A 56,678-nucleotide genomic window follows, 5' to 3' on the forward strand; every position below is an offset into this window, starting at 1 on the left:
GTCCAACTGCCAGCACTCGGGATTCGGAAGCGCTATGCATTCCGCCGGTTGCGCGATCCTGCCTCCGAATCCCGAATCCCCAATCCCCAATCCCGGCGCGCAGCGCCTTTACGGCAGCGCCGGCTGCAGCCCCACGCCCAGCCGGTTCCAGGCGTTGATCACGGCCACGGCCATGGTCAGCGCGCTGATCCCGGCCGGATCGAACTGCGCCTCCAGTGCGTCGTAGACGGCCTGCGGCGGCGCGCCGGCGAGCAGCGTGGTCAGCGCTTCGGCCCAGTCCAGCGCGGCGCGCTCGCGGGCGTCGAAAAAGCGGCTGTCGCGCCAGGCGGCGAGGGTGTCGAGCTTGCGCGGCTCGATGCCGGCCTTGCGCAGGGCGGTGGCGTGCATGTCGATGCAGTAGGCGCAGCCGTTGAGTTGGGAGACGCGCAGGAACACCAGTTCGGTGAGGACGCTGCCCAGCGCGCCGTCGTGCACGTGCTGGCTGGCGGTCAGCAGCGCGCGGAACGCCTCGGGTTCGTGGCGGGTGTAGTCGATACGATGGAAGTGCATGGCGGTTCGTGCATGGCGGCCACCATGGCCGCCTTCCCCTCCAGGACGCGGTGGCGCGTCGCGGTGTGACAGCGCCGGCGCAGGTCAGGCGCGGCTGGCGGCAGGGCGCGACGCCAGCGCCGGCAGCTTGTCCGGATTCATCAGGGTCAGCACCTCGGCGATGCGCTCGCCGTCGATGACCAGCACGGTCGCCGACTGCAGCCGTGGCCCCAGAAACCGCAGGATCGCCGGTTCGCCGTTGACCGTGCCGATCCGCGCCTGCAGGCCCAGCCCGCGCCGTGCCACGGCCCAGTACAGCCGGCCGATGCGCTCGGCACCGTGCAGCGGGCGCAGGCTGGCGGTGACCTTGCCGCCGCCGTCGGACAGCAGTTGCGCATCGGCGTGCAGCAAGGCGGCGATGGCAGCGAGGTCGCCGCGCTGCGAGGCGTGCAGGAAGCGCTCCAGCAGCTGGCGGTGGCGCTCGGGCGTGACCGCGAAGCGCGCCTGGCGCTGGCCGAGCCGTTCGCGCGCCCGGTGCACCAGTTGCCGGCAGCCGGCTTCGCTGCGCTCCAGGCTGCGACCGATCTGCGCGTAGTCGTAGTCGAACGCCTCCTTCAGCAGGAACGCCGCGCGCTCGTGCGGGCCAAGCCGCTCCAGCAACGCCAGGAACGCCACCGACACCTGTTCGGCGCGGTCGTGGCGCTCGGCCGGGTCGGCGTCGTCGGCGATCTCCAGCGGTTCGGGCAGCCATGGGCCGACGTAGTGGACGCGGGCGCTGCGCGCTGCGCGCAGGCGGTCCAGGCCGAGCCGGGTGGTGGCGGTCACCAGCCAGGCTTCGGGGTCGCGGATCGCGTCGCGGTCGCTGGCCTGCCAGCGCAGCCAGGCTTCCTGCACGGTGTCCTCGGCGTCGGCACGGCTGGCGAGCAGGCGGTAGGCCAGGCCGAACAGCCGGGCGCGGTGGGATTCGAAGGTCGGATCGTGGGTCATGACGACCAGGACGGAACAGGGCGTGCCGGCGTGACAGCGGGCGGGGCCGCCACTTTGCCCTAAAATGGGCGGGTTTCCCCCCGCCAGCCGCAGAGCCAGCCGTGACCTCGATCAAGCAGGAAGACCTCATCCAGTCCGTCGCCGACGCGCTGCAGTACATCAGCTACTACCACCCAGTCGACTACATCAAGAATCTCTCCGCGGCCTACGAGCGCGAGCAGTCGCCGGCGGCCAAGGACGCCATCGCGCAGATCCTGATCAATTCGCGCATGTGCGCCGAGGGCCATCGGCCGATCTGCCAGGACACCGGCATCGTCACCGTGTTCCTCGAGATCGGCATGAACGTGCGCTGGGACGACGCCACCATGGGCGTGGAGGACATGGTCAACGAGGGCGTGCGCCGCGCCTACAACCATCCGGACAACAAGCTGCGCGCCTCGGTGCTGGCCGATCCGGCCGGCAAGCGCCAGAACACCAAGGACAACACCCCGGCGGTGGTCAACGTGAAGGTCGTCCCCGGCGACACGGTGGACGTCATCGTCGCGGCCAAGGGCGGCGGCTCGGAGGCCAAGAGCAAGTTCGCCATGCTCAATCCCTCCGACTCCATCGTCGACTGGGTGCTCAAGACCGTGCCGACCATGGGCGCCGGCTGGTGCCCGCCGGGCATGCTCGGCATCGGCATCGGCGGCACCGCCGAGAAGGCGATGCTGTTGGCCAAGGAAGCGCTGATGGAGCCGATCGACATCGTCGACCTGCAGGCCCGCGGCGCGTCCAATCGTGCCGAGGAACTGCGCCTGGAGCTGTACGAGAAGGTCAACGCGCTGGGCATCCGCGCGCAGGGCCTGGGCGGCCTGACCACGGTGCTGGACATCAAGGTCAAGGACTACCCGACCCACGCCGCCAACCTGCCGGTGGCGCTGATCCCCAACTGCGCGGCCACCCGCCATGCGCACTTCACCCTGGACGGCAGCGGCGCGGTGATGCTAGATCCGCCCTCGCTGGAGGACTGGCCCAAGCTCACCTACAACCCGACCAATGCGCGCCGGGTGAACCTGGACACCATCACCCGCGAGGAAGTGGCCAGCTTCAAGCCGGGCGAGACGATCCTGCTCAACGGCAAGCTGCTGACCGGCCGCGACGCCGCGCACAAGCGCATGATCGACATGCTCAACCGCGGCGAGACGCTGCCGGTGGACTTCACCAACCGCTTCATCTACTACGTCGGCCCGGTCGATCCGGTGCGCGACGAAGTGGTCGGCCCGGCCGGTCCCACCACCGCCACGCGCATGGACAAGTTCACCCGGCAGATGCTGGAGCAGACCGGCCTGTTGGGCATGGTCGGCAAGTCCGAGCGCGGCGATGCGGCGATCGCCGCGATCCGCGACAACAAGGCGGTATACCTGATGGCGGTCGGCGGTTCGGCCTACCTGGTGTCGAAGGCGATCAAGGCCAGCAAGGTGCTGGCGTTCGAAGACCTGGGCATGGAGGCGATCTACGAGTTCGAGGTCAAGGACATGCCGGTGACCGTGGCGGTCGACGCCAGCGGCGAGTCGGTGCACAAGACCGGCCCGCGCGAGTGGCAGGCGCGCATCGGCAAGATCCCGGTGGTGGTCGAGGCCTGACCGGCCGCAGCGCGAACGCCGGCGAGGGCGCCGGCGTTCCGCGTCGCGCTGGCGGTGCGCCGGCGTCGCGGCAATAATCGATGCTGGTTCCGCCTCCGGGGAAAGCGTCGTGTCCATCGTGCTTTACGGCTCGCCCAGCACCGCCTCGTTCGTCGTGCACTGGTTGTTGATCGAACTGCAGGTCGATTTCGAACTGCGTATGCTCGATTTCGAGCGCCAGGAGCAGAAAAGCCCCGAGTACCTGGCGCTCAACCCGCAGGGGCGGGTGCCGACCCTGGTGCTGGACGGGCAGGTGCTGACCGAATCGGTCGCCATCGCCATGCACCTGGCCGATCTCTATCCGCACGCCGGCCTGGCGCCGCCGCCCGGCACCCCCGAGCGCGCGGCCTATTACCGCTGGATGCTGTTCGGCGCCTACACCCTGATGCCGGCCTACCGCGACTGGTTCTATCCCGACGAACCGGCCGGCGCCGACAACGCCGAGCGCGTGCGCGCCAGTGCCCGCGCGTTCCTGGAAAAGGCCTGGGACGAGGTGGCGACGCACCTGGAGCAGGGCGGCCCGTACCTGCTGGGCGAGCACTGCAGCGCCGCCGACTTCGTGCTGGTCATGCTGATGCGCTGGTCGCGCAACATGCCGCGGCCCACCGACAGCTGGCCGGCGCTGAAGGCGCTGGCCGAGCGGATGAAGGCGCGCCCGGCGTTCCACGAGGCTTATCGGCGGGAAGGCATCACCGACTGGGTGTGAGCCGGGCCAGTCGCGCCGCCACGGAGCGCGCGCTGCCGGCGCTCGGCCGGTTAAGGTACCGGCTGCGTCCCGAGGCAACGAAAAAGGGCTTGCGGAAGATCCGCAAGCCCTTGGTTTTTCCTGCGGCCGAACCCGGACGCGATGCGATGCCGAGGGGCGCTCAGGCCAGATGCCGGCTCAGAACCATTCCAGCAGCGAGATGCCGACGCCGACGTAGGTGGCGCGGTGGTTGTAGTCGATCATGCTCTCGCCGTAGCCGTCGAACACCTGCACATGGCCGCGCAGCAGGTTGCTGATCGGGAAGCCCCAGTCCAACTGCACCGCGCCGTGCGAACGGTCGCCGCCGCGCAGCGAATGCCGCGCCATCAGCGCCACTTCGTGTCCGTTGCGGTTGTAGATCAGGGTCGCGTCGCCGCGGCCCATGTAGTCCTCGATGTCCGGGTTGTTGTCCTGCTTGCGGCTCTCCGGGATGCGGTACCAGGGGCGCAGCACCAGCGCCCAGTTGTCGCGGTCCAGGCCGATGTTGAGCATCGCCCGGTTCCAGCTGCGCGACAGCGGATCGCTGCGGCCGTTGGACTGGTGGGTCAGCTGGATGCCGGTCATCCGTCCCTTCCAGCCGAACAGGCTGTAGTTGTTGCGGAACACAAGCATCAGTTCCGGTTCGTAGTTGGTCTCGCGGAACGGCCGCGATTGCTCGGCGTTGTAGACCTGCCAGCGCGAGCTCTGGGTATAGGCGCCCCACAGATCGCCGTTGTCGCCGAAGATGTTCTCCACGATCTTGGTCTTGAAGCTCAGCTGGAACTTCGCCTCCACGCTGTCCAGCGGCTCGGCGGTGGTCACCGTGTTGACCGGGTTCGGCGAGGACGGCAGCTCGTTCTTCTTGCTGGTCCAGAATGCCGGCAGCAGGTACACCGGCTTGTAGGCGCGCAACTGGAAGGTGCCCAGCTTGGAGTCCTTGGCCAGTTCCCAGCGGCTGTCCAGCAGCGAGCCCTTGCCGGCATTGGCGATGGTGCTGTCGTAGCGGTCCTGCTTGAAGATCGCGGCGGCGCGCTGGCGGGTGCGCTCCGCGACGCCGGCGTCTTCCGGAACGCTGGCGTCCAGCTGTTGCTTCTGGCGCTCGCTGGCGGCCTGCGCTGCGGCATCGGCCGCCTGCGGATCGGCGGTGCGGCGCGACAGCGCCTGGTCGTAGCAGGCCAGGCGGGCGGCGTCGCTGGAGATGGCCACGCAGGCTTCCGGCGAGGCGGGGGTGGGCAGGACTTCCTGCGCGTGCGCAAGCGGCACGGCCGCGATCGACAGCAGTAACAGGGGGCGGACCTGGCGGTGGGACATGCGGTTCTCGCTGCAACGGGCGGCGCGGGCGGGTGGTGCGCTGCCGGGGGTGAATGGCCGGCAGCGAAAATACAGGAAGTGACGACAACAGGGTCATCACACGTTCATGCTGCCGCCGCGACGCCGTCTTCAGGCACGCTTCTTCAGAGCAGCCAGGCCACTGCGAACACGGCGAGCATCGCCAGCGCCAGGCCGAGCTTGGCGGCGGTGCCCAGCACGATCCCCAGCCATGTGCCGACGCCGACGCGGGTGGCCTGGCGCAGTTCGCGGCCGTGCCAGTATTCTCCGACCAGGGCGCCGACGAAGGGGCCGACGAACAACCCGATCGGCATGAAGAACATGCCGGCGATGCCGCCCAGCACCGATCCCCACAGCGCCTTGCGGCTGGCCCCGACCCGTTGCGCGCCGAACGCGGTGGCCAGCAGGTCGACCAGCAGCGACAGCGCGGTGAGCACGCCCAGCACGGTCAGCGTCGGCCAGCCCAGCCGCTGGAAGCCGTCGGCCCAGGCCGCCAGCAGCATCCCGGCGAACATCAGCGGGGTCCCCGGCAGGGCCGGCAACAGCACCCCTGCCAGCCCGACCAGCACCAGCACGCCGGCGCACACGTAATAGATGAACGCAGGGTCCATGTGGCTCACCGTGGGGGCGGTTTGGGGGTTGACAGATGGGGCATTTTTGCTGATTGCATTTTCATTTTGCCCGGGGTAAGTTGCAGCCGCTGCGTTTGCAAAGGTCACCGTGAATCGTGGCCTGATGCGGTAGATCCATCGATCCGCTACATCGTTATACCTCGCTTCCTCCTTGCAACCAGCCGCCGCACCCTACGGCGTACCCACCCCTGAGACGTGTTCCAAGGAGTAAGTCCATCATGAACGGCAATCGCGAAAACGGCACCGTGAAGTGGTTCAACGATGCCAAGGGTTTCGGTTTCATCAGCCGCGAAAACGGCGAGGACGTGTTCGTGCACTTCCGCGCCATCCAGACCCAGGGCTTCAAGAGCCTGAAGGAAGGCCAGAAGGTCAGCTTCACCGTGGTGCAGGGCCAGAAGGGCCTGCAGGCCGACGCGGTGCAGCCCATCTGAGGGATCGCCGCGCGGTCTGGCGCGCAGCAAAAAGGCCCGCACTGCGGGCCTTTTTGCGTTTTCGCAGGTGCCGGATCAGCGCGGCACGACGCGTCCGTTGACCACGCGCACGTAGGTGTTCTCGCGCACGCCGGCCAGGTCGCGCTGGTTGACCACGATCACCCGACCGTCGTCCATCTGTACGTGCACGTCGTAGGTGTCGCTGGTGACGTTCTTCTGGATCTCGTTGCCGGCAAGCGCGCCGGCCGCCGCACCGGCTACCGCCGATACGTTCTGGTTGCCCTTGCTGCCGCCAGTGTGGTCGGAAATCTCGTGGCCGGCGACCGCGCCGACGATGCCGCCCAGGATCGCACCGGTGGCCGACGGCGCAGTGCGGCCGGACGGCACGGTATCGATGCGGGTGACGATGCCGCAATCGGCACAGCGGGTCTGGGTATAACCGCCGCGCGCGGGCTGGCTGTAGCCGCCGCCGTAACCGCCGCCATAGCCGGGGGACGTGGCGCAGCCTGCCAGCGCCAGGGTCGCCACGGCAGCGGTGGCCATCAGTTGGATCTTCATGGGTGCTCTCCTCGACAGACGGTGATGGAGCGCGGCGGCAGCGCCGCGGTCGCACGCATCCTCTCCATCCCTGCGTGAATGCAACGCCAACCCTGGTGGGTGCCGTTCAGCCTTGTGGCGGGCGGGGTCAGCAGCAATTCAGCATGAAAGCGCTCGCACTTCATCGAAAGGCGCGCACGCGGGTCAGCAGGAAAGCCTCGCCGTCCCGTCACCGGAAAAAACGCTGGACGGTCCGCGCACAAGCCTGCGCCTGGGCCATCGAACGCCGCGCTGGCACATTGGCAGAAGCATGCCGACAGGTCCTCGATGCACGCGACTGCATTCAGAGAAACCAGCTCGTTGAATGAAGCGGCGGTGCCGATCCCGCCAGGCGCTCAGCGGAAATCGCGGTGGCAGGCGTCGCAGCGTTCGTCGATCTGCTGGCGTGCCTGCGCCAGTGCGGCGCAGTCGGCCGGCGGCTGCGCCAACGCCGCGTCCACGCCGGCGCGCAGCGCATCGGCGTGCTCGCGAAAGCGACTGTCGTCGGCCAGGTCGGGGAACGCCGTACCCAGTTCGTCGCCGAGCAGGCGCAGCGTGCGCAGCCGCGCCTGCGGACCTGCGCCGCTGCATTGCCGGTGCGCGGCGTCGCGTTCGAGCAACGCCAGTTGCTTGCCCATGACCTGCATCAGGCTGCGCGGGAACGGATCCTGCCGCGCCTGCACCGCGCGCAGTGCCATCACCGTCAGCACCAGCCCGAGCAGCAACCCGGCCAGCAACACGAACAGATAGCGGGACGCAGAGGCGGGCGGCTTGGCCATGGCGGGCATGCGCAGCGGGATGGAGCGCCGATGGTACGCCTGCGGCGACGCGTCGCGTGCGCCCATGCCACGGCGCAAATCCCCAATTCCCAATCCCGGCGCCACCGGCAATCCCCTAAAATGCGCGGATGAACGAACAATGGCGCGAGCGCTTCGCCGGCATCGACCGGCTCTACGGGCAAGGCACGATCGAACGGCTGGCGCAGTGCCGAGTGGCGGTGGTGGGCATGGGCGGGGTCGGCTCGTGGGTGGTGGAGGCGCTGGCGCGTTCGGCGGTCGGGCATCTGACCCTGATCGACGCCGACGACATCTGCGTGTCCAACACCAACCGGCAGCTGCCGGCGTTGGCCGGCCAGTACGGGCGCAACAAGGCGGTGGCGATGGCCGAGCGTTGCGTGGCGATCAATCCGCAGATCGAGGCGGTCGCGGTCGAAGCCTTCCTGACCCCGACCAACATCGCCGAGCTGCTCGATGCCGGCTTCGACCTGGTGATCGACGCGTGCGACAGCTTCCGGGTCAAGGTCGAGACCATCGCCTGGTGCCGGCGGCGCAAGCTGCCGCTGCTGACGGTAGGCTCGGCCGGCGGGCGCACCGATCCGACCCTGGTGCGGATCCGCGACGTGTCGCGCACCGAGCACGACGCGATGCTGGCGCTGATCCGCAAGAAGCTGCGCAGCGAATTCAACTTCCCCAAGAATCCGCAGCGTTATTTCGGCGTGCCGGCGGTGTACTCGCTGGAGAACGTGCGCTACCCCCAGGCCGACGGCAGCGTCTGCGGACTGCGGCCGGTGCTGGGGCCGGATGCGGCCTTGAACCTGGACTGCGGCGCCGGCCTGGGCGCGGCCACGCACATCACCGGTGCGTTCGCCTTCGCCGCGGTCGGCAAGGCGCTGGAGATGCTGTTGAAGCGCGCCGCGGCGCGCGAGGCCGCGGCCGCCTAGCGCGTGCCGGCCGGCGGCGCGCCGGGTATGCGTACCGCCATGCCGTTCGCCAGGTTGCGTTCGGTGCCTGCCTGCAGCGTGGCCAGCCGTTCCAGGTCCTGCGCCGGCTGCGGCCGGCCGAACAGGAAGCCCTGGAAATGCCGGCAGCCCATCGCCGAGAGCATCTCGCACTGCTGCATGTCCTCGATGCCTTCGGCGAGGGCGACCATGCCCATCACCTCGGAGATCTCCACGATCTTGGCCAGCAGGCGCCGCGAGGACTCGTCGGCCTTGGCGTCGTTGACGAACTGTCGGTCGATCTTGAGCTTGGTGACCGGCAGCGTCCTGAGCATCGCCAGCGAGGAGAAGCCGGTACCGAAGTCGTCCAGCGCCCAGCCGATGCCGAACGTCTTGAGTTCGTGCATCTTGGCGCGCACGCCGGCGGTGTCCACATACAGCGCCGACTCGGTCAGCTCGAACTCCAGCGATGCCGGCGCCACGCCCTCGCTGGTGATCACCTGCTTCACCGCGGCCACGAAGTTGGGATCGAGCAACTGCACCGGGCTGACGTTCACCGCCACCACCAGCGCACGCAGGTCCGGCTCCTGCGACCATCGCCGCAGCGTGCGGCAGACCTGGCGCAGCACTTCCAGCCCCACCTCGCGGATCAACTGGCTCTCTTCGGCGAGCGGGATGAACTTGTCCGGGGTCAGCAGCTTGCCGTTGGGGTGCCGCCAGCGCACCAGCGCCTCGGCCCCGAGCATGCTGCCGTGGGCGTTGACCTGCGGCTGGTACAGCACCTCGATCTCGCCGTTGTCGACCGCACGCGCCAGTTCCCGCTCCAGCGAAATGCGCGCGTTCACGTCGTTGCGGTAGATGTGCAGGATCGCCGCCAGCAAGCCGGCCGCGCACGCCATGTTGCAGATCGCGCCGAGCCGGCGCATGCCCAGTGGCGGCGAGGACGCCGGCGCCAGCCAGTCCAGTTCGCCCGAGCCGAACGCGACGAAGGCGCCGAGGCAGGCCAGCGGGAACACCAGCGCGCGGTAGCGGCGGCTGCGGTCGAACACGAACAGCGCGCCGGCCGCCAGCGGCAGGAAGAACGTGTGCACGGAGCGCGGCACCGTGCCGATCGGCGCGTCGATGATCGAGATCACCAGCACCACGACGAAGATGCCGTGCGCCACCAGCGACAGCGAGGCCTCGTCGCAGTGGCGGCGGCGAACGAGCGCGAGCAGGCCGACCGCGGTCAGCCCGACGAAGGCGAACGCCAGTTCCGGCCGGTCGTAGTACAGGTAGCACACGGTCCACAGGGTGCCGAGCGTGGTGCACGAGATCCCGGCCAGGGTCAGGGTGCTGCGCATCTTGCGGCTGCGATTGCTGTCGCGGAATTTCAGGGAGACCCAGCTTTCGCCGTTGGAGGCGTGTTTTTCCGAACTCGCGCCGCTCTTCATCGCCGCAGCGCCCGCATGCGCGCCGGCGCCGTTCGCGCCGGAGCGGCTGCGGAAGACGCGATCGCACGCGTGCGCCGCGCGCCGTGAAGAAGCGGGTAGGGGATGCGGCTTGCCGGTTGTTTCACGCCAGGATGATCCGATCTGCCAGAACGCGTGCCATCGAGCCGGCCGCCAAGCCTTTGCTGAGAGCGAACGGGTTCACTCCGGTGCCTGGCGGACAAAGCGCCGCTCGCCGTTTCAGCGCGGTGCACAGTAGCAGAAGCAAGCAGGCCGAAACGCGCTCGAAAGGCAGGCATCCACCTGCCCAGTTCACAGTTTCGTACGAAAGCCGTTTCGTCACGCGATGTGCGTGCCGATCGCGGTGCAGTCGCGCGCTGCGCGGTCGACGTGTGGCGTCTGTTCCTGTGTCAGCGCGTCAAAAAGCGACGCGTGGCGTCGGAATGTGCGGTTCGCAGGGTGGCGCCGTGTCAGACGGTGACGGGCGGGCCGGCGACCGCGTGGGGCAGGCCGAACAGACGCCGCGCGTTGGCTGTGGTCTGCGCGGCGATCGAGTCCGCAGAGACATCGCGCAGTTCGGCGATGGTGTCCAGCACCGTGCGCAGCCGTGCCGGTTCGTTGCGCTCGCCGCGGATCGCCGCATCGGGTTGATCCGGCGCATCGGTTTCCAGCAGCAATTGTTGCAGCGGCACGGTCGCGGCCAGCCGGCGCAGGCGCTGCGCCCGTGCGTAGGTGACCGGCCCGCCGAGGCCGATCAGGAAATCCAGCGATCGCAACTGCGCGGCCTGCTCGGCGCTGCCGGCGAAACTGTGCACCACGCCGCGCACGCGCCCGACCTTGCGGATCGCCAGGATCACCGCATCCACTGCGCGCCTGGCGTGCACGATCAGCGGCAGGTCGCAGTCGCGCGCCAGCTGCAGTTGCCCGACGAAGTAGCGCTGCTGCTCGGCTTCGTCCAACCCGTCGACGAAGAAGTCCAATCCGCACTCGCCGATCGCGCACGGCCGCTCGCGTTCGATCCACTCGCCGAGCAATGGCAGGTGCTCAGGGCGATGCTGATCCAGAAACAGCGGATGCAGGCCGTAGGCCGGATACAGGCCGGGCGCAGCCGCGCAGACCGCGCGCAGCTTGGGCCAGGACGCCGCGGTCACCGCCGGCACCACCTGCGCCTGCACGCCCACCGCCTGCGCGCGCGCGATCACCGCGGTGCGGTCCGGGTCGAACTCCTCCGCGTCCAAGTGGCAATGGCTGTCGATCAACTGCATCGGCGCTCAGCGGCGCACGCGCTGGGCGGTGGAGGTCAGCGGTTCGGTGGCCGGCGCCGGCGTGCGGGTCTTCCAGTTGGCCAGCAGCAGGGTGCCCAGGCCGAACACGATCTCGTCGATAAAGGGCACCGGATCGGGCAGCAGCACGCTCAGCACGAACAGGCCGGCAGTGATCTTGAACAGCGTCGGGTAGCGCAATTTGCCCGCCCAGCGCAGCAGCGGATAGACGATCGGATTGGGCATGGCACGTTCTCCGGGGAGGCGGTGGAAACGCTAACAGCCTAGAGATGGCGACGTTCCGGCGGCGTTACCAGCCGCGCCGCCGGCGCATTGCTGAATAGGGAGCGGATTGGTTCAGCTTCGGCATGGTAATCACAGCACCGTAGACAACGCGGTCAGCCCGCAGGAGAGCACACATGAAAAGCACTACGACAACCGTTCTGGTCGCGGCTGGCGCCTTGCTGGTCGGCGGCGTCGCCACCGCGGCCTTCATGAACAATCGCGACAAACCGGTGGACGTCGCCAACAGCGACGTGCGCCCGGCCCTGGACAATACGCGCGGCGACAGCGCGATGGACAACAGCGTCGGCGGCAAGCTCGAGTACGCCGACGTAGTGCGGGTCGATCCGATCACCCAGAAGCAGCAGCGCTATGCCGAGGTGGTCGGTACCGAGCCGCTGCGCGAGACCTCGACCACCACCACCCCGCGCCAGGTGTGCAACGACGTGGTGGTGCAGGAGCGCCTGCCCGAGCGCGACGGCAACGTCGGCGGCACCGTGGTCGGTGCGCTGGTCGGCGGCCTGCTCGGCAACCAGGTCGGCCACGGCAACGGCCGCAAGGCCGCGACCGCGGCCGGCGCAGTGGCCGGCGGCTTCATCGGCAACCGCATCGACCAGAACCACGTCGGCGGCCGCGTGGTCGATCGCACCGAGCGCCAGTGCCATACCGAGAACAGCACGGCGCAGTCCTCGACCATCACCGGCTACAACGTGACCTACCGCAACGACGACGGCACCACCGGCACCATGCGCATGGACAGCAAGCCGGGCAGCCGCATCGCCATGGGCACGCAGGACGTGGTCAAGGGCTACGACGTGACCTACCGCTACGACGGCCAAGAAAAGACCGTGCGCATGGACGACCGCCCGAACAGCGACCGCCTGCCGGTGCTGGACGGTCGCCTGGTCACCCAGACCGCGTCGGCCGGCGACGTCGCCGTCAGTCAGCGCTGAGTCGCAGTTTCGTTGCACACCCCGGAGGCCGGCGCTTGCGCCGGCCTTCGTCTTTCTGCGGGCGATGGTGCGGGCGGGGCCGATACAATGCGGCTTTCGCCGTGGACACCGCCATGCCCCTGCCTTGCGACGATCTGTTCAACGTGGCTGCGCTGCTCAGCGAGGAGGAGCGCGCGATCCAGCAGGCGGTGGCGCGCTTCGTCGATGCGAAGGTGCTGCCGGTGATCGGCGATGCCTTCGACCAGGGGCGGTTCCTGCGCGAGCTGGTGCCGGACCTGGCGGCACTGGGGTTGCTCGGCGCCAGCCTGCCCACAGTCGATGGCGGTGGCGGCCTCAACGCGGTCTGCTACGGCCTGATCTGCCAGGAACTGGAGCGCGGCGACAGCGGCCTGCGCAGCTTCGTCAGCGTGCAATCCTCGCTGTGCATGTACCCGATCCACGCCTACGGCAGCGATGCGCAACGCCAGCGCTGGCTGCCGGCGATGGCCGCCGGCACCGCGATCGGCTGCTTCGGCCTGACCGAGTCGCAGGGCGGCTCGGACCCGGCGGCGATGCAGACCCGCGCGGTGCGCGACGGCGACGGTTGGCGCCTGAGCGGCAGCAAGATGTGGATCACCAACGGCAGCATCGCCGACGTGGCGATCATATGGGCGCAGACCGAGGACGGCATCCAGGGCTTCCTGGTCGCGGCCGGCACCCCGGGCTTCGGCACCCAGGACATCGCGCACAAGATGAGCCTGCGCGCTTCGGTGACCTCGGCGCTGTTCTTCGACGACGTGCGCCTGCCCGATAGCCAGCGCCTGCCCGGCGTGCGCGGGCTGAAGGGGCCGCTGGGCTGCCTGACCCAGGCCCGCTACGGCATCAGCTGGGGTGCGATCGGCGCGGCCATCGCCTGCCTGCGCGAGGCGCTGGCCTACGCCGGCGAGCGCATGCTGTTCGGGCGGCCGCTGGCGGCGACCCAGAGCGCGCAGATCAAGCTCGCCGACATGGCGCGGCGCATCGCCACCGCGCAGTTGCTGGCGCTGCAACTGGGCCGGCTCAAGGATGCCGGCACGCTGCAGCCGGCGCAGGTGTCGCTGGCCAAGTGGAACAACGTGCGCATGGCCCTGGACATCGCCCGCGAGTGCCGCGACCTGCTCGGCGGGGCCGGCATCACCACCGACTACGGCGCGATTCGGCATGCGCTGAACCTGGAATCGGTGATCACCTACGAGGGCACCGAGACCGTGCACCAACTGGTGGTCGGCCGCGAACTGACCGGCATCAACGCGTTTTGAATCCATTGCCCGCGCGGTTGCGGGCCCGTTTTGCAGGAGAACCGATGATGAGCGTGTTCGATGTGCGCGTTGAGACCGAGCGCCTGCTGTTGCGTCCGCCTACCGCCGAGGATTTCGCGGCGTTCTGCGCGTTTTCTGCCGATGCCGAGACCATGCACCACCTCGGCGGCGTGCAGGCACCGTCGGTCGTCTGGCGCGGCCTGGCGACGATGGTCGGCAGTTGGCAGTTGCAGGGCTTTGCGATGTTCTCGGTGATCGAGAAGCGCAGTGGGCAGTGGATCGGCCGGGTCGGCCCCTGGCAGCCGCACGGCTGGCCCGGCACCGAAGTCGGCTGGGGCATCGCGCGCGCGTTCTGGGGCCAGGGCTATGCGCCGGAGGCGGCCACGGCATCGATCGACTGGGCGTTCGCGCAGTTGGGCTGGAGCGAGGTGATCCATGTGATCTCACCGGACAACGCCAACTCCAAGGCGGTGGCGGGCAAGCTCGGGTCGCGCTACCAGCGCCAGGACCGCCTGCCGGAGCCGCTGCAGGCGCTCGAGGTGGAAGTGTGGGGCCAGTCGCGCGCGCAGTGGCAGGCGCGGCGCTGAACCACGTCCGCCGCGGAGATCCTTGTACGTCGCCGGCTCTTGCGAATCCCCAATCCCGACTCCCCAATCCCGACCCTTAGCAGGAGCGGCACATGGCATCCGAACGTTTCCCCCTGACCGTGTACGGCATGGCGCTGTCCGGCAATTGCTACAAGGTGCGGCTGTTGCTGGACCAGCTCGGCTGCAGCTACCGCTGGGTGGAGGTCGACAGCGCCAACGGCCAGACCCGTACCCCGGCGTTCCTGGCCAAGAATCCCAACGGCAAGGTGCCGCTGCTGGAACGCGAGGACGGGCGCGTGCTGGCCGAGTCCAACGCCATCCTGTGCTGGCTGGCCGAAGGCACCGGCTATCTGCCCGCCGATCCCTGGCAGCGGGCGCAGGCGCTGAGCTGGCTGTTCTTCGAGCAGTACAGCCACGAACCCTACGTGGCGGTGGCGCGCTTCGTCTGCGGCTGGACGCCGGCCGATTCGCCGCGTCGTGCCGAGCTGGCGCGCCTGCGCGAGGGCGCGATGCGGGCGCTGGCGGTGATGGAGCAGCACCTGCAGGCGCAGGCTTGGTTCACCGGCCCGGCCTACGGCATTGCCGACATCGCGCTGTTCGCCTACACGCATTGCGCCGGCGACGCCGGCATCGTGCTGACGCAGTACCCGGCGCTATGTGACTGGCTGCAGCGGGTGCGCGCGACGCCGGGTTTCGTGGCGCTGCCGCCGCTGCCGGAGGACATACAGGCACGCCTGGCGCTGGCCGGGACGGCAGCCGCGTTCACCTGACTGCCGCGCGGCGGCGGCTAGCCTGAAGATCCATTCGGTCAGGAGCAACGCCATGAGCCAGTACCGCATCGCCGTGTTCGTCGGCAGCCTGCGCAAGGAGTCGTTCAACCGGCGCCTGGCGCACGCACTGGAGCGCCTCGCCGGCGACCGCGCCAGTTTCGAGTACGTCGAGATCGGCGATCTGCCGCTGTACAACCAGGACCACGACCACGACTATCCGGCGCAGGGCCGGCGCCTGAAGACGCAGGTCAGTGGCGCCGACGCGGTGCTGTTCGTCACCCCGGAATACAACCGCTCCATCCCCGGCGTGCTCAAGAACGCCATTGACCTGGGTTCGCGGCCGTACGGCGAGAGTGCCTTCGCCGGCAAGCCGGCGGCGGTGTGCGGGACCTCGCCCGGGGCGATCGGCACCGCCATGGCGCAGCAGCATCTGCGCAACGTGCTGGCCTATCTGGACATGCCGGTGCTGGGCCAGCCGGAGATCTTTTTGCAATTCAAGGAGGGACTGATCGCCGAGGACGGTGCGGTCGACGACGAGCGCACGCGCAAGTTCCTGACCGGCTTCGTCGACAAGTTCATCGCCTGGATCGACGAACTGCAGGCCTGAGTGCCGCCGCGGCGGGTGCCGTCGGTGGCGCGCGGATGGGACAGGAAGGCTTTGTGCACCGGGGCATCGGCGAGGTTCTCAACCGCTTGTCCCCAGACTTGTCCCCAGCCCCTGGTGGGCCGCGGCAACGCATGCGCCGCCGTGCCGGCAGGTGCCTCGCCCCCGGACATGCCCTAGCCCCGGCCGGGCGCGGCGACTAAAATCGGCGCCCGGGCCGCGGTGAGGCCGCGCCCGGCGCCCGCGCCCCACAGAGAAGACCCAGCCTATGTCCGCCCGTCCCGGCTACCGCGGCGATCGCAAGAGCGAGCGCAGCGAACGCAGCGAGCCGCGTCTCGACCAGTTGCGCGTGCCGCCGCACTCGACCGAGGCCGAGCAGGCCGTGCTCGGCGGCCTGATGCTGGCGCCCGATGCCTACGACCGGGTCAACGACCAGCTCACCGACAACGATTTCTACCGGCGCGATCACCAGCTGATCTATCGCGCGATCCGCGAGCTGGCCGAGAAGGGGCGCCCGTTCGATGCGGTGACCCTGGGCGAGTGGTTCGAATCGCAGGGCAAGCTGGAGATGGTCGGCGACGGCGCCTACCTGATCGAACTGGCCAGCACCACGCCCTCGGCCGCCAACATCGTGGCCTACGCCGAAATCGTCCGCGACAAGGCGGTGTTGCGGCAGCTGATCGAGGTCGGCACCACCATCGTCAATGACGGCTTCCAGCCGGAAGGGCGCGAAAGTTCGGAGCTGCTGGCGTCGGCGGAAAAGGCCGTGTTCCAGATCGCCGAGGCCGGCGCGCGCGGGCGCAGCGACTTCGTGGCGATGCCCGGCGCGTTGAAGGACGCGTTCGAGGAGCTGCGCAACCGCTTCGAGAACGGCGGCAACATCACCGGCCTGCCCACCGGCTACAACGATTTCGACGCGATGACCGCCGGCCTGCAGCCGACCGACCTGATCATCCTCGCCGCGCGTCCGGCGATGGGCAAGACCACCTTCGCGCTGAACATCGCCGAGTACGCGGCGATCAAGTCGAAGAAGGCGGTGGCGGTGTTCTCGATGGAAATGTCGGCCTCGCAGCTGGCGATGCGCCTGATCTCCTCCAATGGCCGCATCAACGCGCAGCGCTTGCGTACCGGCCAGCTCGAGGACGAAGACTGGGCGCGGGTCACCGGCGCGATCAAGATGCTCAAGGAGACCAAGATCTTCATCGACGACACGCCGGGCGTGTCGCCGGAAGTGCTGCGCTCGAAGGCGCGCCGGCTCAAGCGCGAGCACGACCTCGGCCTGATCGTAATCGACTACCTGCAGCTGATGTCGGTGCCCGGCAACAGCGAGAACCGCGCCACCGAGATCTCGGAGATCTCGCGCTCGCTCAAGGGCCTGGCCAAGGAGCTGGGGGTGCCGGTGATCGCGCTGTCGCAGCTCAACCGCTCGCTGGAAACCCGCACCGACAAGCGCCCGGTGATGGCCGACCTGCGCGAGTCGGGCGCGATCGAGCAGGACGCGGACATGATCGTGTTCATCTACCGCGACGACTACTACAACAAGGAAAATTCGCCGGACAAGGGCCTTGCCGAAATCATCATCGGCAAACACCGCGGCGGCCCGACCGGGTCGTGCAAGCTCAAGTTCTTCGGCGAATACACCCGCTTCGACAACCTGGCGCACGATTCGGTGGGGGCGTTCGAGTAAACCGCCGCCCGCATCTGCGGGCAGCGGCTGCGACGCGCGGCGCCCGGACCGTGCCGGACGCCGGCGGCGCGAGGCGACGCGACGATCAGTAGGGAATCTCGATCTCGGCGTTGCTGGTGGCGTCGTAGGTGTTGGCGCCGTACTCGGCGTGGTGGGTGCAGACCACGGTGATCTTGCGGTAGATCCCATAGACGAAGTTGGACGTGAAATGCACGTCCACCAGCGCACCGTTGCCTTCCTCGTCGTAGTCGGTGGTGTAGCCATTGCCGTACGGATCGTAGGCGTTGCAGCGCACGTTGATGTAGCGGGCGTCGACGCGATCGTTGTTGGCGTTGGCGAAGCGCGAGTAGGCGCGGATCTTCAGGCGCTTGCCGCCGGCGGGGCGGTTGTCGGACTCGTAGCCCTGGTTCTGGATCACGCCTTGCAGCGTGTAGACCGGCGTACTGCCGCCGCCACCACCGCCGCCACACGATGCTTCGGCGTCGCCTTGCAAGACTTCGTTCTGCTGCAGTCCGGGTTCGGGCTCGCACGCCATCGCCAGCGGGGCGGCGAGGCTCAGTGCGAGGGTGAGGGCGGCTGTTGCGATGCGCTTGTCCATGGGTCTTGCTCTCCTGAGGGTCTTGCGGATGTCGGCGATGGGCGTGGCCGTGCTGCGCCGTCGGTTGCCCGCAGCGCGTCGCGGCCCTGGCGATGCAGGTCCGGGCGCGGACGGTTGGGGCGCACGCAACCGCGCTCGCCGGCCGTGGTGGCCGTGAGGTCGCAGAGGCGATGGCGGATGTCCCCCGTGCGCGCGAAACGGCCGTGGCCATCTCGTGTGCGGTGCAGCGAAAGCGCGGATGGCGTCCTCCCCCGGAACGTCATCCACCAGCAGCGGTCGCGGCGCCGCTTCGACATGACGGCGCCCGCCTCGGCGTTATAGCAGGGCAGGCGAGGCGCACGCGCGCGGCGCGCGGCGATGTCTACGAAATCCGGTCAGTGCGGTACGCGCCGCGCCAACTTCGGCAGCGTCGAAGCGACGGCGCTTCGCGCCGGCTCATGCTCACCTGGCCGCTGCACGCGATCCGTATCATGGCGCGTCCTTTGCTGCGTCCCCCCGCATGAGCTACGCCATCGTCTGGTTCCGGCGCGACCTGCGCCTGCACGATCAACCCGCCCTGCAGGCCGCCTTGGACGCCGGGCATACGCCAGTACCGGTGTACCTGCACAGCCCGGAAGACGAGGGCGCCTGGGCCGCGGGCGCGGCCTCGCGCAGCTGGCTGCAGCGCTCGCTGGCGGCATTGGACGCGCAACTACGCGAGTGCGGTTCGCGCCTGATCCTGCGCCAGGGGCCGGCCGAGACCGCGTTGCGTCAGGTGATCGCCGAGTGCGGCGCGGAGGCGGTGTACTGGAATCGCCGCTACGAGCCGGCCACGCAACCGCGCGATGCGCGGCTCAAGCGCGAACTGCGCGAACAGGGCCTGGAGGTGCACAGCCACAACAGCGCGCTGCTGTTCGAACCCTGGCAACTGGCGACGCAGCAGGGGAGCCCCTACAAGGTGTTCACCCCATTCTGGCGCAGCGCCCTGAGCCATTGGCAGGTGCCCGCGCTGCAGGCCGCGCCGAAGACGTTGCCGCCGCCGCCCACGGATCTGGACAGCCTGCCGCTGGAACGACTCGGCCTGGCGCCCGCGCTGGACTGGGACCGCGGCTTCTGGGAGGTCTGGCAGCCGGGCGAGGCCGGCGCACACGAGGCGCTGGACGTGTTCGTCGACGGCGCGCTGCGCGACTACCTCGATGGCCGCGACCGCCCGGATCAGGTCGGTACCTCGCGACTGTCGCCACACCTGCATTTCGGCGAGATCGCACCATGGCGCATCGTCGCGACCCTGGAACAGCAGCGCCGTGCCGCCACCGCCGCGGCGATCGACGGCTACATCCGCCAGCTCGGCTGGCGCGACTTCGCCCATCACCTGCTGCACCACTTTCCGGAGACGCCCGAGCGCAACCTCAATCCGCGTTTCGAGCGCTTTCGCTGGGCCAGGCCCGATGCGGCCAAACTGCATGCATGGCAGCGCGGACGCACCGGCGTGCCGATCGTCGATGCCGGCCTGCGCGAGTTGTGGCACACCGGCTGGATGCACAACCGCGTGCGCATGATCGTCGCCAGCTACCTGTGCAAGCACCTGCGCGTGCATTGGTCCGAGGGCGCGCGCTGGTTCTGGGACACCCTGGTCGATGCCGACCTGGCCAACAACACGCTGGGCTGGCAGTGGGTGGCCGGCACCGGCGCCGATGCCGCACCGTATTTCCGCGTGTTCAATCCGGTGACCCAGGCGCAGAAGTTCGATCCGAAAGGCGAGTACATCGCGCGCTGGGTGCCGGAACTGGCGGCGCTGCCGGTGGCCGATCGCTTCGCTCCCTGGCAGGCGCCGCAGCGGCTGGCGCACGCTGCGCCGCAATATCCACGGCAGCCGATCGTGGACCTGGCCGCGGGTCGCGATGCGGCGCTGGCCGCGTACCGCGAAACCGCCGCCGGCTGAGCGCCGCGCCGCCCTGGCGGTGTGCGCGTGCAGTGCGGGCGCGCGATTGACGCCCTTCGCCGGCGCATGATTCACTCCGGGCTCGGACAGGAGCCCGCATGGCCACCAGCTCAGCTCGCCGCAAGCCGCAGCGCGAACCGATGTCGCGCGTGGACACCGCCTGGTTGCGGATGGACCGGCCGACCAATCCGATGATGATCACCGGCGTGCTGATGTTCGACGAGCCGCTGACCTTGCCTGCGCTCAAGCAACTGGTGCGCAAGCGCTTCCTGGCCTTCCCGCGCTTCCTGCAGAAGCCGGTGGAGACCGCCACCGGCGCCTACTGGCAGCGCGACGACGATTTCGATCTGGACTGGCACGTGCGCCTGTCGGCCTTGCCAGGGCGCGGGCAGAAGAAGGCGCTGGAGCGCTTCGCCGGGCAGATGGCGTCCACGCCCTTGGACAAGACCAAGCCGCTGTGGCAGTTCCACCTGATCGAACGCTACGAAGGCGGCTCGGCGCTGGTGGCGCGCATCCACCACAGCTATGCCGACGGCATCGCCCTGGTGCAGGTGCTGCTGTCGCTGACCGATACCCAGCGCGTCCCCGAGCCGTCGGCGCAGCTCGGCCGCGCCTGGCTCAAGGACGACGGCAAGGAGGTGGTGCGCCGGGTTGGCGCGGTGGACCGCTACCTCAAGCTCGGCGGGCGCATGCTCGACAAGGGCCGGGCGATGGCGCAGGACCCGAACCTGCCGCAGATGCTGGCGCGCGAAGGCGGGCTGATCGGCCGCGAACTGGTCAATGCCTTGCTGCTGGCCGACGATCCGCCGACGCTGCTGCGCGGCCGCCTGGGCGTCAGCAAGCGCGTGGCTTGGGCCGAGCCGCTGGACCTGGACGAGGTCAAGGCGGTGGGCCGCGCCTGCGACTGCACGGTCAACGACGTGCTGATGGCGACCATGGCCGGCGCCTTGCGTGACTACATGCTCGAGCGCGGCGAACGCCTGGACGGGGTGACCCTTCGCGCCACCGTGCCGGTGAACCTGCGCCCGCTGGAGCACGCGCGCAAGCTCGGCAATCACTTCGGCCTGGTGTTCCTGGACCTGCCGGTGGGCGAGGCCAACCCGGTGCGGCGCCTGCAGTGCGTGGCCGAGTCGATGCAGCAGCTCAAGCAGTCGCGCCAGGCGATGGTGGTGTTCGGCCTGCTGGCGGCGGTGGGCATGGCGCCGGCGGCGCTGCAGTCCGCGGCGCTGGACCTATTCAGTCGCAAGGCCACCACCGTGGCGACCAACGTGCCGGGCCCGCAGCAGCCGCTGTACCTGGCCGGCAGCCGCGTGCGCGAGATGATGTTCTGGGTGCCGCAGACCGGTTCGATCGGTGTCGGCGTGTCGATCATGAGCTACAACCACCGCGTGCATTTCGGCCTGATCGGCGATGCGCGGCTGATTCCCGATCCGGACGCGGTGATGCGGCGGGTCGGCGCCGAATTCGAGAAACTGCTGTACCTGGCGCTGATGGGTGATTGGGAGCAGCCGCTGCGCGCGGCCGACGCCGAAGACCTGCTGCCGTCTTCCTGAACCGGGCGCATCGCGCGCCGGGCTGCGTTCATCCGCGCCTCGCGTGGCCCTGTTTATGCTGCGGCCACGTCAAACCAGGTTCGGAGAGAACATGATGAAAACGACCACCCTTCGCGGCGTGTCCGTGGCCCTGGCCAGCGCGCTGGTGCTGTCCGCCTGCGCCACCGGCGGTTCCTACGTGCAGCGCGACCAGTACGGCAATCCCACCGAGCAGCAGAACCGCACCGGCCGTGGCGCGCTGATCGGCACCGCGGTCGGCGTCGCCGCCGGCCTGCTCAGCGGCAGCAGCGCCACCGAGCGCCGCCAGCACGCGATGATCGGCGCCGGCATCGGCGCGCTCAGCGGCGCGGCGATCGGCAACTACCAGGATCGGCAGGAGCGCGCGCTGCGCGAGCGTACCGCCAACACCGGCATCGACGTGCGCCGCGACGGCGACAACATCACCCTGAACCTGCCCGACGGCATCACCTTCGATTTCAACCAGTCCACGCTCAAGCCGCAGTTCTATTCGGCGCTCAACGGCGTGGCCCAGACCCTGGGCGAATACAACCAGACCATGATCGAAGTGGTCGGCCACACCGACAGCATCGGTAGCGATGCGGTCAACCAGCGTCTGTCCGAACAGCGCGCCTCCTCGGTGGCCGCGTACCTGACCGCGCAGGGCGTGCAGCCCGAGCGCATCCAGACCCTGGGCGCCGGCAAGAAGTATCCGATCGCCGACAACAGCACCGAGGCTGGCCGCGCGCAGAACCGCCGCGTGGAGATCCGCGTGGTGCCGCTGCGCTCCTCCGCGGGCTGACCGATCCGGCGCCAGCCACGACGAACGGGCCGCACTGCGGCCCGTTCGCGTTTGCGTGCTGCTGCGAAACGCGGCGTGTCGCGCGGCTCAGACCAGCGCCGCGTCCTCTTCGTCCTCGGCTTCCGTTTCCAGCGCTGCGTCTGCCGGCACCGGTGGTGGGGCGGCGACGCGCGGCAGGCTGGCCAGCGACTGCGTGTTCATCGCCACGCCGCTGCACAGGGTGAACTCGGCGCCGTCCTCGGCCTGCTGCGTGGCCAGCTTGGCCGGGCACTGCGCCATCATGTAGCTGACGTCGAAGTTGAGCTTGTCGACCAGGAAGTCAACGAAGGCGCGCACCTTCGGCGAGAGCATGCGCCCGCCCGGGAACACCGCGTTGAAGTCCAGGTCCGGCCCGACCCAGCCGCCGAGCACGCGCCGTGCCTTGCCGGCCTCGATCAACGGCTTGATCGTCGCATCGCTGGCCAGCACCAGGCCTTCGCCGCAGACCAGCCCGCCGATCAGCGCCGCCGAATCGTTGGCGAGCAGGATCGGCTGGACCAGGAATTCGCCGCTCTGCTTGCCGTTGCGCAGCGGCCAGCACAACCGGTTGCCGCCGCCGCGGCCGGTGCTCAGCGCCAGCGTGCGGTGGTGCTGCAGATCGTCCGGATGCAGCGGCTCGCCATGGCGCTCGATGTAGTAAGGGCTGGCGAAGACCTGGGTGCGGAAGGTGGCGAGCTTGCGCGCGACCATAGTCGAATCCGGCAGCGTGCCCATGTGCAGGGCCACGTCCACGCCTTCGGCGATCGGGTCGACCTTGTCGCTGGTCATGATCATCTCCAGCCGCACTTCCGGGTGCTGGCGATGGAACTCGCCCAGGATCGGCGCCACCCAGGAGATGCCGGCCGAGTAGGGCACGCTGAAGCGCAGCCAGCCGCGCGGGCCGGCCTGCAGCTGGCCCACCGCGCTCTCGGCTTCCTCCAGTTCGCGGGCGATGCGCTGGCAATGCTCGTGGTAGACCGCGCCGGCCTCGGTCAGCCCGAGCCGGCGCGTGGTCCGGTGCAGCAGGCGCGCGCCGAGCCGCGCCTCCAGATCCTGCACCTTGCGGCTGACGGTGGTCTTGGGCAGGCCGAGGGCATTGGCCGCGGCGATGAAGCTGCCTTGCTCGACCACCTTGACGAAGATCAGGGTGTCGTTCAGATCGTGGCTCATGGCGGTTCCTTGAGGTGGAGACGATTGGACCGGTAGCGGGACGATTATTCCCCTTAATTCGGACTAATCAAGTGCGGCTTTGGCGCCTAATTTGTGCGCATTCGCCATCACCGACGGTCGTTGCCCATGTCGATGCGCACCCTGTTCCAGTTTTTCGCCTGCCCCGATCGCCAGCTGCGGCGCCGTTCCGCGCCGGTGGCGACGGCGCAATCCCTTTACCCGAAAGCGTTTCGCGAGTTCACCCCACCGCCGCGGCGCCAGGGCGGCAGCAGTTTGCGCCTGGGCGCCCCCGGTAGCGATCGGCTGGGTCGCATCGCGATTGTCCCGTCGGCGGGAGGAAAAGTCCCGTGAGCGGGATGTTGGCCCCCGAGGTCCTGGTCCTCGGCGGCAGCGGCACGGTCGGGCAGGGCGTGGTCCAGGCGCTGCTGGAAGCGGGCAGCCCGGTGCTGGCGGTAGCGCGCGACCGCGCCCGCCTGGCCGACCTGCGCGATCGCCACCACGACGAACCCGGCCTGGACGTGCTGTGCGGCTCGGTCGCCACCGACGCGGCCGCCGCCGCCCTGATGGCCGAGATCGCGCAGCGACCGCGGCCGTTGGCCGCGGTGGTCGCCGCCCTGGGTAGTCCGCTGCGGCCGGGGCGCCTGCTGGAGCGGCCGCTGGGTGCGCTGCGCAAGCGCCTGGATGCCGACCTGCTGCCGCACCTGGCCGCGGCCCGGCACCTGCTGCCGTTGCTGGCGCAGCACGAGCGCGGCGCCCGCTACGTCCTGCTGGGCAGCCCCTGCGCGCTGCGCGCCTGGTCCGGGCATGGCGACAGTTCGGTGGCGGCGGCGGCGATCCGCATGCTCGCTCAGGTGCTGCACGAGGAAGCCAAGCCGCTGGGCGTGCACGTGCACCTGCTGTCGCTGTCAGAGCCGGTGTGCCGCAGTGACGACGCCATCGGCGACTGCCCGGAATGGTTCACCACCCTCGGCGTCGGCCGCGCCGTGGTCCACCTGCTCGCCGATCCGCAGCGGCCGGACCGCGCCCTGGTCGAGATCGACCGCCGCCACTTTGCCCAGCCGCGCAGCGCCTTGCTCACCCCCTTGCCGTTTTCCTTCTCCACCCACGAGGTCTCTCCATGAATCCGATTCCGAAGCCGTCGCGTCTGTTGCCCGGCGCCCTGCGCGCGCTGGCGGTGGCGCTGCTGGTCGCCACGCTCGCCGCCTGCGGCAGCAAGGCCAACGAGCAGGGCGCGCCGCCGCCGCCGAGCGTGGGCGTGGCGCCCGCGTTGCAGAAGCAGATCAGTCAGTGGGACGAGTTCAGCGGCCGCGTCGAGGCGGTCGAGCACGTCGACCTGCGCCCGCGCGTGTCCGGCTACATCGACAAGGTCAACTACGTCGAAGGGCAGGAGGTGAAGAAGGGCGATGTGCTGTTCACCATCGACGCGCGCAGCTACCGCGCCGAACTTGCCCGCGCCGAGGCCGACCTGGCCCGCGCACGCACCCAGGCCAAGCTCAGCGCCAGCGAGGCCGCGCGTGCCAAGACCCTGTCCGAACAGCAGGCCATCTCCACCGAGAGCTGGGAGCAGCGGCGCGCCGCCGCCGAGCAGGCGCAGGCCGACGTGCTGGCTGCGCAGGCGGCAGTGGACAGCGCACGCCTCAACCTGGAATGGACCCAGGTGCGCGCGCCGATCGACGGCCGCGCCGGCCGCGCGATGGTCACCGCCGGCAACCTGGTCAGCGCCGGCGACAGCGCCAGCGTGCTGACCACGCTGGTGTCGCTGGACAAGGTGCACGTGTACTTCGATGCCGACGAAGGCACCTTCCTGCGCTATGCGCAGATGGCGCGCGACGGCCAGCGCCCGAGCGAGCGCGACGGCAGCCTGCCGGTGCAGGTCGGTCTGGTCGGCGAGGACGGCTATCCGCATGCCGGCAAGGTCGATTTCCTCGACAACCAACTGGTGCGCAGCACCGGCACCATCCACGTGCGCGCGCTGCTGGACAACGCCGATCGCCGCTTCACGCCCGGCCTGTTCGCGCGGGTGCGGCTGCTCGGCAGCGGCCGCTTCGACGCGGTGCTGATCGACGACCGCGCGGTGCTCACCGACCAGGACCGCAAGTACGTGTACGTGGTCGACAAGGACGGCAAGGCGCAGCGGCGCGACGTGCAGCTCGGCCGCAGCGCCGAGGGCCTGCGCATCGTGACCAGTGGGCTGTCGGCCGGCGACAAGGTCATCGTCGACGGCGTGCAGAAGGTGTTCATGCCGGGCATGCCGGTGCAGGCAAAGCCCATTGCGCAGTCCACGTCTCCGGCCGCACCGCACCAGGCCGTCGCCCTCGACTGAGTCGCGGGCGCCGACGCAGCAGCGGCCGGGTAGCCGGCCGTGCCCGCCGGGCCAGCGATGGCCCGGCGCCGCCCCCGGCATGCCTGCGTCCGCGCCCGGCCCCCCGTTTCATCCGTTTCCAGGACCACCACCCATGGACTTTTCCAGATTCTTCATCGACCGGCCGATCTTCGCCGCCGTGCTGTCGATCGTCATCTTCGCCGCGGGCCTGATCGCCATCCCGCTGCTCCCCATCGGCGAATACCCGGACGTGGTGCCGCCCTCGGTGGTGGTGCGCACGGTGTATCCGGGCGCCAACCCCAAGGTGATCGCCGAGACCGTCGCCACGCCGCTGGAGGAAGCGATCAACGGCGTCGAGAACATGATGTACATCAAGTCGGTCGCCGGTTCCGACGGCGTGCTGCAGATGACCGTGACCTTCCGCCCGGGCACCGATCCGGACGATGCCGCGGTCAAGGTGCAGAACCGCGTCGCCCAGGCGCAGGCGCGCCTGCCCGAGGATGTGCGCCGGCAGGGCGTGACCACGCAGAAGCAGTCGCCCACCTTCCTGATGGTGGTGCACCTGACCTCGCCCAAGGGCAAGTACGACACCCTGTACCTGCGCAACTACGCGCGCCTGCACGTCAAGGATGCGCTGGCGCGGATCCAGGGCGTGGGCGATGCGCAGGTGTTCGGCGGCGGCGACTACGCGATGCGCGCCTGGCTGGACCCCGAGCGGGTGGCCGCACGCGGGCTCACCGCCAGCGACGTGGTCGCGGCGATGCGCGAGCAGAACGTGCAGGTCTCCGCCGGCCAGCTCGGCGCCGAGCCGATGCCCGAGAGCAAGTTCCTGACCCTGATCAATGCCCAGGGCCGCCTGCGCACCGAACAGGAGTTCGGCGACATCGTGCTCAAGGTCGGCGCGGACGGCCAGACCGTGCGCCTGTCCGACGTCGCGCGCCTGCAGTTGGGCGCCGGCGACTACACCCTGCGCGCGCAGCTGGACGGCAAGAACGCGGTCGGCATCGGCATCTTCCAGGCGCCGGGCGCCAACGCGCTGCAGATCCGCGACCAGGTCATCGCCAAGATGGACGAGCTGACCAAGCAGTTCCCGGACGATGTGAAGTACGAGGCCGTGTACGACACCACCATCTTCGTGCGCGACTCGATCAGCGCGGTGGTCCATACCCTGCTGGAGGCGGTGCTGCTGGTGGTGCTGGTGGTGATCCTGTTCCTGCAGACCTGGCGCGCCTCGATCATTCCGCTGATCGCGGTGCCGGTGTCGGTGGTCGGCACCTTCGCCGCGCTGTACTTGCTGGGCTTCTCGATCAACACGCTGACCCTGTTCGGACTGGTGCTGGCGATCGGCATCGTCGTCGATGACGCGATCGTGGTGGTGGAGAACGTCGAGCGCAACATCGAGGAAGGCCTGACCCCGCTGGCGGCGGCCCACCAGGCGATGCGCGAGGTGTCCGGCCCGATCATCGCGATCGCGCTGGTGCTGTGCGCGGTGTTCGTGCCGATGGCGTTCCTGTCGGGCGTGACCGGGCAGTTCTACAAGCAGTTCGCGGTGACCATCGCCATCTCCACGGTGATCTCGGCGATCAACTCGCTGACCCTGTCGCCGGCGCTGGCCGCGCGCCTGCTGCGCAGCCACGACGCGCCCAAGGACCGCCTGTCGCGCGGCATGGAGCGGCTGTTCGGCGGCTGGCTGTTCCGTCCGTTCAACCGCTTCTTCCACCGCAGCTCCGACCGCTACCAGGGGGCAGTGTCGCGCATCCTCGGCCGCCGCGGCGCGGTGTTCGCGGTGTACGTGGCGCTGTTGCTGGTCACCGGGCTGATGTTCAAGGCGGTGCCGGGCGGCTTCATCCCGACCCAGGACAAGATGTACCTGATCGCCGGCGTCAAGCTGCCGGAAGGCGCCTCGATCGAGCGCACCGACGCGATGCTGCGCAAGGTCGCCACCATCGCCATGCAGACCGACGGCGTGGCCCATGCGATCTCGTTCCCCGGCCTGAACGCGCTGCAGTTCACCAATACGCCCAACACCGGCGTGGTGTTCCTGCCGCTGAAGCCGTTCGCCGAGCGCCACCGCAGCGCGCTGGAGATCAACGCCGAGATCAATCAGCGCATCTCGCAGCTGGGCGAGGGCATGTCGTTCGCCTTCATGCCGCCGCCGATCCTCGGCCTGGGCAACGGCAACGGCTACCAGTTGTTCATCGAGGACCGTGCCAACCTCGGTTACGGCGCGCTGCAGAACGCGGTCAACGCCATGCAGGGCGCGGTGGCGCAGACCCCGGGCATGAGCTTCCCGATCGGCACCTACCAGGCCAACGTGCCGCAGCTCGATGCCGAGGTCGACCGGGTCAAGGCCAAGGCCCAGGGCGTGGCCCTGACCGATCTGTTCGATACCTTGCAGACTTATCTGGGCTCGACCTACGTCAACGACTTCAACCAGTTCGGCCGCACCTGGCAGGTGATCGCCCAGGCCGATGCGCCGTTCCGCGAGAGCGTGGAGGACATCGCCCGGCTGCGCACCCGCAATGCCCAGGACGAGATGGTGCCGATCGGCTCGATGGTGACCATCAAGCAGACCTACGGCCCGGACCCGGTGCTGCGCTACAACGGCTATCCGGCCGCCGACCTGGCCGGCGAAGCGGATGCGCGATCGCTGTCCTCGGCCGAGGCGATGGCCAAGATCACCCAGATCGCCAAGCAGGTGCTGCCCAACGGCATGGAGATCGAGTGGACCGACCTGAGCTACCAGCAGGCGACTCAGGGCAATGCGGCGCTGGTGGTGTTCCCACTGGCGGTGCTGCTGGCGCTCCTGGTGCTGGCCGCGCTGTACGAGAGCTGGACCCTGCCGCTGGCGGTGATCCTGATCGTGCCGATGACGCTGCTGTCGGCGCTGTTCGGGGTGTGGCTGAGCGGCGGCGACAACAACGTGTTCGTGCAGGTCGGCCTGGTGGTGCTGATGGGCCTGGCGTGCAAGAACGCGATCCTGATCGTCGAGTTCGCCCGCGAACTGGAACTGCAGGGCAAGGGCATCGTCGAATCGGCGCTGCAGGCCTGCCGTCTGCGCCTGCGCCCGATCGTGATGACTTCCATCGCCTTCATCGCCGGTACCGTGCCGCTGGTGTTCTCGCATGGCGCGGGCGCCGAAGTGCGCTCTGCCACCGGCATCACCGTGTTCGCCGGCATGCTGGGCGTGACCCTGTTCGGCCTGTTCCTCACCCCCGTGTTCTACGTCGCCCTGCGCAAGCTGGCCGGGCGGCCGCTGGTCTCGCATGCGCCGGCCCACGCCGACGCGCCGGCGCACGGCTGATTTCTTTCCCATCCTTCTCAGGAGTTTCGCAATGAACGCAGCACACAAGATCGCCCTGGTCACCGGCGCCACCCGCGGCATCGGCCTGCACACCGTGCGGCTGCTGGCCGAAGCCGGCGTGCACACCCTGCTGGCCGGGCGCGACGCCACCCGCGCCAGCGCCGCGGCCCTGGAACTGCAGGGCGAGGGCCTGCCGGTGGAGCCGCTGACCCTGGACGTCACCGACGCCGCCAGCATCGCTGCCGCGGTGGAGACGGTGCGCGCACGCCATGGGCGGCTGGACATCCTGGTCAACAACGCCGGCATCCTGCGCGACGACCTGCGCCTGAGCGTGTCGCAGCAGAGCCTGGAGACCTGGCGCGAGACCTTCGACACCAACCTGTTCGGGCTGATCGCGGTCACCCAGGCGTTCCTGCCGTTGCTGCGCGAGGCGCCGGCCGCGCGCATCGTCAACGTCTCCAGCCTGCTCGGCTCGCTTGCGCTGCACAGCCAGCCGGGCTCGCCGATCTACGACTTCAAGGTGCCGGCCTACAACGTGTCCAAGAGCGCGGTGAATGCCTGGACCATCCAGCTGGCCTACGAACTGCGCGAGACCCCGATCAAGGTCAACACCATCCATCCCGGCTACGTGAAGACCGACATGAACGCGGGCGAGGGCGAGCTGGACGTGGCGGATGGCGCGCGCAGCAGCGTGATGATGGCGCTGCTCGACGCCGACGGTCCGACCGGCAGCTACACCCATGTCGGCCAGGTGCTGCCATGGTGATCCGTCCCGTCTTCGGCGTGCTGGCGCTGGCGCTGCTCAGCGGCTGCGCCAGCGTCGGCCCCGACTACCGCGCGCCGGCGCAGCCGCCAGTGACGCTGCAGGGCGCGGCGTCGCCGGTGTTCGCGACCGATTCGCCGGTCGCGTCCTGGTGGGCGCAGTTCGACGATCCGGTGCTGGAGCAACTGGTGCACGATGGCCTGGTCGCCAACCTGGATCTGCGCCTCGCCCTGGCGCGCGTGCACGAGGCGCGCGCGGTCTTCGCCGAGCAGCGCCTGGACCAGGCGCCGCACGTCACTGCCGGCGGCGACTACACCCGCGGCAAGGCGCCGGATGCGGACGCCGGCGGCGCGCGCGTGCTCACCGAGAGATACCGCCTCGGCTTCGATGCCGCCTGGGAGCTGGACCTGTTCGGGCGCCAGCGCCGTGCCAGCGAAGCGGCACGCGCGAACCTGGAGGCCGAACAGGCCGGCCTGGCCGACGCCCAGGTCACCGTGGCCGCGGAGGTGGCACGCAATTACTTCGCCCTGCGCGGCACGCAGAAGCGCATCGCGCTGGCGCGGACCACGCTCGATAACCTGCGCGACACCCAGCGGCTGACCGAGACCCGTTGGCGACTGGGCGCGGGCAGCGAACTGGACGTGCAGAGCAGCCGCGCCCGGCTGAAGGCGATCGAGGCCGACATCCCGCTGCTGGAAGTCGACGCCGCGCAGGCGCGGCACCGGCTGGCGGTGCTGCTGGGCAAGCCGCCCGGCACGCTCGACGCGCTGCTGGCGCCACAGCCGACCCCGGCCTATGCACGCGCCTTGCCGCTGGGCGATACCACGCAGTTGCTGCGCCGGCGTCCCGACGTGCGCATCGCCGAACGTAACCTGGCGGCGGCGACCGCGCGGGTCGGCGTGGCCACCGCCGACCTGTTCCCGCGGATCAGCCTGTCCGGTTTCGTCGGCTTCCTGTCCGGTGACGCCGGCGCCTTGCTGCACGGCCGTAGCAAGGCCTGGTCGCTGACCCCGTCGATCCAGTGGGCGGCATTCGACATCGGCAGCGTGCGGGCACGCCTGCGCGCGAGCGAAGCGCAGGCCGACGGCGCCGCCGCCGACTACGAGAAGGCCGTGCTCGGTGCACTGGAGGATACCGAGAACGCCTTGACCGCCTATGCCCACGAACAGGCGCGGCTGGCGATCGTGGCCGAACAGACGCAGGCGGCGCAGCGTGCCGAGGCGTTGGCGCAGATCCGGTACCGCGAAGGTTCGGAGGATTTCCTGACCCTGCTCGATGCGCAGCGCACGCAACTGACTGCCGAGGCTGCCCTGGCCGACGCCGAGGCGGCGGTGAACATCGGCGTGGTGCGGGTGTACAAGGCGCTCGGCGGCTGGGGCCAGGATGCGGACACGGAGGCCGGCAGCAGGGATGTCGCCACCACCGCGGTGGCGGCGTCTGCAGTGCAGGCGCGTTGAGCGAGCGGGGTGCTCAAAGGCCGCGGTGCGGGCCGACCGTTCGCACCGCTGCACCTGGTCGGCACCTCTCGCCATGTGCTCTCGCCGCCATCCAGCCGTGTCCCAGGTTTGTCTGTAGGAGCGGCTTCAGCCGCGACGGGCTTCCCCGATGAAGCCCGTCGCGGCTGCATGACAGTGGACTCCCAACTGGCTCGCGGCGAGCCCTAGGGGTGCACTGTGGGAGGGACTTCAGTCCCAACGCATTGCGCCATCGGAACGCACACCACTTCCGCGCGGCATGACAGTTGACGCCCACAGGGCACTTCCTGCCATCAGAGCCGCCCTGGTGACGGCTACCGGACCGAAGACCAGCCGGGCACGCGGCAAATCGCTGCGGGTGCTGGCCGCTCAGTCCTGCGCCACGTCCTCGGCGATCACGTAACGGTCGCGTCCACTGTTCTTGGCCTGGTATAGCGCGGTGTCGGCGCGCGAGAACCAGTCGTGCCACTGCACCTCGTCGCACAGCATGGCCGCACCCAGCGACACGGTGATGGTGCCATTGGGGCCGCGCAGCGCCGTGCGCGCGGCATCGTGCAGGCGTCTGGCGAAGGCCGACAGTTCGGTCGCCGACTGCAGCCGCGCCACCACCACGAACTCTTCGCCGCCGAACCGGAACACCTCGTCCGGCGCACGCACCTGCGCCCGCAGCAGCGTCGCCAGTTCGGCCAGCACGCGGTCGCCCTCGGCATGGCCGTAGAGGTCGTTGACCTCCTTGAAGTGATCGATGTCGAGCACGATCAATCCATGCCGGCGTGTCGCGCGGCGCGGATCGGCCACCCGCTGCGACAGGCTGCGCTCCAGCATGCGGCGGTTCGGCAGCCCGGTGAGCGAGTCGTGCGATGCCAACTGCTCCAGTTGCACACGATCGCCTTCCACCCGCAACGCCAGCATGTAGCCCAACCCGGTGATCAGCAGCGACACTGCCAGCATCGAGAAGAAGTGCTCGGCACCCAGGGTGCTCGGCGTGACCACCAGCAGCACCGCGATCAGGGTCGCGTTGCAGGCCAGCGCGACATTGCGCGTCACCACGAAGAAATTGCTCATCATCACCAGGTACAGCCACGGCACCGCGGCGTGGCGCAGCGCATGGCAGGCCAGGGCGCTGCCCAGCAACCAGCTCAGCGACAGCAAGGGATCCATGCGGCCGTCGCCGCGGTGCAGCGCCAGCCACGTCGCCAGCGCGGCCAGGCCGGCCAGCGCGGCACCGGCCAGCGCGGTCAACGGCGCGCCGATCGCCGTCTGGTAGACCGCGAGCAGCAGCAGCACCGCCGCCGTGGACGGGCCGAGCACCTTGATGATGCCGAGCCGGAAGTGCCGGCGCAGGGTCAAGCCCGCGCTCACGGGCAAGGCCTCCTGAACGGCACATGGTCATTGCGGGCGGGCTGGCGAGGGGGGGCGACGAACATGGCGACGTCAGGATGGCGAAGAGGCGTTACGGTGTCAGCTGCAAGTTCCATGCCTGCGATTCTTTTGTGGTCGATATCCCGAAGCTGACTGAGGCGCAGCGGGATTGCCGACACGCACGGCGTCACGACGACGTCGCATTGGCGCAGGGATCCGCGTCGCACGGCTATCCCTGCGCCACGCGCCAGACGTTATCTGGCGGCGAGCAGAGAGGAGCCGTTGCAAGCAAGCGCGCACCTGATCCTTCTCCCTCCGGGAGAAGGTGGCGCGCAGCGCCGGATGAGGGGACGGGCGAATCACAACGCCAGCCGGGCAAGCGGTACGGTGGCCGCGTGGGGACGGCGCTGCGCGCCAATGGACGCAGCGCTGACCTGACGGGCTATGTCTGCACCGCTGACGTCACCGGCGTGATGGGATGAGCAAGATGCGCCTGCCAGAGGTTCGGCTACGCCTCGCTGCCGTCGATGGCCTTCAGCCCTTTCTTGCTCAGTGCGAGATCGCCATCCTCGCCTTGTGCCGCATAGTCCTCGCGCACCGCCCAGGTTGCGTCTGCTTCGCTGACCGGCGTGGTGGCGTGGATGTCCTGCAGGATGCGCAGTTGTTCCTGGGTCAATGACATGGCAAAGGACCGAATGGGGGAGGGCATGACTCACCGTACAGACCGGCGGTGACGGGCATGTCGGCGCGTCGGCACGAGACTGCGAGCATTGGCGTGGCTGCAACGCGATTGCGGTAATCCGCGAGATCCGCGCGCGGCATCTCATCGCGCGGCCTCGACGCCGCCGACATCATTTCGCAACGCCTCAAGGACGCCGGCGTAACGGGCGCCCAAGCATGATGTGTCTACCAGCTGTGCGGCCGGGGCGATGCCTGGGGCTGCTTCAAGGATGCAGGCATCCGCGGCTGGACCATCTTCTCCCGCATCGGCAGGCTCGCTGGCCTGCCGATGCTGTTTTGTACCAACGCGTCGAGGACGATGCGCGGTGGCGGTGATCCTCGCGCTGGTCGGCCATAGCGCCATGGTTCGCAGCCCCGTCCCGGAAGACGCACATCGCCCACCGGACACGCAATGACGCGCCTGGGCGCGCCATTGCATGGACGATGCGTCGCTGTCGCCAGGCGTCAGGCGACGCCGGCACCGCCGGTCGCGCCGAACACTTCGCCGGTCAGGTAGCTGCCTTCCTGGCTGGCGAGCAGCACGTACAGCGGCGCGATTTCGACCGGCTGGCCCGGACGCTTGAAGTGGGTCTTCGAGCCGAACTGGGTGACCGCCTCCATCGGTTGGCCGCCGGAGGACTGCAGCGCGGTCCAGAAGGGACCAGGGGCCACCACGTTCGCGCGGATGCCCTTTTCGCTCAGCTGCGCCGCCAATGCCTTGGTGTAGGCGACGATGCCGGCCTTGGTGGTCGCGTAGTCGAGCAGGATCGCCGACGGATCGTACGCCTGGATGGAGGCGGTGGTGATCACCGCCGCGCCCGGCGGCAGGTGTGGCACCGCGGCGCGGCAGATCCAGTGCATGGCATAGAGATTGGTCTTCAGCGTCTTGTCGAAATCCTCGTCGCTCACTTCGCCGATCTCTTCGCGATATTGCTGCCGGCCCGCGTTGATCACCAGGATGTCCAGGCCGTCCAAACCGGCCACCGCTTTATCGACCAATTGCGCGCACCACTGCCGATCGGTGATGTCGCCCGGGAGGCTGATCGCCTTGCGTCCTTCGGCCTCGATCAGCGCGATGACCTCCTGTGCGTCCGACGCTTCCTCGGCAAGGAAGGAGATGGCCACATCGGCGCCCTCGCGCGCGAACGCGATCGCCGCGGCGCGGCCGATGCCGCTGTCGCCGCCGGTCACCAGCGCCCGGCGGCCCGCCAGCTTGCCCGATCCGCGATAGCTGGTCTCGCCGTGGTCGGGTACCGGGTCCATCTCCGAGGCCTTGCCCGGCACCGGTTGCGGCTGCGGCGGGAAGGGCGGCTTGGGGTACTGCTCGCGCGGGTCCTGCATCTTCAGTCGATCGTTCATCGCGTCTTCCTCTTCTTGGTGTGTGGTTGCAGTTTTACCGGGTTGGTTTTCGTGTTCTCGATGCTCGACATCGCCATGATCTGCGCGAGATGGCTCAGTCCTTGCGGAAAGTTGCCGAGGAATCCGCCGGAGTGCGGATCGACCATCTCGCTCAACAGGCCGTTGCAGCGATCGAGCGCGTCGTTGAGCTGGGTCAGCCGTTTCCTGGCCTTGGCTTTCTGCCCCAGGCGCGCATAGGCTTCGGCGATCCAGTAGGAGCAGGCGACGAAACATCCTTCTTCCTGCGCCATGCCGGAGTAGCGGTAATGGAACGCGCCAGCACCCAACGCGCGGTCGATCGCATCGAGCGTCGCCAGCAGGCGGTCCTTGCCGTCGAAGCGGAAGCGTGCAGCGAGCGCGACCGACGCATCCAGCTTGTCGCTGCCCGGATACATCACGAACGCCTGTTGCGCGTCCGACCAGCAGTGGGCTTCGATCCAGTCCTTGATCCTGTCGCGCTCGCGTTCCCAACGGTCGCGACACGTCGTCGGCAGCTGGCCCTGGTCGGCCAGTTCGACGGCCCTGGCCAGCGCCTGCCAGCAACTGACCTTCGACATGGTGTAGTGCTGCAGCTCGGGCAATTCCCAGATCCCCGAGTCGGCCTTGCGCCAGCGATCAGCGCATTGGTCGGCAAGCCGGGACAGCAGTTCGGCGCTGGACGCGTCCAGGATGTTGCCGCGGCTCACGAAGCAATAGGCGGTCTCGAAGATGTCGCCGTAGATGCCGTGCTGGTGCTGCCCGCCGGCGAGATTGCCCCGCACCACCGGCAACGTGTTGCGATAGCCGGCGGCCTCCAGTTCGATGACGTCGGGCACCAGCCCACCGTCCAGGGTGAACACGACTTTCGGGCCATGCTGGCGCAGTTGCCGGATCAGCCAGGTGAACGCGGCCTTCGATTCCGCTTCCAGCCCCGCGGCGAGAAACGCCTGGATGGTATAGCCGGCATCGCGGACCCAGGCGTAGCGATAATCGAAGTTCTTTTCGCCGCCGATGCGTTCGGGCAGCGACGTCGTCGCGGCAGCGGCGATGGCGCCGGAGGGCGAATACAGCAGCAACTTGAGCGCAAGCGCGCTGCGCACGAAGAAATCCCGGCCTTCGCGCGGGAACGTCACGTTCTTCGACCAGGCCCGCCATTCCTTGTCGGTCAGATCGATGCGGCTGTCGATCTCCTCGATGGTGGGCGCGACCAACGGCTCGTCCTCGCCGACGACCAGGGCGATCGTCGCGCGTTGTCCCTGCGCGACGGTGATGTCGCCGCGAACGCCGTGGTCCGACCACGCGCACCTCAGCCTGTCGTCATGGATCATGACGCCAAGCAGGCGGTCGACATGGAACACGGTGTGCGGGCCGATCGCCGCGCAGTAGGGGCTGGCGTTCTGCGCGCGCAGGCTGAATTTCAGTTCCAGCCGGAAGCGCATTGTTCCGCGCTGGCACTCGATGCGGCGTGCAAGTTCGCACCAGGGCAGTCGCCCGGCATGCCCGCTGTTGAGCGATTCGGTCAGCGTCGCCTGTCCGGAGGCGGTAGTGAATGTGGTGACCAGGACATTGCTGTCTTTCCGATAGTGCCGCTCGGTGCGGCACGGCTGGTCCGGGGCGAGGACGAAGTAACCGCCTTGCTCGGCATCCAGCAGCCGGTCGAACAGTGGCGCGCTGTCCATGTTGGGCGCGCACCACCAATCGATCGATCCGTCCGTCCCGGTCAGGGCGACCGAGCGTCCTTCGCCAAGCGCGCCGTAGTGCTCGATCGGCAGTGCGCCCTCGGTGCGGTCGATGTTGGAGGTCGCGCGGCGTCGCCTGGCTGTTGTGGGCACGTGCTCAGGCTCCACGCCAACAGGCGTCGAGCCCGCGCTGGCGCGCCGTCGTTTCCGGCATGACGTGTCGAGGAAGCATGGGGGCAGTGCGAAGGGGAGGGCAGACCGACGGTAGTGGCCCTTCTGCGGAGGCCCGGTGAAGACGGCATGCGCCTGCACGTGGCGTGGACGAGGGCTGTTCCATCGTGCGTGACCGTCATCGAGGTGTGCCATGGGAAAACCGGTCCTGTACTTCCTGCACGCCCTCGGTTCGAGCAGACGCGAGTGGTCTTCGGTGATCGATCTCCTGGGCGCGCGCTTCGATTGCATCGCATTGGATATTCCCGGCTTCGGCGATGCGCCGGCATTGGACCGACCCGATGTCACGGCGCTGGTCGACTGGTTCGCAGGCGAAGTCGCGCGCGACAGGCCGGATTGCTGGTATGTCGTGGGCCACAGCATGGGCGGGAAGATCGCCACCCTGGCCGCCGCGCGCGCCCGCGACGGCATGACCGGGCTCGCCGGCCTGGCCGGGGTCGTGCTGGTGGCGGCATCGCCGCCCGCGCCCGAGCCGATGGACGAATCCCGGCGGCAGACCATGCTGTCCTGGTTCGATGCCGCAGGCCCCACGCGGCAGCAGGCCGAACAGTTCATCGACGACAACTGCGCGACGCCGTTGCCGACGTCGCTGCGCGATGGCGCCGTCGACGACGTCCTGCGCAGCAGTGCGCGCGCGTGGAACGCCTGGCTCACCCATGGCAGCCGCGAGGATTGCGCGGCGCGCGCCGGCTGCATCGAGGTGCCCGCGCTCATCGTCGCAGGCAGCGAGGACGGCGATCTCGACGAGGCAGCGCAGCGACGCTGGAACGTGCCCCATTACCGCGATGCGCGCCTCACCGTGGTGGCGCAGGCGGCGCACCTGATTCCCTACGAGCGACCGCAGGCACTCGCGGCGCTGATCGCCGCGCACGTCGATGGCACTGCGGCACGTCGGTTGCCCGACGACTTCGTGGCGTTGCTCAACGCCGAGCGCGTCGCCCCGACGATGCGCGAGACGCTGCTGCATCGCCATGCAGGGCCGTCGCGTGCGGCGAAAGGGGTCTTGAGCGAGCACCAGTCACGCGTGCTGGCCGCCGTGATCGAGCGCGTCCTGGACGGTGCGGGCGACGCCCGCGATATCGCACGCCGCATCGACGTCGATCTCGCCAATGGGGTGGGCGATGGATGGCGGTTCGCCGACCTGCCGCCCGACCGTCTCGCCTGGCCGATGGGGCTGGATGCGCTGGACGCGTTGTCGGGCGGGTTCGTCGCCTTGCCCGCACCGGACCAGGATCGCTGGTTGCGCGCCATTGCCCTGCGCGAGGCGGGCGATTGTTCCGATTGCGGATGGAACGCGGCACAACTCGCGGCCTGGTTCGAAGAAGTGCGCGCCGAAACCGTGCGGATTTGGACGAGCCTTCCGGTCACCATGGCCGCCCTGGGCTACGACGGGTTCGCCGTGGGCGGATTGGGCGCAAGCAGCCCCGGTTACCAGGAGACCGCCGCCGACCGGCGCGAGACCTGGCAGTTGATGCCCAAGGCGCATCCATGACCGTCGCAGCGGCCGCTACGGTGGATGCGGTCGTGGTCGGCAGCGGTGCCGGCGGCGGCCCGTTGGCCGCGCGGCTGGCGCAGGCCGGCGTCTCGGTGGTGGTGCTGGAAGCCGGCGCCGCGTTCGGCCCGGACGCGCATCGCGCGGACGAACTGGCGACGGACATCTACTGGATGGAAGAGCGCCTCAGCGGCGGGCGGACGCCGACCGCGTTCGGCCCGAACAACTCCGGTACGGGGCTGGGCGGATCGACGCTGCACTGGGGCGCGTTCTGCCCGCGCCCGGACCCGCGCGATCTGCAACTGCGCACGCAGACCGGGCAGGGCGAAGACTGGCCGATCCCGCACCGGGAACTGCTGTCCTACCTCCAGCGCGTCGAACGCTACATCGGCGTGTCCGGGCCGGCGCTCTACCCATGGGACGGCGAGCGCTGCTATGCGTTCCCGCCGGCCCAGCGCAATGCGCCCGCCGAGGCGATGGAGCGCGGCTGCCGTGCCCTCGGCATCACCGCCGCCGACGCACCGGCCGCGCTGGTCACCCGCGCGCATGAACAGCCGCACTGGGGCACGCGGGTGGCGTGCAACAACTGCGGTGCCTGTCATCAGGGTTGCAGCAACGGCGCCAAGGTCAGCGTGGACACGACCTGGCTGCCGCTGGCCCGCGCGCACGGTGCGGACCTGCGCAGCGACTGCCGGGTCGTCGGCATCGAGCGCAATGGCCTGGGCGCGGTCACCGGCGTGGTCTACCGGCAGGGCGAGCGCGAACTGCGCCAGCGTTGCGCAGCCTTGTTCCTGTGCGCCGGCGGGGTGGAAACACCGCGCTTGCTGCTGAATCTCGGACTGGCCAATTCCAGCGGACAGGTCGGGCGCAATTTCATGGCGCACGTCGCGACCCAGGTCTGGGGCACGTTCGACATGGACATGCGCATGAATCGCGGCTACCCCTCGTCGTTGATGAGCGAGGACATGCTGCGTCCCGCGCAGGCCGATTTCGCCGGCGGCTATCTGATCCAGAGCCTGGGCGTGCAGCCCATAACGCTCGCCAATACGCTGGCGCGCGGTGCCGGGCGCTGGGGCGCTGCGCTGGTGCAGACCATGACGCGCTACAACCGCCTGGCCGGTATCGGCATCAATGGCGAATGCCTGCCGCAGGACGCCAATCGCCTGACGCTGGCCGACGAGTGCGATGCCTTCGGAATGCGCAAGGCGCGGGTCGACTTCAGCTATGGTCCCAACGAACAGGCGCTCGATGCCCACGCCAGGCGCACGCTGCAGGCGATCTGGGAGGCGGCCGGCGCTGATGACATCTTCGCCGCCGCGCGCTCGGCGCACACGCTCGGCACCTGCCGCATGGGCCGCGATCCCGCGCAGGCCGTGATCGATCCGGACGGTCGCGCGTTCGACATCGGCAATCTCTACGTCTGCGACAACTCCGTCTTTCCCAGCGCATTGGCGGCCAATCCGGCCCTGACGCAGATGGCACTCGGCCTGCGCACGGCCGAGCGGTTTCTCGCCAACTAGGCGATTGCCTCCCCCTTTACCTAACGAGGAAAACGACATGGACCTTGGAATCAACCAGCGGATTGCGCTGATCAGCGGCGCCGACTCGGGCATGGGCAAGGAGACCGCCCGCCAACTGCTGCAGGCCGGCGTGCGCGTGGCGATCACCGACCGTGCGGACGGCACGCTCGATGAGGCGCTGTCCGAGCTGTCGGGCCTGGGCGAGGTCATCGCTGTGGCGGGCGACGTGACGCGTGCGGACGATGTCGCGGAGATCTGGGCGCAGGTCCGGGCGCGACTGGGCGATCCGGATATCTACGTCAACGCAGCCGGTGTCACCGGCGCGACCGGCGATTTCCTCGACGTGGGCGATGCGGGGTGGCTGGAAACGCTGGACATCAACCTGATGGGCGCGGTGCGGATGTGCCGCGAAGCGATTCCCGCGATGCGCCGAAACGGCTGGGGGCGCATCGTCCTGTTCGCGTCCGAGGACGCCGTACAGCCCTATGTGGACGAACTGCCGTACTGCGCGTCGAAGGCGGGGATCCTGAGTCTGGCCAAGGGCCTGTCCAAGGCGTACGGCGGCGACAACGTGCTGGTCAATACGGTCTCGCCCGCCTTCATCCATACCCCGATGACCGACGCGATGATGCACAAGCGCGCGAAGGAGAAGGGCATCACCTTCGATGAAGCGGTGTCGTCGTTCCTGGACGAAGAGCGTCCCGGCATGGTGCTCAAGCGGCGCGGTCGACCGGAGGAGGTGGCCGCGGCGGTCGCATTCCTTTGCTCCGAACGTGCCAGCTTCATCAATGGCGCCGGCATCCGTGTCGATTCGGGGTCTGTGCAGACCATCGCTGGGTGAGTTGGAACTGACATCGGGACGAAGGCATGGCTCCTTCACGTCTCGCAGGAGCGGATGGTCGTCGTTGGAAGTGTTTTCGGCTGCGGAGTCGCCGACATCGGCTGTCGCTCCAGCGAGGGGAGCGCTGAGCCGTCTGGCGGGTAGGGCGCCTTTGTTGTCCGCAACGCGGGCAAATCCTGCTCGGCACATCGTGCTGCATGCGCGTCGCCTTGTCCGTCGATGTGTGAGGTGTAGAGGGGTTGGGGGTACCAGATCCGGGATGCCGCGACGTACCCCCAAAAGTACCCCCACCCATGCGCCGACTGGCACGCGTTGGCTCGTGCTGCTCGGAGCACAAAAAAAAGCCGGAAACCCGTGTTTTACAGGGATTCCCGGCTTTTCTCGGACCTGCTCGGTCTCTTCATTGGTGGAGGTGGGCGGAATCGAACCGCCGTCCGAAGGCACTCCATCCCCGGCACTACATGCTTAGCTCATCGTTGGATCTCGCCCCGGAACAGCACGATGTGCGAAGCGCATCCCGGGACCAGCCTGCTTGATTTAGCCAATGGCTGACAGGCAGCCACCACCGGCGATTCCGTGATAATGACCCTACGTCGCGAGCACGGACACAAGCGATTTCGGGGCTAGGCCTTAAGCGGCCAGAGCGTAGTTGTCGTCGTTGGCAACTATAAGTTTGCGGCTGGATTTACGAGGAAAGCTGCCCCCTCGGCATGCGCCAAGCGATTTTGCAACCCCCGTCGAAACCAGTGCACCCCCGGGGACAACGTCAAACGCTGACCTGCACAGTGTAGGGATCGGGGAGGGCAGTCACAAGTCTTGAGACAGGCCGCGCTTAAGCTGGCTTCACTGCGACGCCGGCCCTGTCACGCCGCCGTCCCCCAGGCATTCCCCCAGGCATGGAGCAGCGCAATGGCAAGCAGACAGCCGCGTGGCCGCAGCAGCGGGCGGGCGCCCAAGGCATCCGTCACGTCCTCCACCTCCAAGCCCGACAAGGCGGCGGTCAAGGCGCAGGCGAAATCCGCCGCCAAGCCGACAGCAACAACGCGCAAGAAGCCAGTCGGCGGCGTGCGTGCCGCCAAGGCGGCGAAGAAGACGACGCCGGCACCGGCAGCTCCATCCACGAAGGCACCTGCATCGGCAAGACCCGCAGCGCCGTCCAGCTCCAACTTCTCGGCTCCCGGCGCCAGCAGACCTGCCTCGGTGACGTCCGCCGCCACGCCACCGGCGAGCACCGCGCCGCGGCCCAAGGCCACCGGCGAGGGCTCGCTGGCGCAGGGGCGGGCACGGACGGTCGTCTACATCCATGGTATCGGCAACAAGCCGCCAGCCGAGGTGTTGCGCTGCCAGTGGGACCGCGCCCTGTTCGGTCGGGCCATGGGCGAGCGCACGCGCATGGCCTACTGGGTCAATCGCGAACGCTATCCGTCGCCGGAGCCGGGCGACTGCCAGGATCAGGACCGTGGCCCGGTGCTGAACCAGGCCGAACAGCGCGTGCTCAGCGCACTCGGCGTAGTGCCGCAACTGGCCGATCTGCGTCAGCTTGCCGACACGCTGGCCACCAGCGATGCCGAGCGCGCGCGGCTGCAGCAACTGCTGGACGAGGTGGAGACGGCGGCGCCGGCACCGGCTGCGGCCGCCACCGAGGTGCATGCGCAGGGCGTCATCGACGTGCTCAACCGTGCGCTGCTGAAGCTGATCTCCGCGGCGCTGCTGCAGGACGTGCACGACTTCTTCTTCGTGCCGGCGCGACGCACGCAGATGCGCGAAAGCCTGCTGCAGCGCATCCGCGCCGGCGGCGGCCCGTTCGTGGTGATCGCGCACAGCCAGGGCTCGCTGATCGCCTACGACGTGCTGCGCGAGTTGCAGCCGCGGGACTGTGAGGTGTCGCTGCTGCTCACGCTCGGCTCGCCGCTGGGATTGCCGGTGGTGCGCAGCATGTTCAAGGAGTGGACCGGCACGCCGAAGCTGCCGTTCCCGCCCTGCGTGGCGCGCTGGGTCAACGTCGCCGAGCGGCGCGACCCGGTGGCCCTGGACGACGATCTCAGCGACGACATCGCCGATGCCGGCGGGCGCTTCCGGAACATCGCCGGGTCGAAGATCAATCCGGATTGGCAGCACAATCCGCATTCGGCCGCCGGCTACCTGTCCATCCCCGACGTGCGCGCCGAGGTGCGGCGCGCGGTGGGCGTGGGCTTCGATCAGCCGATCGCGCATCCGGTCCTGATCAAGGACCTGTCCGACCAATTGGAGGCGCGCGCGCCGGACTATCGTCACGAGGTGCTGATCGAACTCGAGAAGCTGTCCGATGCCGGCGATCCGGCGCAGCGCAAGCATGACCTGATCGCCGCGTTGCGCACGCTCGCCCAGGCATCCACCGGCCTGCACGGCGAGGCGCTGGATGCGCAGATCGAACTGGAGGACACCCTGCAGCGCTACGTGTCGGCGCGGCTGACCCGGTTCGAGATCGAGAGTCTGCGCGAGCGCTATCGCGACCTCAACCTCAAGCGCCTGTGGCGTGATGCGGGCAAGCGCGCGCTGATCTACCAGTCGCGCAGCACGATCCAGGTGGACGCGGCGCAGGTGGCCTATCGCGCGCTTGGCGCCGGCATCGGCTGGGCGGTGCTGGACAGCGGCATCGCCGCGGCGCATCCGCACTTCCACACCGCCGGGCAGCCGCCGACCGTGCTTGACCAGTGGGATTGCACCCAGCGCGGGCGTCCGCGCGCGCTGCGTCCGGGCGAGGCCGGCTTCGATGCGCTCGACGGCAACGGCCACGGCACCCACGTGGCCGGCATCATCGCCGGGCAATGCGAGGCGCCGCTGCCGGGCGTGCCGACCACAGCGCCGCTGCACTTCGCCGGCATGGCGCCGCTGGCGCGGCTCTACGGGCTGAAAGTGCTGGACGACGACGGCAATGGCCGCGACTCCTGGATCATCAAGGGCGTGCAGCAGGTGGCCGAGCTCAACGAGCTCGCCGGCGAACTGGTGGTGCACGGGGTCAACCTGAGCCTTGGCGGCTACTTCGATGCCGAGAGCTATGGTTGCGGCTTCACCCCGCTGTGCAACGAGCTGCGCCGGCTCTGGCGGCAGGGCGTGGTGGTGGTGATCGCGGCCGGCAACGATGGCCTGGCCTGGCTGATGCAGGGCGACGGCGAGGCCTACCCGCTGAACCTGGACCTGAGCATCGGCGACCCGGCCAACCTGGAGGAATCGCTGGCGGTGGGCTCGGTGCACAAGAGCAGCCCGCACAGCTACGGCATTTCGTATTTTTCCTCGCGTGGGCCCACGGCCGACGGCCGCTACAAGCCCGACCTGGTCGCGCCAGGCGAAAAGATCCTGTCGGCGCACCATGGTTACGCGGTCGACGATCCCGGTACCTGGATGGTGGAGATGAGCGGCACCAGCATGGCCGCGGCGCATGTATCCGGGCTGATCGCCGCGTTCCTGTCGGTGCGCCGCGAGTTCATCGGCGCACCCGACCGGGTCAAGCAACTGGTGCTGGCGCAGTGCCTGGACCTGCAGCGCGATCGCTACATGCAGGGCAGTGGGCTGCCGAGCTTGATGCGGATGCTTGGGGGGACGTGAGTGTGGGGCCGGGATGATCAGCCATTCGGCTGCTGAAAAGCCGGGGATTCGTGATTGGGGATTCGCAACGGCGGCTCCCCGGTTGCTTGCCCGTCTGTAGGTGTCGGCTTCAGCCGCGAGGCGCTGAGGTTGGAGTTAGAAGATTCGGGATAGGGGATTCGCAATGGCGATTCCCTGTGCAGCGCGGCCTGCCGTGTGGGAGCGGCTTCAGCCGCGACGCGATGAAGTCGGAATCTCGACGTGATTGGGACGCGCGGGTCGCAGAGGGCGCGCCACCCGTCTCAGGCACTCATCCTGAAACCTTGGCAGTTACCTATTGCGGCGCAAGCAGATTCCTACATGAAAGACGATGCGGCCTGGGAACCGCTGTTGCGAATCCCCAATCCCAGCCCTATCGCGTCGCGGCTGAAGCCGCTCCCACAAGCAAGGGCATCCATGCACCGCGGTGCGCTCTTGCGGCTGCCTTACCACGACTTTACGGCGTCGCACTTGCGGCTGAGCTTGTGGGAACGGGAGCAGCTGTTGCGACTCCCCAGTCCCCAATCCCCGGCTTTTCAGCAGCCGAATGGCTGATCATCCCGGCTTCACCGCGTCGCGGCTGAAGCCGCTCCTACCAGGAAGGCGAGGCGGGTAGGGATGCTGAGGCGGGCAGGAAACCCGCCCTTGCGAATCCCCAATCCCGAATCCCCACTCCCAGCCCCTCAGGCATTCTTGTTGTGCCGGCGCATGATCCGCTGCTTGTCGCGGGCCCAGTCGCGGTCCTTGGCCGCGTTGCGCTTGTCGTGGTCCTGCTTGCCCTTGGCCAGCGCGATCTCGAGCTTGATCTTGTTCTTGCTCCAGTACATCGCGGTGGGCACGAGGGTGTAGCCGTCGCGCTCGACGCGGCCGATCAGCTTGTCGATCTCGTTCCGGTGCAGCAGCAGCTTGCGCGTGCGCCGGTCGTCGGCGACCACATGGGTGGAGGCCTGGATCAACGGGGTGATCTGCGCACCGAACAGGAACAGCTCGCCCTGGCGCACGAACGCATAGCTCTCGCCGATGTTGGCGCGGCCGGCGCGGATCGACTTCACCTCCCAGCCCTGCAGGGCCAGGCCTGCCTCATAGCGGTCCTCCAGGTGGTACTCGTGGCGTGCACGCTTGTTCAGGGCGATGGTCTTGTTGGCCGTCGCGCCGTTTGCTTTATCCTTGACGGGTTTCTTGCTCATCTTGCTATTGTCTCCGATTCGGGGCCTCCCGAACGTCTTGGTCCCACTTCCCCTCCCGAATGCCTATCATCCGCCGCAGCGCTCTGGTCGAACACGCCGCCACGCGCATGTTCGATCTGGTCAACGACGTCGCCGCCTATCCGCGCCGGTTCGCCTGGTGCGATGCGGCCCATATCCTCGAGCAGAACGACCGCGTCCTGGTGGCGCGGCTGGACCTGGGGCTGGGTTCGTTCCGCACCTGGTTCACCACCGAAAACAGCCTGCAGCGCCCGGATCGTATCGATATGCAGCTGCGCGACGGTCCGTTCAAGCGCCTGCAGGGGCAGTGGACGTTCCAGGGCTTCAACGAGCACGCCAGCAAGGTCGGCCTGATGCTCGATTTCGAACCCGCCTCGCGCCTGCTGGGCCCGGCGCTGGCCCTAGGCTTCCAGAGCCTGGCCGACCGCATGGTCAACGACTTCGTGCGCGTGGCCGACCGGGAACAGGCCTAGCCGCCATGCAGGTCGAGGTGGTGCTGGCCTGGCCGGAGCGCTTCGTGTCGCAGCGGCTGGAGTTGCCGGAGGGCGCGACGGTGGCCGATGCGCTGGCCGCTGCCGCGTTGCCCGGGGCGACGCCCGGTATGCCGTGCGCGGTCTATGGCGACGTCGCCGCACCGACGCGGCTGCTGCAGGACGGCGACAGGGTGGAACTGCTCAGGCCGCTGCTGATCGACCCCAAGGACGCCAGGCGGCGCCGTGCCAAGCCGCGCTGAGCGGCGGGGCGCGACGCGGCCGCCGGCTCACTCGCCGCGGCGCTGCTTCTTCTTGTCCTTGGCCAGGTTGCGGCCGAACTGGCGCACGCTGTTCTTGGCCAGTTCTTCGTCCTGGTCCGGGAAGTAGTCGCCTTCCCAGCGAGTGACCATGTCGTTGTCGAAGAACACCACGAAGTTCTTGATCTCGGTGTGGCCCAGGCGATCGACACGCTCGGTGGAGGTGTAGTCCCAGCGCTGTGCGTGGAACGGGTCCGGGATCGAGGGGCTGCCCAGCAGCGCGCTGACCTGCTGCTTGCTTTGTCCGACCTTGAGCTGCTCCACGGCCGCCGGTTTGATCAGATTGCCCTGGTAGATGGGCTGCTTGTAAATGATGCCGCAGCCAGCGGTGGACAGGGCAACAACGGCGACCAGCAGGAGATTGCGCATCGGGGACAGGGCTGAATGAAATCACGGCGATGATACACTCCCGGCGACCGCCGCGACCCATTCCCAGGCAGCTGGCGATAAACCAGCTATGAACGGAGACGCCATGGAATCCCACGATCTGCGCAAAGTCGGCCTGAAGGTCACGCACCCCCGGATGCGCATCCTCGAGCTGCTGGAGCAGAAATCGGCGCGGCACCACATGACCGCCGAGGAGATCTATCGGCAGCTGCTGGACCACGGCGACGAGATCGGCCTGGCCACGGTGTACCGGGTGCTGACCCAGTTCGAGGCGGCCGGGCTGGTGCTCAAGCACAACTTCGAGGGCGGCCAGGCGGTGTACGAACTGGACCGCGGCGGCCACCACGACCACATGGTGGACGTGGACACCGGCAAGATCATCGAGTTCGAAAGCGCGGAGATCGAGGAATTGCAGCGCAAGATCGCCGCCGATCACGGCTACGAACTGGAAGAGCACTCCCTGGTGCTGTACGTGCGCAGCAAGCGGCCGAGCGGCAAGAAAGGCTGAGTCTCGCGGCCGGTGAAATCGGCCAGGGTTGTCCTTATCCTGCGCTGGCGATGCGCGGGGCTTCCCCGCCGGACCCTCACCCCAACCCCTCTCCCGGTGGGAGAGGGGCTAGCGCCGTTCCCTTCTCCCCTCGGGAGAAGGTGCCCCGCAGGGGCGGATGAGGGTACGGGCGCAGCCTCATGGAACAATTCAGCGGGTCGCTGCGCGCCGCACCCTCACCCCAACCCCTCTCCCGGCGGGAGAGGGGCTAGCGCCGTTCCCTTCTCCCGCCGGGAGAAGGTGCCCCGAAGGGGCGGATGAGGGTCCGGGCGCAGCCTCATGGACCAATTCAGCGGGTCGCTTCGCGCCGCACCCTCACCCCAACCCGTCTCCCGGTGGGAGAGGGGCTAGCGGCTGTTCCCTTCTCCCCTCAGGAGAAGGTGCCCCGAAGGGGCGGATGAGGGTACGGGCGCAGCCTCATGGACCAATTCAGCGGGTCGCTCCGCGTCGGACCCTCACCCCAACCCCTCTCCCGGCGGGAGAGGGGCTAGCGCCGTTCCCTTCTCCCCTCGGGAGAAGGTGCCCCGAAGGGGCGGATGAGGGTACGGGCGCAGCCTCATGGACCAATTCAGCGGGTCGCTTCGCGTCGCACCCTCACCCCAACCCCTCTCCCGGTGGAAGAGGGGCTAGCGGCTGTTCCCTTCTCCCATCGGGAGAAGGTGCCCCGAAGGGGCGGATGAGGGTCCGGGCGCAGCCTCATGGACCAAGTCAGCAGGTCGCTTCGCGCCGCACACCCTCACCCAACCCCTCTCCCACCGGGAGAGGGGCTAGCGGCTATTCCCTTCCTCCATCGGGAGAAGGGCTTTATTTCCCGCGGTTGACTTCGGCTGGCGCGTGCCGGATTCCGCCTCGTGCGCGTTCGTACAAGCGCCGAACGCGGGAGCTCAGCCAACCCGCGATCGGGCGTCGACCGCCTGATGAGCAGGGCGGCATGCGCGGGTCCAGGGCGCCCCGGACCCCGGCGCCGGCCGCTCAGCCCGCGCTGAGCAGCAGCCGCTTGGCCGCGGCGCGGGCTTCCTTGCTGACCTCGACCCCGCCCAGCATCCGCGCTAGTTCTTCCTCGCGCTGGCGCGGCGCCAGCAGTTCCACCGAACTCTGGGTCATGCCCTCGACCGGCGCCTTGCTGACCCGGTAGTGGGCGTGGCCCTGCGCGGCGACCTGGGGCAGGTGGGTCACGCACAGCACCTGCCGTTGCTCGCCGAGCGCGCGCAGTTTCTTGCCGACGATGTCGGCGACGGCGCCGCCGATGCCCGAGTCCACTTCGTCGAAGACCATGGTCGGCACCGCGTCCAGGCCCAGCGCGGCGACCTCGATCGCCAGCGAGATGCGCGACAGCTCGCCACCGGAGGCGACCTTGCGCAAGGCGCGCGGCGGCTGCCCGGCGTTGGCGGCGACCAGGAACTCGACCCGCTCGGCGCCCGCTGGGTCCGGCCGCTCGCTCTCGTGCGGTTCCAGTTGAATGAGGAAGCGGCCGCCGCCCATGCCCAGTTCGCCGATCAGGGCGGTGGTGTCGTGCGACAGCGCCTGCGCGCCGCGATCGCGGGTGGCGGTGAGTATCGCCGCGGCGTCGCGCCAGGCCTGAGTGGCCTGGGCGATCTCGGCGTCGAGCACGTCCAGCCGCTCGCCGGCGCCGCGCAGGCTCTCCACTTCGGCCAGCAGGGCGTCGCGGTGGTCGGCCAGCGCGTCCACGCCGATGCGGTGCTTGCGTGCCAGGTCGTGCAGGCGGCCGAGCTTGCGTTCCATCTCGTCGAACTGCGCCGGGTCGGCGTCCAGGTCGTCGCGGACCCGGTCGATCAGCGCCAGCGCTTCCTCCAACTGGATGCCGGCGCTGTCGATCAGTGCCTGCACCTCGGCCAGGCGCGGGTCGTATTCGCCGACCTTGCCGAGTTCGTGGCGGGTCTGCTGCAACAGGTCCAGCACCGCCGGCGCCTCGTCGCCGTTGAGCCGCTGCGCCGCGCCCTCGCAGGCGCCGATCAGCGCGGCGGCATGGGCCGGGCGGCGATGGTTGGCGTCCAGGGCGGCGATCGCCGCCGGATCCAGGTCCTCGCGCTGCAGTTCGGCCAACTGGTGCTGCAGGAAACCGATGCGGTCGCTGACGTCGCCTTGCGCCAGCAAGGTCTCGCGTTCACTGAGCAGACCCTGCCAACGCGCGGCGGCGGCGCGCACCGCGGCGCGCTCGGCGTCGTTGCGCGCGTAGGCGTCGAGCAGGCCGAGCTGGCTGCCGCGCGAGAGCAGGGCCTGGTGTTCGTGCTGGCCGTGGATCTCGACCAGGTGGCCGGCCAGCTCGGCCAGTTGCGACAGGGTCACCGGGCGCCCGTTGATCCAGGCGCGCGAGCCGCCGTCGGCGCGGATCACCCGGCGCAGCTGGCAATGTTCCTCGTCGTCGAGTTCGTTCTCGCGCAGCCAGGCGCGGGCCTGGGCGGGAGCGACGAACTCGGCCGACAGTTCGGCGCGGTCGGCGCCGTGGCGGACCACGCCGCTGTCGGCACGCAGCCCGGACAGGAAGCCGAGCGCGTCCACCATCAGCGACTTGCCGGCGCCGGTTTCGCCGGACACCACGGTCATGCCTGGGCCGAATTCCAGTTCGGTGCCGCGTACGACGGCGAAATCCTTGATCGAGAGATGTCTGAGCATGGGGTCTGCATCCGGAGCCGCGCAACGCTAGCATGCGCAGGCAGGTGGGCCAATGACGTGCCAGCCGGCGCGGACTTGCCAAGCCGACAGGTAGCGATTATCTAATGGTCAGTCTCACGGGTTGATTCCATGCGCGCTTCCCCGGTCCATTCCAGCCTCGATCCGCGTGCCCGGCAACTGCTGCGCACGCTGATCTCGCGCTACATCCGCGACGGCGAGCCGGTCGGCTCGCAGACCCTGGCCCGGCATGCCGGGCTGGACGTGAGCCCGGCGACGATCCGCAACATCCTCGCCGACCTGGAGGACGCCGGCCTGCTCAGCTCGCCGCACACCTCGGCCGGGCGCGTGCCCACCGCCACCGGCTACCGGGTGTTCGTCGACAGCCTGGTGCAGATGCGCCCGCCGGCCGAGGGCGAGGTGGCGCGGCTGCGCGCGGAGATGGCCAACGCCGCCGGCACCCAGGCGCTGCTGGGCAGCGCCTCGGAACTGCTGTCGGCCATGACCCACTTCGTCGGCGTGGTCAGCGCGCCCAAGCGCGAGCAGTTCGCGTTCCGGCACATCGACTTCGTGCCGCTGGACGCGCGGCGGGTGCTGGCGATCCTGGTGTTCGCCGACAACGAGGTGCAGAACCGGGTCATCGAGCCGCGCAAGGCCTACGAGCCGGCCGAACTGGAGCAGGTGGCCAATTATCTGAACCGGCATTTCGCCGGGCGCGCGCTGGCCGACATCCGCGCCAGCCTGCTGCGCGACCTGCGCCACGCCCGCGACGAGATGGAACAGTTGCTGGCGCACAGCGTTGAGCTGGCCGAGCAGGCGCTGGCGCCGGCCGGCGACGACATGGTGCTGGCCGGGCAGACCAAGCTGATGGGCGTGCAGGACCTGTCGGACCTGGAGCGGCTGCGCGAACTGTTCGAGGTCTTCGCCAGCAAGCGCGAGATCCTGCAACTGCTCGAGCGCACCATCCGCGCGCCCGGCGTGCGCATCTTCATCGGCGAGGAAACCGGCATGGTGCCGCTGGAGAGCGTGTCGCTGGTGACCGCCCCGTACATGGCCGGCGGCCAGGTGCTGGGCGTACTCGGGGTGATCGGCCCCAAGCGCATGGACTACGACCGGGTCATCCCCCTGGTGCAGACCGCCGCCGACGTCCTCGGCGCCCGCCTGGACCCATCTCCGCCGGGCGACCGCTGAGCGCACGCAGCGCTGGTCGAAGCGCCGCCGTCTCATCGGCCAGCAGGCCATCCAGCCGCGCCCGGGCGAATCCCCAATCCCCTATCCCGGCTCACTTGAATCCGCCCGCACCGCCCACATAGGTGGTCCGGTAAGGCGGGACGCACCCCGCCAGGGACCCGGACATGACGCAAGAACACCCCGAATTCGATTCCGAACACCTGACCGAGGCGCAGCAGCCCTCGACCGATCCGTTGCAGGCGGAAGTGGAGACGCTGCGCAGCGAGCTGGCCCTGGTCAAGGCCGACGCCCTGCGCGAGCGGGCCGACCTGGAGAACCAGCGCAAGCGCATCGCCCGCGACGTGGAGCAGGCGCGCAAGTTCGCCAACGAGCGCCTGCTCGGCGACCTGTTGCCGGTGTTCGACAGTCTGGACGCGGGGCTGACCGCCGCCGGCAGCGAGCCCAGCCCGCTGCGCGACGGCCTGGAGCTGACCTACAAGCAGCTGCTCAAGGTCGCCGCCGACAACGGCCTGACCCTGCTCGACCCGACCGGCGAGCCGTTCAACCCGGAGCACCACCAGGCGATCAGCCAGGCCGACGCCGAGGGCGTCCCCCCGGGCCACGTGATCCAGGTGTTCCAGAAGGGCTACCTGCTCAACGACCGCCTGCTGCGGCCCGCCCTGGTGGTGGTGGCCAAGCACGACTGAGCCGGACCGGGCGCACGCGCCTGAACCCGGCGCGGCGGCAGTGGAACGCTAATTTGCGGCGATGGCTTGAATGACCCGCAGCCATCCCTATATCCGAACCAGATCCCGGCACTGGCCGGCTACACGACCTTTCAGGAGTCATTGCAATGGGCAAGATCATCGGCATCGACCTGGGCACGACCAATTCGTGCGTGGCGATCATGGACGGCGGCAAGGCCCGCGTCATCGAGAATTCCGAGGGTGACCGCACCACGCCTTCGATCGTCGCCTACACCAAGGACGGCGAAGTGCTGGTGGGCGCCTCGGCCAAGCGCCAGGCCGTCACCAACCCCAAGAACACCTTCTACGCGGTCAAGCGCCTGATCGGCCGCAAGTTCACCGACGCCGAAGTGCAGAAGGACATCGGCCTGGTGCCGTACGGCATCGTCCAGCACGACAACGGCGACGCCTGGGTGGCCACCGCCGACGGGCGCAAGCTGGCCTCGCAGGAAATCTCCGCGCAGGTGCTGGAGAAGATGAAGAAGACCGCCGAGGCGTTCCTGGGCGAGACCGTCACCGAGGCGGTCATCACCGTGCCGGCGTACTTCAACGACAGCCAGCGCCAGGCGACCAAGGACGCCGGCCGCATCGCCGGCCTGGACGTCAAGCGCATCATCAACGAGCCGACCGCCGCGGCGCTGGCCTACGGCCTGGACAAGGGCCAGGGCGGCGACCGCAAGATCGCGGTGTACGACCTGGGCGGCGGCACCTTCGACGTGTCGATCATCGAGATCGCCAACGTCGACGGCGAGAAGCAGTTCGAAGTGCTGGCCACCAACGGCGACACCTTCCTGGGCGGCGAAGACTTCGACAAGCGCGTCATCGACTACCTGGTGGAAGAGTTCAACAAGGACCAGGGCATCGACCTGCGCAAGGATCCGCTGGCGCTGCAGCGCCTGAAGGACGCCGCCGAGCGCGCCAAGATCGAGCTGTCGTCCTCGCAGCAGACCGAAGTCAACCTGCCGTACGTCACCGCCGACGCGTCGGGCCCGAAGCACCTCAACATCAAGCTGACCCGGGCCAAGCTCGAGGCACTGGTGGAGGACCTGGTCAAGCGCACCATCGATCCGTGCCGCACCGCGCTGAACGACGCCGGCCTGCGCGCCAGCGACATCACCGAGGTGATCCGGGTCGGTGGCCAGACCCGCATGCCGAAGGTGCAGCAGGCGGTGGCCGAGTTCTTCGGCAAGGAGCCGCGCAAGGACGTCAACCCCGACGAGGCCGTGGCGCTGGGCGCCGCGATCCAGGGCGGCGTGCTGGCCGGCGACGTCAAGGACGTGCTGCTGCTCGACGTGACCCCGTTGAGCCTGGGCATCGAGACCCTGGGCGGCGTGTTCACCAAGATCATCGAGAAGAACACCACCATCCCGACCAAGGCCTCGCAGGTGTTCTCCACCGCCGAGGACAACCAGTCGGCGGTGACCGTGCACGTGCTGCAGGGCGAGCGCGAACAGGCCCGCTACAACAAGTCGCTGGCCAAGTTCGACCTGTCCGGCATCGAGCCGGCCCCGCGCGGCCTGCCGCAGGTGGAGGTGTCCTTCGACATCGACGCCAACGGCATCCTGCACGTGTCGGCCAAGGACAAGAAGACCAACAAGGAACAGAAGGTCGAGATCAAGGCCGGTTCCGGCCTGTCGGACGACGAGATCCAGCGGATGGTCGCCGACGCGGAAGCCAACCGCGAGGAAGACAAGAAGTTCCACGAGCTGGTGCAGGCGCGCAACCAGGCCGACGGCCTGATCCACGCCACCCGCAGCGCGATCACCGAGCACGGCAGCAAGGTCGGTGGCGATGTCATCGGCAAGGTCGAGTCGGCGCTGGCGGATCTGGAAACCGCGATGAAGGGCGACGACAAGGGCCAGATCGAGGCCAAGACCAAGGCGCTGGAAGAGGCCGGTCAGTCGCTGTACGCCGCCGCGGCGGCGGGCGAGCAGCAGCCGGGCGGCAACGCCGGCGGCGCGCACGCGTCCTCGGCCCAGTCCGACGACGTGGTCGACGCCGAGTTCACCGAGGTCAAGGACGACAAGAAGGGAGCCGGGATTGGGGATTTGGGATTGGGGATTCGCAAAGGCCTTGTCCTGGTGGGTTCCCGCTCCCGATCCCTGTCCATGCAGTGCTTGCAAAAGCGGAAGAGCCCCGGCTCTCCGCTTTTGCCTTGAACGAATCCCGACTCTCGAATCTCGAATCCCCGCCCCATGAGCAAACGCGACTATTACGAAGTGCTGGGTGTGGCCCGCACCGCCAGCGACGACGAGCTGAAGAAGGCCTATCGCCGTTGTGCGATGAAGTACCACCCGGACCGCAATCCCGGCGACCAAGCCGCCGAGGCCGCGTTCAAGGAGTGCAAGGAAGCCTATGAGGTGCTCTCCGACGGCAACCGCCGGCGCATGTACGACGCGCACGGCCACGCCGCGTTCGAGCACGGCATGGGCGGGATGGGCGGCGGCCCCGGTGGCCCGGACATGGGCGACATCTTCGGCGACATCTTCGGCAACATCTTCGGTGGGGCCGGCGGTGGCGGACGTGCGCCGCGACGTGGCGCCGACATCGGCTACGTGCTGGAGCTGGACCTGGAAGAAGCGGTGGCCGGCATCGAGCGCCGCATCGAGATTCCGACCCTGAGCGAATGCGAGCACTGCCACGGCAGCGGCTCGGAGGACGGCAAGGTCGAGACCTGCGGCACCTGCCATGGTCGCGGCCAGGTGCGCATCCAGCGCGGCATCTTCGCCATGCAGCAGACCTGCCCGCATTGCGCCGGCCGCGGCCAGACCGTGCAGAACCCGTGCGGCCAGTGCCACGGCGCCGGGCGCGTGGAAGAGACCAAGGTGCTGTCGGTGAAGATCCCCGCCGGCGTCGACAACGGCGACCGCATCCGCCTGTCGGGTGAGGGCGAAGCCGGTCCGGCCGGTACCCCGCCGGGCGATCTGTACGTGGAAGTGCGGGTGCGCGAGCATGCGATCTTCCAGCGCGACGGCGACGACCTGCACTGCGAAGTGCCGATCCGCATCTCGCAGGCGGCGCTGGGTGACACGGTGCGCGTGGCCACCCTGGGCGGCGAGGCGGAGATCCGTATTCCGGCCGAGACCCAGACCGGCAAGCTGTTCCGCCTGCGCGGCAAGGGCGTGCGCTCGGTGCGCAGCCGCAGCGAAGGCGATCTGTACTGCCGGGTGGTGGTGGAAACGCCGATCAACCTCACTGCCGACCAGCGCAAGCTGCTGGAACAGTTCGAGTCCACCTTCACCGGCGAGGACGCGCGCAAGCATTCGCCGAAGTCGGCCACCTTCATCGATGGCGTGAAGGGGTTCTGGGACCGGATGACGTCGTAAGGCCGGGATGATCAGCCATTCGGCTGCTGAAAAGCCTGGGATTTGGGATTCGGGATGACAGCCTGCGGCTGTTGAAAGCCGGGATGACCAGCTGAAAGGCAGGATTCGGGATCTGCCAAGTGTTCCTGGCCGCTGCTGGGCTTTTTGTGGGAGGGGCTTCAGCCCCGACGCTTTGCTGTCAAAAGTGTCACGGCTGAAGCCGCTCCTGCAGCGGAATGTTGTGCTGGAATGTTTCGCCCGCTGAGTGCAGCGGATATATCAAGATTTTCGATTCCGGATGCGTGGACGTCCTTCCGCATCCTGGCTCCCTGTTGTAGGAGCGGCTTCAGCCGCGACGCTTTCTCGTCGGAGCGTCGCAGCTGAGGCCGTTGTTGCTGAAAGCCGTGCAACACGTCTATATGCGCGCATCCCGAGCGCACGGGTGCCAGCGCTACACTACGGCGATGAACGCTCCCGCCGATAGCTCCGCCGCTAGTCATCTCATCCATGGCCGCCGCCAGCGCCCCGATGGGCCGGTGCCGGTCGACGTCATCTCCGTGCAGTCGCAACTCGTCTACGGCCACGCCGGCAACAGCGCGGCGGTGCCGCCGTTGCGTGCGCTGGGCCTGCGCGTGGCGGAGATCCCGACCACGCTGCTGAGCAATGCGCCGTTCTACGCCACCTTGCGCGGCAAGGTGCTGCCGTCGGACTGGTTCGCCGACCTGCTGCTCGGCGCCAGCGAACGCGGCCTGCCGCAACGCGCGCGCATGCTGGTGTCCGGCTACTTCGGCAGCGTCGGCAACGGTGCCGCGTTCGCCGACTGGCTCGACACCACGCTGCCGCAGTGCCCGACGCTGCGCTACTGCCTGGACCCGGTGATCGGCGATACGCATACCGGCCCTTATGTGGAACCGGGCCTGGAAGCGATCTTCGCGCAGCGCCTGTTGCCGCACGCGTGGCTGGTGACGCCGAATGCGTTCGAACTCGGCCGCCTGACCGGCATGCCGGCGCTGGCCCAGGACGAGGCGATCGCCGCGGCGCGCGTGTTGCTGGCGCGCGGACCGCAGTGGGTGCTTGCCCACAGCGTCGGCGGCGATGCCGGGCAACTGGTGACGCTGGCGGTGAGCCGCGAGGCGGTCTACCGCTGGTGCTCGCCACTGCTGCCGGTGGACGTGGCCGGCACTGGCGATGTGCTGATGGCGCTGCTGGTGGCCTTCCTGCTGCGCGGCGACGGTTTCGAAGCGGCGATCGGCCGTGCCATCGCCGGCGTGCACGCGGCGCTGGAGGCGACCCTGGCCGCGGATGTGGAAGAGCTGGACGTGTTGGCGGCGGCGCCGGCCGCACTGGCGACGCCGCTGCGTTTCGTCGCCGAGCGTCTGGCGTGAGCCTGCGCCCGGTCGTCGGCATCGTTGGCAGCGCCGGCGCGTATGGCCGCTGGCTGAGCCGCTTCTTTCGCGAGCGCATGCAACTGGACGTGATCGGCCACGATCCGGCCGATCCGCAGTCGCTGGCGCCGGAAGCGCTGCTGCAGCAGGCGCAGGTGCTGATCTTCTCCGCCCCGATCCGGCACACGCCGGCGCTGATCGGCGAGTACGCGCAGCGCGCCGGCGGCCGCGAACGCGGCCAATTGTGGCTGGACGTCACCTCGGTCAAGGCCGCACCGGTGGCGGCGATGCTGGCCTCGCAGGCGGAAGTGGCCGGCCTGCATCCG

Annotated in this window: 50 protein-coding genes, 1 other RNA gene and 1 pseudogene (1 of these 52 running past the window's edge); 32 read left to right on the forward strand and 20 right to left on the reverse strand. The window is 68.9% G+C overall.

The window, feature by feature from the left end:
• Nucleotides 1–108: 108 nt before the first annotated feature.
• On the reverse strand, nt 109–549 hold the full coding sequence (locus tag ACP93_RS14250; protein WP_048491340.1) for a carboxymuconolactone decarboxylase family protein: 441 nt from the start codon (nt 547–549) through the stop codon (nt 109–111).
• An 84-nt stretch (nt 550–633) separates the two neighbouring features.
• Nucleotides 634–1,515: an RNA polymerase sigma-70 factor gene (locus tag ACP93_RS14255; RefSeq protein WP_048491341.1), complete on the reverse strand. Its 882-nt coding sequence runs from the start codon at nt 1,513–1,515 to the stop codon at nt 634–636.
• Nucleotides 1,516–1,616: 101 nt separating this feature from the next.
• Here ACP93_RS14255 and ACP93_RS14260 point away from each other — a divergent pair, with 101 nt between their 5' ends.
• Nucleotides 1,617–3,137: a fumarate hydratase gene (locus ACP93_RS14260; protein WP_048491342.1), complete on the forward strand. Its 1,521-nt coding sequence runs from the start codon at nt 1,617–1,619 to the stop codon at nt 3,135–3,137.
• A gap of 109 nt (nt 3,138–3,246) precedes the next feature.
• Nucleotides 3,247–3,882, forward strand: a complete 636-nt coding sequence (locus tag ACP93_RS14265) for a glutathione S-transferase family protein (RefSeq protein WP_048491343.1) — start codon at nt 3,247–3,249, stop codon at nt 3,880–3,882.
• 177 nt (nt 3,883–4,059) lie between these two features.
• Here the strand turns inward: ACP93_RS14265 and ACP93_RS14270 are convergent, their stop codons facing one another.
• Together ACP93_RS14270 and ACP93_RS14275 are read right to left on the reverse strand one after the other, a co-directional pair.
• Nucleotides 4,060–5,211: a phospholipase A gene (locus ACP93_RS14270; protein ID WP_048491344.1), complete on the reverse strand. Its 1,152-nt coding sequence runs from the start codon at nt 5,209–5,211 to the stop codon at nt 4,060–4,062.
• Nucleotides 5,212–5,354: 143 nt separating this feature from the next.
• Complete coding sequence (locus ACP93_RS14275; RefSeq protein ID WP_048491345.1) at nt 5,355–5,840, reverse strand: DUF456 domain-containing protein; 486 nt, start codon at nt 5,838–5,840, stop codon at nt 5,355–5,357.
• 236 nt (nt 5,841–6,076) lie between these two features.
• On the opposite strand from ACP93_RS14275, the gene ACP93_RS14280 reads away from it, so the two are divergent.
• Complete coding sequence (locus ACP93_RS14280) at nt 6,077–6,292, forward strand: cold-shock protein (RefSeq protein ID WP_048491346.1); 216 nt, start codon at nt 6,077–6,079, stop codon at nt 6,290–6,292.
• 75 nt (nt 6,293–6,367) lie between these two features.
• Here ACP93_RS14280 and ACP93_RS14285 read toward each other — a convergent pair whose 3' ends face one another.
• Nucleotides 6,368–6,850 (reverse strand): glycine zipper 2TM domain-containing protein, encoded by a 483-nt coding sequence (locus ACP93_RS14285; protein ID WP_010344410.1) that lies wholly within the window; start codon nt 6,848–6,850, stop codon nt 6,368–6,370.
• 374 nt (nt 6,851–7,224) lie between these two features.
• Nucleotides 7,225–7,647 (reverse strand): hypothetical protein, encoded by a 423-nt coding sequence (locus tag ACP93_RS14290; protein WP_048491398.1) that lies wholly within the window; start codon nt 7,645–7,647, stop codon nt 7,225–7,227.
• A 128-nt stretch (nt 7,648–7,775) separates the two neighbouring features.
• Between ACP93_RS14290 and ACP93_RS14295 the strand changes: the two genes are divergently transcribed.
• Nucleotides 7,776–8,588, forward strand: coding sequence for a tRNA threonylcarbamoyladenosine dehydratase (locus ACP93_RS14295; RefSeq protein ID WP_048491347.1), 813 nt, complete (start codon nt 7,776–7,778; stop codon nt 8,586–8,588).
• On the opposite strand, the gene ACP93_RS14300 is transcribed toward ACP93_RS14295, so the two are convergent.
• The 3 genes from ACP93_RS14300 to ACP93_RS14310 all read right to left on the reverse strand — a co-directional run bounded on the left by ACP93_RS14300 (nt 8,585) and on the right by ACP93_RS14310 (nt 11,523).
• Nucleotides 8,585–10,018 carry a putative bifunctional diguanylate cyclase/phosphodiesterase gene (locus tag ACP93_RS14300; protein ID WP_048491348.1) on the reverse strand — a complete coding sequence of 478 codons (1,434 nt, stop codon included), beginning with the start codon at nt 10,016–10,018 and terminating at the stop codon, nt 8,585–8,587. The genes ACP93_RS14295 and ACP93_RS14300 overlap by 4 nt on opposite strands.
• 467 nt (nt 10,019–10,485) lie before the next feature.
• Entirely contained in the window at nt 10,486–11,280 is a 795-nt protein-coding gene (locus ACP93_RS14305; protein WP_048491349.1) for a TatD family hydrolase, read from the reverse strand.
• Nucleotides 11,281–11,286: 6 nt separating this feature from the next.
• Nucleotides 11,287–11,523 (reverse strand): DUF6116 family protein, encoded by a 237-nt coding sequence (locus ACP93_RS14310; RefSeq protein WP_048491350.1) that lies wholly within the window; start codon nt 11,521–11,523, stop codon nt 11,287–11,289.
• A 173-nt stretch (nt 11,524–11,696) separates the two neighbouring features.
• Here ACP93_RS14310 and ACP93_RS14315 point away from each other — a divergent pair, with 173 nt between their 5' ends.
• The 6 genes from ACP93_RS14315 (at nt 11,697) to ACP93_RS14340 (ending at nt 17,437) form a co-directional block, all read left to right on the forward strand.
• Complete coding sequence (locus tag ACP93_RS14315; protein ID WP_048491351.1) at nt 11,697–12,512, forward strand: glycine zipper 2TM domain-containing protein; 816 nt, start codon at nt 11,697–11,699, stop codon at nt 12,510–12,512.
• A 101-nt stretch (nt 12,513–12,613) separates the two neighbouring features.
• A complete protein-coding gene (locus ACP93_RS14320; RefSeq protein ID WP_204243696.1) occupies nt 12,614–13,789 on the forward strand; it encodes an acyl-CoA dehydrogenase family protein in 1,176 nt (391 codons plus the stop codon).
• A gap of 47 nt (nt 13,790–13,836) precedes the next feature.
• Nucleotides 13,837–14,376: a GNAT family N-acetyltransferase gene (locus ACP93_RS14325; protein WP_048491400.1), complete on the forward strand. Its 540-nt coding sequence runs from the start codon at nt 13,837–13,839 to the stop codon at nt 14,374–14,376.
• 92 nt (nt 14,377–14,468) lie between these two features.
• Nucleotides 14,469–15,146 (forward strand): glutathione S-transferase family protein, encoded by a 678-nt coding sequence (locus ACP93_RS14330; RefSeq protein ID WP_048491352.1) that lies wholly within the window; start codon nt 14,469–14,471, stop codon nt 15,144–15,146.
• Nucleotides 15,147–15,198: 52 nt separating this feature from the next.
• The gene (locus ACP93_RS14335) at nt 15,199–15,753 is read left to right on the forward strand and encodes an NADPH-dependent FMN reductase (RefSeq protein ID WP_048491353.1); all 555 of its coding nucleotides are present in this window, start codon (nt 15,199–15,201) and stop codon (nt 15,751–15,753) included.
• A 265-nt stretch (nt 15,754–16,018) separates the two neighbouring features.
• On the forward strand, nt 16,019–17,437 hold the full coding sequence (locus ACP93_RS14340) for a replicative DNA helicase (protein WP_048491354.1): 1,419 nt from the start codon (nt 16,019–16,021) through the stop codon (nt 17,435–17,437).
• An 85-nt stretch (nt 17,438–17,522) separates the two neighbouring features.
• Here ACP93_RS14340 and ACP93_RS14345 read toward each other — a convergent pair whose 3' ends face one another.
• Complete coding sequence (locus ACP93_RS14345) at nt 17,523–18,035, reverse strand: hypothetical protein (protein WP_048491355.1); 513 nt, start codon at nt 18,033–18,035, stop codon at nt 17,523–17,525.
• A 499-nt stretch (nt 18,036–18,534) separates the two neighbouring features.
• Between ACP93_RS14345 and ACP93_RS14350 the strand changes: the two genes are divergently transcribed.
• The 3 genes from ACP93_RS14350 (at nt 18,535) to ACP93_RS14360 (ending at nt 22,308) form a co-directional block, all read left to right on the forward strand.
• On the forward strand, nt 18,535–19,956 hold the full coding sequence (locus ACP93_RS14350) for a cryptochrome/photolyase family protein (RefSeq protein WP_048491356.1): 1,422 nt from the start codon (nt 18,535–18,537) through the stop codon (nt 19,954–19,956).
• A gap of 98 nt (nt 19,957–20,054) precedes the next feature.
• Complete coding sequence (locus tag ACP93_RS14355; RefSeq protein WP_048491357.1) at nt 20,055–21,509, forward strand: WS/DGAT/MGAT family O-acyltransferase; 1,455 nt, start codon at nt 20,055–20,057, stop codon at nt 21,507–21,509.
• A 91-nt stretch (nt 21,510–21,600) separates the two neighbouring features.
• Nucleotides 21,601–22,308 carry a YiaD family glycine zipper/OmpA-like lipoprotein gene (locus tag ACP93_RS14360; protein ID WP_184451546.1) on the forward strand — a complete coding sequence of 236 codons (708 nt, stop codon included), beginning with the start codon at nt 21,601–21,603 and terminating at the stop codon, nt 22,306–22,308.
• Between the two features lie 87 nt (nt 22,309–22,395).
• Here ACP93_RS14360 and ACP93_RS14365 read toward each other — a convergent pair whose 3' ends face one another.
• Nucleotides 22,396–23,496 carry a LysR family transcriptional regulator gene (locus tag ACP93_RS14365; protein WP_048491359.1) on the reverse strand — a complete coding sequence of 367 codons (1,101 nt, stop codon included), beginning with the start codon at nt 23,494–23,496 and terminating at the stop codon, nt 22,396–22,398.
• Between the two features lie 126 nt (nt 23,497–23,622).
• Between ACP93_RS14365 and ACP93_RS21235 the strand changes: the two genes are divergently transcribed.
• The 6 genes from ACP93_RS21235 to ACP93_RS14395 all read left to right on the forward strand — a co-directional run bounded on the left by ACP93_RS21235 (nt 23,623) and on the right by ACP93_RS14395 (nt 31,343).
• The gene (locus tag ACP93_RS21235) at nt 23,623–23,847 is read left to right on the forward strand and encodes a hypothetical protein (RefSeq protein ID WP_048491360.1); all 225 of its coding nucleotides are present in this window, start codon (nt 23,623–23,625) and stop codon (nt 23,845–23,847) included.
• A complete protein-coding gene (locus tag ACP93_RS14375) occupies nt 23,844–24,617 on the forward strand; it encodes an SDR family NAD(P)-dependent oxidoreductase (RefSeq protein ID WP_048491361.1) in 774 nt (257 codons plus the stop codon). The genes ACP93_RS21235 and ACP93_RS14375 overlap by 4 nt, the downstream gene beginning before the upstream one ends.
• Nucleotides 24,614–25,819, forward strand: coding sequence for an efflux RND transporter periplasmic adaptor subunit (locus tag ACP93_RS14380; protein WP_048491362.1), 1,206 nt, complete (start codon nt 24,614–24,616; stop codon nt 25,817–25,819). Before ACP93_RS14375 ends, ACP93_RS14380 begins: the two co-directional genes overlap by 4 nt.
• Before the next feature lie 133 nt (nt 25,820–25,952).
• Nucleotides 25,953–29,123 carry an efflux RND transporter permease subunit gene (locus ACP93_RS14385; RefSeq protein WP_048491363.1) on the forward strand — a complete coding sequence of 1,057 codons (3,171 nt, stop codon included), beginning with the start codon at nt 25,953–25,955 and terminating at the stop codon, nt 29,121–29,123.
• A gap of 31 nt (nt 29,124–29,154) precedes the next feature.
• Nucleotides 29,155–29,889, forward strand: coding sequence for an SDR family oxidoreductase (locus ACP93_RS14390; protein ID WP_048491364.1), 735 nt, complete (start codon nt 29,155–29,157; stop codon nt 29,887–29,889).
• Nucleotides 29,883–31,343 carry an efflux transporter outer membrane subunit gene (locus ACP93_RS14395; protein ID WP_048491365.1) on the forward strand — a complete coding sequence of 487 codons (1,461 nt, stop codon included), beginning with the start codon at nt 29,883–29,885 and terminating at the stop codon, nt 31,341–31,343. Before ACP93_RS14390 ends, ACP93_RS14395 begins: the two co-directional genes overlap by 7 nt.
• A gap of 387 nt (nt 31,344–31,730) precedes the next feature.
• Here the strand turns inward: ACP93_RS14395 and ACP93_RS14400 are convergent, their stop codons facing one another.
• The 4 genes from ACP93_RS14400 to ACP93_RS14415 all read right to left on the reverse strand — a co-directional run bounded on the left by ACP93_RS14400 (nt 31,731) and on the right by ACP93_RS14415 (nt 36,865).
• Nucleotides 31,731–32,723 carry a GGDEF domain-containing protein gene (locus ACP93_RS14400; RefSeq protein ID WP_053069766.1) on the reverse strand — a complete coding sequence of 331 codons (993 nt, stop codon included), beginning with the start codon at nt 32,721–32,723 and terminating at the stop codon, nt 31,731–31,733.
• 508 nt (nt 32,724–33,231) lie between these two features.
• Nucleotides 33,232–33,405, reverse strand: coding sequence for a hypothetical protein (locus ACP93_RS22145; RefSeq protein ID WP_048491367.1), 174 nt, complete (start codon nt 33,403–33,405; stop codon nt 33,232–33,234).
• Nucleotides 33,406–33,908: 503 nt separating this feature from the next.
• On the reverse strand, nt 33,909–34,802 hold the full coding sequence (locus ACP93_RS14410) for an SDR family oxidoreductase (protein WP_048491368.1): 894 nt from the start codon (nt 34,800–34,802) through the stop codon (nt 33,909–33,911).
• A complete protein-coding gene (locus tag ACP93_RS14415; protein ID WP_228136052.1) occupies nt 34,799–36,865 on the reverse strand; it encodes a glycoside hydrolase family 15 protein in 2,067 nt (688 codons plus the stop codon). Before ACP93_RS14415 ends, ACP93_RS14410 begins: the two co-directional genes overlap by 4 nt.
• Here ACP93_RS14415 and ACP93_RS14420 point away from each other — a divergent pair.
• From ACP93_RS14420 to ACP93_RS14430, 3 genes are read left to right on the forward strand one after another with little or no spacing between them, the layout of a single operon-like run.
• Entirely contained in the window at nt 36,864–38,222 is a 1,359-nt protein-coding gene (locus tag ACP93_RS14420; RefSeq protein WP_048491370.1) for an alpha/beta hydrolase, read from the forward strand. The two genes, ACP93_RS14415 and ACP93_RS14420, sit on opposite strands and share 2 nt — an antisense overlap.
• On the forward strand, nt 38,219–39,742 hold the full coding sequence (locus ACP93_RS14425) for a GMC family oxidoreductase (RefSeq protein WP_048491371.1): 1,524 nt from the start codon (nt 38,219–38,221) through the stop codon (nt 39,740–39,742). Before ACP93_RS14420 ends, ACP93_RS14425 begins: the two co-directional genes overlap by 4 nt.
• Before the next feature lie 37 nt (nt 39,743–39,779).
• Nucleotides 39,780–40,583: an SDR family NAD(P)-dependent oxidoreductase gene (locus ACP93_RS14430; RefSeq protein ID WP_048491372.1), complete on the forward strand. Its 804-nt coding sequence runs from the start codon at nt 39,780–39,782 to the stop codon at nt 40,581–40,583.
• Nucleotides 40,584–40,987: 404 nt separating this feature from the next.
• Here the strand turns inward: ACP93_RS14430 and ssrA are convergent.
• Both ssrA and ACP93_RS22335 read right to left on the reverse strand, forming a co-directional pair.
• Nucleotides 40,988–41,339, reverse strand: a transfer-messenger RNA (tmRNA) gene (ssrA, locus tag ACP93_RS21240).
• Between the two features lie 107 nt (nt 41,340–41,446).
• Nucleotides 41,447–41,800 (reverse strand): hypothetical protein, encoded by a 354-nt coding sequence (locus ACP93_RS22335; RefSeq protein WP_048491373.1) that lies wholly within the window; start codon nt 41,798–41,800, stop codon nt 41,447–41,449.
• Nucleotides 41,801–41,918: 118 nt separating this feature from the next.
• Between ACP93_RS22335 and ACP93_RS14440 the strand changes: the two genes are divergently transcribed.
• A complete protein-coding gene (locus tag ACP93_RS14440) occupies nt 41,919–44,168 on the forward strand; it encodes a S8 family peptidase (RefSeq protein ID WP_048491401.1) in 2,250 nt (749 codons plus the stop codon).
• 701 nt (nt 44,169–44,869) lie between these two features.
• Here the strand turns inward: ACP93_RS14440 and smpB are convergent.
• A complete protein-coding gene (smpB, locus tag ACP93_RS14445) occupies nt 44,870–45,373 on the reverse strand; it encodes an SsrA-binding protein SmpB (protein WP_017908548.1) in 504 nt (167 codons plus the stop codon).
• Between the two features lie 59 nt (nt 45,374–45,432).
• Between smpB and ACP93_RS14450 the strand changes: the two genes are divergently transcribed.
• Both ACP93_RS14450 and ACP93_RS14455 read left to right on the forward strand, forming a co-directional pair.
• On the forward strand, nt 45,433–45,864 hold the full coding sequence (locus ACP93_RS14450; RefSeq protein WP_043092195.1) for a type II toxin-antitoxin system RatA family toxin: 432 nt from the start codon (nt 45,433–45,435) through the stop codon (nt 45,862–45,864).
• Between the two features lie 5 nt (nt 45,865–45,869).
• Nucleotides 45,870–46,124: an RnfH family protein gene (locus ACP93_RS14455; RefSeq protein WP_048491374.1), complete on the forward strand. Its 255-nt coding sequence runs from the start codon at nt 45,870–45,872 to the stop codon at nt 46,122–46,124.
• 27 nt (nt 46,125–46,151) lie between these two features.
• Here the strand turns inward: ACP93_RS14455 and bamE are convergent, their stop codons facing one another.
• Nucleotides 46,152–46,550, reverse strand: a complete 399-nt coding sequence (gene bamE, locus ACP93_RS14460; protein ID WP_048491375.1) for an outer membrane protein assembly factor BamE — start codon at nt 46,548–46,550, stop codon at nt 46,152–46,154.
• Nucleotides 46,551–46,653: 103 nt separating this feature from the next.
• Here bamE and fur point away from each other — a divergent pair, with 103 nt between their 5' ends.
• Nucleotides 46,654–47,076 (forward strand): ferric iron uptake transcriptional regulator, encoded by a 423-nt coding sequence (fur, locus tag ACP93_RS14465; RefSeq protein ID WP_026143876.1) that lies wholly within the window; start codon nt 46,654–46,656, stop codon nt 47,074–47,076.
• 1,011 nt (nt 47,077–48,087) lie between these two features.
• Here the strand turns inward: fur and recN are convergent.
• The gene (gene recN, locus ACP93_RS14470) at nt 48,088–49,749 is read right to left on the reverse strand and encodes a DNA repair protein RecN (protein ID WP_048491376.1); all 1,662 of its coding nucleotides are present in this window, start codon (nt 49,747–49,749) and stop codon (nt 48,088–48,090) included.
• A gap of 129 nt (nt 49,750–49,878) precedes the next feature.
• Here recN and hrcA point away from each other — a divergent pair, with 129 nt between their 5' ends.
• The 6 genes and pseudogenes from hrcA to ACP93_RS14500 all read left to right on the forward strand — a co-directional run.
• Nucleotides 49,879–50,937, forward strand: a complete 1,059-nt coding sequence (gene hrcA / locus ACP93_RS14475) for a heat-inducible transcriptional repressor HrcA (protein WP_048491377.1) — start codon at nt 49,879–49,881, stop codon at nt 50,935–50,937.
• A gap of 164 nt (nt 50,938–51,101) precedes the next feature.
• Complete coding sequence (gene grpE / locus ACP93_RS14480; RefSeq protein ID WP_048491378.1) at nt 51,102–51,623, forward strand: nucleotide exchange factor GrpE; 522 nt, start codon at nt 51,102–51,104, stop codon at nt 51,621–51,623.
• Between the two features lie 146 nt (nt 51,624–51,769).
• A pseudogene (gene dnaK / locus ACP93_RS14485) lies at nt 51,770–53,692 on the forward strand (molecular chaperone DnaK); the annotation flags it as partial.
• 165 nt (nt 53,693–53,857) lie between these two features.
• Entirely contained in the window at nt 53,858–54,988 is a 1,131-nt protein-coding gene (gene dnaJ, locus ACP93_RS14490) for a molecular chaperone DnaJ (protein ID WP_048491379.1), read from the forward strand.
• A gap of 443 nt (nt 54,989–55,431) precedes the next feature.
• Nucleotides 55,432–56,352, forward strand: a complete 921-nt coding sequence (pdxY, locus tag ACP93_RS14495; protein ID WP_048491380.1) for a pyridoxal kinase — start codon at nt 55,432–55,434, stop codon at nt 56,350–56,352.
• Nucleotides 56,349–56,678 carry the start of a prephenate dehydrogenase gene (locus ACP93_RS14500; protein ID WP_048491381.1) on the forward strand. 783 nt of this gene lie beyond the right edge of the window, so only the first 330 of its 1,113 coding nucleotides appear in the window; its start codon is at nt 56,349–56,351; its stop codon lies beyond the right edge, outside the window. Before pdxY ends, ACP93_RS14500 begins: the two co-directional genes overlap by 4 nt.

Source organism: Xanthomonas sp. NCPPB 1128 (genome assembly GCF_001043115.1).
Lineage (GTDB): Bacteria > Pseudomonadota > Gammaproteobacteria > Xanthomonadales > Xanthomonadaceae > Xanthomonas_A.

Coding starts and splice junctions, on each gene's coding strand:
- ACP93_RS14360 (WP_184451546.1), top strand. CDS start 21,601: ATGATGAAAACGACCACCCTTCGCGGCGTGTCCGTGGCCCTGGCCAGC.
- ACP93_RS14415 (WP_228136052.1), bottom strand. CDS start 36,865: ATGGCACACCTCGATGACGGTCACGCACGATGGAACAGCCCTCGTCCA.
- ACP93_RS14285 (WP_010344410.1), bottom strand. CDS start 6,850: ATGAAGATCCAACTGATGGCCACCGCTGCCGTGGCGACCCTGGCGCTG.
- ACP93_RS14430 (WP_048491372.1), top strand. CDS start 39,780: ATGGACCTTGGAATCAACCAGCGGATTGCGCTGATCAGCGGCGCCGAC.
- ACP93_RS14250 (WP_048491340.1), bottom strand. CDS start 549: ATGCACTTCCATCGTATCGACTACACCCGCCACGAACCCGAGGCGTTC.
- ACP93_RS14350 (WP_048491356.1), top strand. CDS start 18,535: ATGAGCTACGCCATCGTCTGGTTCCGGCGCGACCTGCGCCTGCACGAT.
- recN (WP_048491376.1), bottom strand. CDS start 49,749: ATGCTCAGACATCTCTCGATCAAGGATTTCGCCGTCGTACGCGGCACC.
- ACP93_RS14310 (WP_048491350.1), bottom strand. CDS start 11,523: ATGCCCAATCCGATCGTCTATCCGCTGCTGCGCTGGGCGGGCAAATTG.
- ACP93_RS14345 (WP_048491355.1), bottom strand. CDS start 18,035: ATGGACAAGCGCATCGCAACAGCCGCCCTCACCCTCGCACTGAGCCTC.
- smpB (WP_017908548.1), bottom strand. CDS start 45,373: ATGAGCAAGAAACCCGTCAAGGATAAAGCAAACGGCGCGACGGCCAAC.
- ACP93_RS14255 (WP_048491341.1), bottom strand. CDS start 1,515: ATGACCCACGATCCGACCTTCGAATCCCACCGCGCCCGGCTGTTCGGC.
- ACP93_RS14420 (WP_048491370.1), top strand. CDS start 36,864: ATGGGAAAACCGGTCCTGTACTTCCTGCACGCCCTCGGTTCGAGCAGA.
- ACP93_RS14330 (WP_048491352.1), top strand. CDS start 14,469: ATGGCATCCGAACGTTTCCCCCTGACCGTGTACGGCATGGCGCTGTCC.
- ACP93_RS14290 (WP_048491398.1), bottom strand. CDS start 7,647: ATGGCCAAGCCGCCCGCCTCTGCGTCCCGCTATCTGTTCGTGTTGCTG.
- ACP93_RS14335 (WP_048491353.1), top strand. CDS start 15,199: ATGAGCCAGTACCGCATCGCCGTGTTCGTCGGCAGCCTGCGCAAGGAG.
- fur (WP_026143876.1), top strand. CDS start 46,654: ATGGAATCCCACGATCTGCGCAAAGTCGGCCTGAAGGTCACGCACCCC.
- grpE (WP_048491378.1), top strand. CDS start 51,102: ATGACGCAAGAACACCCCGAATTCGATTCCGAACACCTGACCGAGGCG.
- ACP93_RS14295 (WP_048491347.1), top strand. CDS start 7,776: ATGAACGAACAATGGCGCGAGCGCTTCGCCGGCATCGACCGGCTCTAC.
- ACP93_RS14340 (WP_048491354.1), top strand. CDS start 16,019: ATGTCCGCCCGTCCCGGCTACCGCGGCGATCGCAAGAGCGAGCGCAGC.
- dnaJ (WP_048491379.1), top strand. CDS start 53,858: ATGAGCAAACGCGACTATTACGAAGTGCTGGGTGTGGCCCGCACCGCC.
- ACP93_RS14300 (WP_048491348.1), bottom strand. CDS start 10,018: ATGAAGAGCGGCGCGAGTTCGGAAAAACACGCCTCCAACGGCGAAAGC.
- pdxY (WP_048491380.1), top strand. CDS start 55,432: ATGAACGCTCCCGCCGATAGCTCCGCCGCTAGTCATCTCATCCATGGC.
- ACP93_RS14390 (WP_048491364.1), top strand. CDS start 29,155: ATGAACGCAGCACACAAGATCGCCCTGGTCACCGGCGCCACCCGCGGC.
- ACP93_RS14380 (WP_048491362.1), top strand. CDS start 24,614: ATGAATCCGATTCCGAAGCCGTCGCGTCTGTTGCCCGGCGCCCTGCGC.
- ACP93_RS14325 (WP_048491400.1), top strand. CDS start 13,837: ATGAGCGTGTTCGATGTGCGCGTTGAGACCGAGCGCCTGCTGTTGCGT.
- ACP93_RS14275 (WP_048491345.1), bottom strand. CDS start 5,840: ATGGACCCTGCGTTCATCTATTACGTGTGCGCCGGCGTGCTGGTGCTG.
- ACP93_RS14385 (WP_048491363.1), top strand. CDS start 25,953: ATGGACTTTTCCAGATTCTTCATCGACCGGCCGATCTTCGCCGCCGTG.
- ACP93_RS21235 (WP_048491360.1), top strand. CDS start 23,623: ATGTCGATGCGCACCCTGTTCCAGTTTTTCGCCTGCCCCGATCGCCAG.
- ACP93_RS14315 (WP_048491351.1), top strand. CDS start 11,697: ATGAAAAGCACTACGACAACCGTTCTGGTCGCGGCTGGCGCCTTGCTG.
- ACP93_RS14270 (WP_048491344.1), bottom strand. CDS start 5,211: ATGTCCCACCGCCAGGTCCGCCCCCTGTTACTGCTGTCGATCGCGGCC.
- ACP93_RS14455 (WP_048491374.1), top strand. CDS start 45,870: ATGCAGGTCGAGGTGGTGCTGGCCTGGCCGGAGCGCTTCGTGTCGCAG.
- ACP93_RS14355 (WP_048491357.1), top strand. CDS start 20,055: ATGGCCACCAGCTCAGCTCGCCGCAAGCCGCAGCGCGAACCGATGTCG.
- ACP93_RS14450 (WP_043092195.1), top strand. CDS start 45,433: ATGCCTATCATCCGCCGCAGCGCTCTGGTCGAACACGCCGCCACGCGC.
- ACP93_RS14395 (WP_048491365.1), top strand. CDS start 29,883: ATGGTGATCCGTCCCGTCTTCGGCGTGCTGGCGCTGGCGCTGCTCAGC.
- ACP93_RS14425 (WP_048491371.1), top strand. CDS start 38,219: ATGACCGTCGCAGCGGCCGCTACGGTGGATGCGGTCGTGGTCGGCAGC.
- bamE (WP_048491375.1), bottom strand. CDS start 46,550: ATGCGCAATCTCCTGCTGGTCGCCGTTGTTGCCCTGTCCACCGCTGGC.
- ACP93_RS14365 (WP_048491359.1), bottom strand. CDS start 23,496: ATGAGCCACGATCTGAACGACACCCTGATCTTCGTCAAGGTGGTCGAG.
- ACP93_RS14305 (WP_048491349.1), bottom strand. CDS start 11,280: ATGCAGTTGATCGACAGCCATTGCCACTTGGACGCGGAGGAGTTCGAC.
- hrcA (WP_048491377.1), top strand. CDS start 49,879: ATGCGCGCTTCCCCGGTCCATTCCAGCCTCGATCCGCGTGCCCGGCAA.
- ACP93_RS14410 (WP_048491368.1), bottom strand. CDS start 34,802: ATGAACGATCGACTGAAGATGCAGGACCCGCGCGAGCAGTACCCCAAG.
- ACP93_RS22145 (WP_048491367.1), bottom strand. CDS start 33,405: ATGTCATTGACCCAGGAACAACTGCGCATCCTGCAGGACATCCACGCC.